Here is a 57,671-nt window from a genome sequence, read left to right on the forward strand (position 1 = left end):
CAGAACACCACCATTGCAAAAGTGTCTGCTGCCGCATTGCGCACATTAAATTGTTCTTTCACTGCCGCTCCGAACCATTAACCAGAGATAAAAGCCAACATAGGCGATTCAAAAAGACCATATGACCAGAATCACCACATACAACCAGTCATTCGTCATATTAAACCAACTTTCAGGTAAAATATCTCACTGTATTAATATTAATGTTGTCTATTTACAACCAATAATCGTGATCAAAGCCGCATCTTTAGCTACATGCGCACTACTGACGTGCTACTCAGGTATTTCTCGCCTTCTGTTGTCCGGCTTTTCTGCATGTTTTCTGGCACAAAAGTGGCCGGTAAGCTCAGTTTGTCAGTTGATAAACACAGCTTATCGCTAAGATTCGGTTTATTTATATAAAAACCCACCCCAATCATCACATCACTTTTCATACGCTATTTTTATAATATTTTCATTCACTTATAGGTTAACAAACTTGCCAGTTACATCTAACAGGCAATTAACACTGTCAAGTTTGCCAAAAATCGTACGCATAAGGTGCACTTTACTGGGTCATGACTGAAGATTATGCCAAAGGAAGATAAAGCTGCAGGTTTTTATCGCGAAGACACAGGGACACAAAAGAGATATATCTACAAAAATGAAATTTAATTACATTTCATGACCAAGTTCGCAGCAAAGAAAAAGGGAGCACAAGGCTCCCTTCCGGTTGGTCGCGTTGAACGCGGCTTAATAGTTCAGGCTCAGTGTCACGCCTGAGAAGTTGCTGTAGCCACGCAGCATCACGTAGTAAGTCTGGCCAGAAGAAACGGCGACATTACAGGTTTCATTATTCCCGCCGACATATGGACGACAATCCCATGAAGTCGTGGTGGGTTTGCTGCCGGCTTTCACATACAAGTCGGCATCGCCTGAACCACCAGTAATGCTTACAGAAGCACTTGATACTGATGCTGGCACAGTGAATGTGTAGTGAAGTTCACTGCTTCTGTTACCGGAAAGACCACTGATAGGCTTACCTTTCTCTAAGATATCACCCGTTGGTGGTGTTACCCCGCAAGCAGCATTAACACCGACAGTATTGAAAGCATCGACAACATCGGCAGTGTTATAGCCCAGATCCTGCGTTGCTTTAACAACACCACAACCCCCCTGGTCAAAGTCAGAGTTGGCAGTCCAGTACAGCTGGTTAGCTACTGCAAAAACTTCGAAACCTTTACGGGCATCCCAACCGGATTTATTCGCCAGCAAGTAGTACGCACGGTTGAATACACCGCTTGAATAATGCACATTCAGGCCCGATGTGTATTGCGATGCATGATCGATTGAGCGACCGTCTTTGGATGGCTGATCAAAATAACGTAAACCACCGGACTGTTTGAAAATATCGCTTCCTACTACCCAGTCCACGCTGCCGCGCATATAGAATTCAGCCGCTTCACCGGCAATATCAGAGAAGGCTTCATTAATACCACCAGACATGTTGCGGTATTCCAGACCTGAGTTCTGCTCAGTAAAGCCATGGCTGACTTCATGGGCGCTGACATTGATATCGACCAAAGGATAGAAGGTTGAATAACCGTCACCAAAGGTCATGGCGCTGCCGTCCCAGAAGGCGTTTTCATATTGGGAGCCGTAATGCACACGCATTGTCAGCTGGAAGGTTAACGGTGCCGTATCCAGCCAGTCTTTATACATATCAAAGACAACCTGACCGAAGTAGTGAGCATCATTGAGCGGTGAATAGGCGCCATTGATCTGTTTGTGGCTATTGGCATTGCTGTCTGTCGGACAGTTATAGCTGAAGGCGTTATAACCTGACGTCGCCCCATTCAGATCGACGGTTTTTACTGCACTGGTATTCATGGTACAGGTGGTACCGTTTTTCTCCACCATGAAATTCGGGAAATCCACACCAAACTGGTATTGCCCGGTCTTAGTGTTACCACCAGGGCCAGAGCCTGGTGCCTGAATATGGGCGATGCTGTCCCAGGTATCCAGCACATCACCTGTGTTGGCATCAATGAAGAAGTAAGGCCGGGATGGCTCATCCGAAGCAACAAAGAAACTCACCTGGTAAACCAGCTCGGCCAGATTGTTTTCATCCAGACGAACCATCAGCGTCACTTGTTCATTTTCAAGTGGCAGTTCACCGGTTAATTGCGGAGAATGTAAAGAAGCATGGTGTGATTTAGCAATATTCAGTGCTTGTTTTTCATCAATGCCTGCCTGAATTAATGGCAGGTCTTGCTCTACATTTTGCGCCATCCGGCCATGAACCTGAGTCAGGCCTTTATTACTTGTTGTTGCCACTACAGCAGTATTATAAACGGGCAATCCTTTATATAGCTGCTGATAGCGGACCTTTTGTTTGCCATTTGGTAAAGTGACCGATTTAACCGCTTTAAAACTGTTATTTAATGGTGTCAGTGAACGTGCCATTAACCCTTGTTCCAGAACAGCCGAATCGGTGACGTCAACCATTTCTGCAGCCATAGCCGGCAAGGTGAAAAGTGAACCTAGTGTCAATACAGCCAATGCTTGTTGTTTGTTTGTTTTCATTACTCATTCCTAGAGATTTTAGTGAGCTGTCCTGCGCATCTCAACCAACAAACCATTCATACTACAAATGTTTTATCGCCTAACTTCTGAGAACCTCTTGTTTCAGCTCTGTTACACACATGTATGCTTTTCAAGAAAGCGATTCAACTTTGGCTCAGCATTTCAATACTTTGCAAACAAAACCAATAAAAAACCAATAATAGAATGTACAAAAAAGTTAACATTCAAATAACAAAAATGACAGTAAGTAAGAGTTATTACTCTAATATCAAATAAAATCAATATGTTGAAATGTTATAGGTTGTATATGAAAATTTACAAATTAGATCTTGCTAATTTACAAATATAATGCAGATGTAATATTGAATGTAACGGATAAATATAAAATGAATAGTGACTCGCAAATATTTATCACTCATAAAATTGCTTAACTGCCAAATTAGAAATGAGTATTTCGTGAATAAATCAGTTCGCTGCCATTTAGAATTAACGGCGCTATTTTAAATTTTCAATACAAAAGGAATAACGATTCATGAATAAAGACTGAGTCAGGAATGAAATAATGAAGGCAATTCTTAATATTTCTGGTTTATAAGTAATGCAGATATTCAGATCAGTAAAATACAAAAAGACCCGCTGATTGCTCAACGGGTCTTTTCTGAATGTGGCGGTGAGGGAGGGATTCGAACCCTCGATACGTTGCCGTATACACACTTTCCAGGCGTGCTCCTTCAGCCACTCGGACACCTCACCTAATTTTGGTTACTGCGCTTGCTCAGCAACGGGGCGTAACTATAGTGTTGCCCCTGGCCGAGGTCAACCCAAATCATCACATTATCAATCAAGTGGATACTTTTGCAGCATTGTCAGGCTCACACCTCCCTTTTTTCATGTTTCCCCGTCACAAGGCTATGTCTTCTGGCTCTGCCTGCTACAATACCGTTATTCTGCTCACAGGCGCCGGAACAGCGTGCCTGCCCATTTGAAAGAGAAACTGATAATGTCTGCGCAACTTTCGGCAATTTTGCAAGACCCTGAACTCAGTCAGCATTTACTGTCTGAGTATCAAACCCGCGGCTTTGTAACGGCAATGGCGGCGGCTCCTCATTTACTGGATCCGGCTGAATGGCTGGCGTACCTGTGGGGTGGTGATGAAACCTCGCCATTTACCAGTCATCAAGAGTTGGAAAATTATGCCAACGCCATCGTTCAGATATGGAACGAAGCGCGTCAGGCCTTGTTGTCCAATAGCTGGGAATGGCCGGAAGGCTGCGAGTTGGATGACAAAGAATTGATCACACCAGCCACCCGTGAATTTGCCGAAGGCGTATTACAGGGCTGGCAATTGGCGCGGGATGACTGGGAAACCATTATGCCGGAAAACAGCCAGGACAATGCCCTGCTGGGCGGCGTGCTGCTTTCTGTCAGCCTGCTGTATGATCCGGAAAGTGCAATGGCCGCCTTATCTGAGCAAGGCGCCGAAGGGCTGGCACAATTTGAAGAAATATTCAAAGCCATCCCTCCCATGCTGTGCGGCCTCACTCAGCGCGCACAACAGCTTACCGAAAACCAATGATACCAACCGCCGGGCAGCCACTTCTGCCCGGCTGATTACACTGACTGGCAACCAGCGTCAGTGGGTCACTTCCGCCTTCTGCCGGCTTACCTTAGTGTTGACCACGACTATCCCGATGACAGCCACTAACGCGGCTAACCTGGCCGAGTCATCCATGAACAGAATAATCAGTGCCAATGCCAGCAATACCACTCTGAACGGCTTATTGAGCGGATTAATCAACCGCCCCTCAATCCCCCCCGCAAAAGCGATAATCAGCCCTGCCGTCGTTGCAATGCCAATCACAAAATGCAGTGTGTCTCCATTGCCCAGGATCAGCCCGGAAAATGCCATCATCGCAGGGATCAGGAAAAAGCCCTGAGCCAGTTTAAACGCCTGCACCGCGGATCGCATCGGCGATGCATTCGCAATACCGGCACCGGCAAAGGCCGCCAGAGCGATAGGTGGCGTGACATTAGAAGTCTGTGACAGCCAGAAAACAATCATGTGGGCCGTCAGAATTGGCAAACCGAAATCATTGAGTGCCGGCACCGCCATTACGGACAACACTATGTACGCGGCTGTAACCGGCAAGCCCATACCCAGAACCACCGCCGCCAGTGCAATCAGCAGAAGTGCCGACCATAAGTGACCGCCGGACAGCGCCAGCAGAAACTGGGTGAACTGCAGGCCAATACCGGTTTGCCCGACAACACCAACGACAATACCGGCCGTTGCGCAGGCCACTGAAATCGGCAGTGCCATCAATGCCCCCTCTTTCATGCCTTCCAGCACCTGGCGCAGGCTGACACGGCTGGATTTGCGGCACAAGGCGGAAACCAGGACAGCGACGCACCCGGCAATGCCGACCAGTTCCGGCGAGTAACTCATCATCAGCAGTGCAGTGACCAGAATCAATGGCGCAAGGAAGTGCCAGCCGTTGGTCAGTACTTCACGCACACCTGCTTTGACATCCATCCCTTCCAGCCCCAGCTTGCAGGCCATCAGGTGAACATACAGCAGCGTGCAGGCAAAATACAAAACCGCAGGTGCAATCGACACCAGCAATATTTCGCTATAAGGGATCCCGGTAAACTGCGCCATGACAAAGGCGCCCGCCCCCATCACAGGCGGCATGATCTGCCCCCCAGTGGATGCAGCGGCTTCAATACCGGCAGCTTGCTCAGGTTTGTAGCCCAGCTTTTTCATCATCGGAATCGTTAACGAGCCGGTGGTCACCGTGTTGGCAATCGCAGAGCCGGAAATAGAGCCTAACGCCGCCGACGCGATCACACTGGCTTTTGCCGGGCCCCCGCGGTATTTACCGGCAACAGCAAAAGCAATATCGATGAAAAATTGCCCGGCGCCGGTCACCTGCAGAAAAGCACCGAACAGCACGAAAATAAACACTACCCCGGCCGCAATCGCTAAAGGCGCGCCGTATACCCCGTTGGTGGAAAAAATATGGAATCGGATCAGCTCTTCCAGTGCAAACCCTTTGCTGGCGATACCTGAAGGTAAGGCATCACCAAACAGCGCATAAGTGATAAAGACCGCCGCTATCACCACCATCACCATGCCGACAGATCGCCGGGTCGCTTCCAGTAAGGCAACGATAGTGATCAGCCCGGCCAGTTGGTCTGACCCTTTCAGCCCATCCAGTAAAAAACTGATATCGTCATAATCAAACTGAACAATGTGCCAGGTTGCCCAGATGGTGGCAGCCGACAACACAAAATCGACACTACGTGCCGCCAGATATAAAGCCAAAGAATGGCTCTGTTTGATTAATGGCTGAGTGAGAAACACTAACACCAGAATCCAGCTTAAGTGTACCGGACGAAAAACAGGCGCCGCTAATTCTGCAGTCACCCCTTGCCAAATCTGAAAGGCAGACAAAACGATAGCCGCTATAGCGGCTATTTTCATCAGCATATCGGCAAGCTTTTGCCCCTGCCGGGCCGTGGCTGTCGTTGACATAAATACTCCCATTCAGCACAAGGGCCGAGAGACAGACCCGGGTCTGCACTTCCCTGCCCCTGAAAACAACCCATGTTTACTGAGACTGCTCATCCAGATATTGCTGGGCGCCAGGATGCAATGGCACACCATCAAGTTTTTTCATATTTTCAAGCGTCGTATATTGAGTCACGCTGATCGTTTTACGAATCTTGTCCATATTCTCGAAAGCGGTTTTGGTCATTTCATACGCCAGTTTGTTATCCAGATCTTTATTGACCACTAACACATTCCAGATTGCCGGCGCTTTAAAGCTTGCGACATTCTTATAGGTATCAGCGGGTGCTTCGATCAATTGATAAGAGGGATTGGCCGCTGTGATTTTCGCCATATCCGCTTCGGTAAACGACAAAATACGGATATTCCGGGTCAATGCCAGCTCAGTGATCGCGCCGACACCTAAGCTGCCCACAATGGCTCCGGCATCAATCTGACCATTGGCAATCGCACTGGTGGTCGCGGTGTAATTGAGTGATTGGGCCTGAATATCTTTTTCTTCAACCCCCAGGGCATTTAAAATATTAACCGCGCTGACTCGCGTACCCGAACCCGGCGCGCCAAGCGAAACCTTTTTACCTTTAAGATCAGCAATACTGTGGATATCTGAATCCGCAGGCACCATAAACTGGACAACATTGGGATAGAGAGCAAACAAAACTACCGCATCCATTTTTCTCGGGAAGGGTTTAGTGCCTTCATAGGCCTGCTCAACCACATTGCCCATCGCGATCCCCGCCAGCTGCTTATGGGTGGACACTTTGATCACGTTTTCAACCGAAGCGGCAGTCACCTCAGCCCGCATGTCAAAGTTATCAATATTCTCACTCCAGATCTTGGCCAGCATCCCGCCTAACGGGTAATAAGTACCACTCTGACTGCCTGTTCCTATGGTGTAATTTTCCGCACTCGCCTGAACCGAAAAGGTAAGCAGTGCTGTTGTTGTGAAGGCCAGCCAGCTTTTTCTGAATTGTGTCAGCATAGTTATGATCCTAGTTTTCAGATATTTAACAGGGTTATTGCATTTTATTCATCCTACAAATGTTATTGCCTTGTTGGCATATATGATCAACAAAAAAATACTGACAATGAGATCTCAGGTACCACTAAATGTTACAAGCTTGATTTATTTTGTTATAAACCGGTCAGTAAAAGCCGCTGCTCCGGTACCGGTACCAGAATCGGTAAAGACTGACACCCGCACAATTTCTGTGCTATCACAATCTGATTTCATGGTCCTTGTTAAATCTCACCACACCTCAGGATGTAAAGTCTTCCGATACAAAAAAAAGCGACCATAAGGTCGCTTTTCGTCTCGGTGAATCTTGTTTTGTCAGGATCAGGCGTTGCCTTTCACTTGCAATTGCAGTGATGCGGCAAAATCCAGCATACGGTTCAACGGGATAAGAGACTTCACACGAATGGCTTCATCAACAAAGATCTCGTGCTTCTCGCCGCCTTCGCGCAAAGCCGCTTCAATGGCTTTCAAGCCGTTCATTGCCATCCAGGGACAATGCGCACAGCTTCGGCAAGTCGCACCAGCGCCTGCCGTCGGCGCCTCAATCAGTTCTTTTTCGGGCACCATCTGCTGCATTTTGAAGAAAATGCCTTTATCGGTCGCAACAATCAGTTTTTGTTGCGGCAGGCTCTTCGCCGCTTTAATCAACTGGCTGGTAGAACCTACAGCATCCGCTAAGGCAACCACACTCGCCGGTGATTCAGGGTGAACCAGGATAGCCGCATCCGGATGCAGGTGCTTCATGTCTTTCAGCGCTTTGGCGGAAAACTCATCATGAACAACACACTCGCCTTGCCACAACAGCATCTCAGCGCCTGTTTTCTTTTGGATATAGCTGCCTAAATGGCGGTCTGGCCCCCAGATGATCGGCTTACCTTCGGCATCCAGATGTTCGACAATCTCCAGCGCTATACTGGATGTCACCACCCAGTCAGCGCGTGCTTTGACCGCCGCAGACGTATTCGCGTACACCACCACAGTGTGATCAGGGTGCGTATCGCAGAATTCGCTGAATTCTTTTTCCGGGCAACCCAAATCCAGAGAGCATTCAGCTTCCAGCGTCGGCATCAGCACCTGTTTTTCTGGGGTAAGAATCTTGGCCGATTCCCCCATGAAACGCACACCGCAAATAATCAGGGTTTTCGCAGGATGTTGATTACCAAATCGTGCCATTTCCAGCGAATCGCCCACAAAACCACCGGTTTCTTCGGCCAGCGCCTGAATTTCAGGATCGGTGTAGTAATGCGCGATCAATACCGCTTCTTTTTCTTCAAGCAGTACTTTGATTTTCGCTTTGTAATCCACTTGCTCGCTTTGAGTCAGTGGAATCGGTTTGGGCGGAAATGGATACACCATTTCTGAAGGGTCAAATGTCAGGCTCATTACGTCTTGCTCTATCAGCTCGTCCTTACAATCCGCGCATTATACACTGCAATTACGCTGTAATACTAATCGGGATAAGGCACAGAAGGGACAAACAGACACCGCTAACCCAATTTTGAGAGGTTAGCGGTGAAGAGGTAACAAAGCCGGATATCCGGTTATTTAAGATTTTTGAGGCTTTTTTCGGCTTGCTGGGATGTTGCCGTATTGGGATACTCTGCAATCACCTGCTCATAGAGTTTTTTTGCATCATCAGGTTTGTTGCCGCGCTCGGCTAACACACCCATCTTCAACAGCGCATCGGCGCGCTTGTTGGAGTCTTTGAAACTGGCAACGGCTTCAAAGTGCGTTTGAGCATCCGCCATCTTGTTCTGGGTAAAATAAAGCTGCCCAAGCCAGTAATGGGCATTGGCCGCATACACAGAATCAGGATAAGCGGACAAAAATCCGTTGAACGCTGTTACTGCGCCATCATAATCCTTTTCTTTCAGGATTAAATTCACGGCACTTTCATAAGCGGTATTTTCATCAGCGCTGGCGGCATAGGTTTCACCGCCGGATACATCCTTTTTCTCAGCTTGGGCAGCAGCAGGTTGCTCACGACTTAATTTGTCAATTTCACGATAGAGCTCACGCTGGCGTTCCAGCATCTGCTTCATATCATAACTATTGCGTTCAACCATACCGCGTAGTTCGCCAACTTCACGGGACAATTCATCAAGTTGACGCTGCATATCCAGTTGCATCTGGCTACGCGCCTCAAACATACGTTCTAAACGTTGCAGACTGCTTTCGCTGCTTGATGAGCTGCCTTTGAGCTCAGAAACAGGAGCAGGTGCGGCGACCACAGGGGTCGCCGCACCAATCAGCAACGTTAATGCGACATAACGCATCATGTTACTGTTCATTTTCATAACCTTAATCAGTAAACCAGAACCGAACGACGGTTCTTAGCGTAATCGGCGTCAGTGTGGCCCAGTACCAGCGGCTTCTCTTCACCGTAGCTTACGATAGAGATCTGGCTTGAAGACACACCCAGTGCCTGCAGGTATTTAGCAACAGCATTGGCACGACGCTCGCCCAGTGCAATGTTGTACTCTGGCGTACCGCGCTCATCAGCGTGGCCTTCGACAACAATTTTCACATCACTGTTGTTACGCAGGTATTCAGCATGTGCTTCAAGCATCGCCTGGTAGCTGGCCTGAATTTCAGCATTGTCAAACTGGAAGTAAACCGTTTGTTCCTGACGCAGTTGCTGGTTACGGATTTCTTGCTCTGACATCGCCGCTGAACCAGAATCTACAGGTGTTACAACTGTGGTTTCTGAGCCAGTTGTACCAGCGCCAGTGTTAGTTTGAGCAGCAGAACTGTCTGTGCTGTCGGTAGAACTACAAGCAGCCAGAGTAAACATTGGCAGCGCAATTGCCAAACCCTTTAAAACTTTATTCAGTTGCATTTTTTTTCCTTATTTATCGCTATATTGCAGTGAACCCTATAAGAACGGTCCCCAAGATGGCGCTCTTACTCGCCCACTGGTAGCTGGTAAACGAGCCTTAAAACGACCATCGATAGATACCAGAGACAACTCGTTGGATTTGTTATTTACCGAGCTGTAGATAACCATGCCACCGTTCGGGGCAATGCTTGGAGATTCATCCAAAAATGTTTTCGTCAAAATCTGTACAGCACCTGTTTTCAAATCCTGTTTGGCAATGTTGTAACCCGAGTCCGATCGGTTCACCATTACCAAGTAACGGCCATCTGGAGTCAGCTGACCACCGAGATTTTGCGATCCTTGCCATGTCAGGCGCTCAGTCGAACCGTCAGCTAAATTTACTCGATATATCTGAGGTTTACCACCTCTGTCTGACGTGAAAATCATAGATTGACCGCTTGGATCCCAAAACGCTTCAGTGTTGTTTGCACGCCCGTCCGTCACCTGTTTCATTGCTTTGGTCTGTAAATCCATTACGTAGACTTGCAAACTCCCACTTTTCGACAAAACCATGGCCAGTTTCTTCCCGTCAGGGGAAAAACGCGGTGAACCATTGTGTCTAGGGAATGAGGCGACCATTTCGCGGGTGCCATTCGTAATGTCCATAATAAAAATCTGGGACTGCTGGTTTTCAAAGCTGACATAAGCCAGTTTGTTGCCGTCAGGAGACCAGGAGGGTGACATCAGCGGCTGTTTGGATTTCAGCACCAGTTGCTCGTTATAGCCGTCATAATCCGCAATGCGGAGCTGGTACGGATAATCCGAATTATCGTCGATGACCACATAAGAGATCCGCGTCAGGAATGCCCCTTTTTCACCGGTCAGCTTTTCATAAACCACATCCGAAATGCGATGGGCATACTGGCGCAGACGGTTGGTTCTGACTGTCGCCCGATTGTTCAGCAAAACGTGATCACTGGTCTGAACCAGCTTACCGTCTTCCAGACCACGGCTCTCGCCATTGGTGAGCTGACCGCGCACCACGTCAATCAGCTGGTAATTGATGACATAATTACCATCAGCATTCTTGCTGACAGTGCCTGTTACCAGCGCATCCACACCCAATGCTGTCCAGGCGGCATAATTAATGTCTGCTTCGCTGGTCGGCGTTTGCGGCATTGCATTAGGGGCGACAGGGCTAAATTTGCCACTGCGACGTAAATCCGAGGCAATCACCGACGCCATATCAACAGGCGCCGCACCTCCCCCCTCCCACTGAAAGGGAATAATACCGATTGGGCGTGCCGAATCGACTCCTTCAGTAATGACCAGTTCCAGTTCAGCGTGCGCCAGTTGGCTCATGGTGAGCAGGGCGGCACACAAGCCCAAAATCCAACGTTTCATTTAGCTTTCCCTCTTAACTTACTGGCTTCACGGTTAAGCGAATTGAACGCAGTTTTTCCACCACTGCCGGATCGTCTGGCATGGGAAACTGGCTGACTTTTACAACGGCCGCTTTTGCCGCACGGCACAAACTTGTATCGCCCCCCACATCCGACACATCCAGCAGCAGGCCGCTCACTGACAGTCGCATCTGCAGGTTGCATTCTTTACCCGAGAAATTTTGATCAAACAGCAAATTTTGCTGGATCATCTGCTTATAAATTTCGCCATAACGGGCAGTTTCATCCGCGATGAACTGCCCTTTCGCACTACCACGTTGCTCAGTTTCCGCTTCCAGGCCGGCAAACATATCATTCAGGGCCGCTTCCTGCTGCCGCTGCAGTGCTTTTGCTTCTTCCGCTTTACGTTCGGCTTCTTTACGGGCGGCTTCGGCTTTACGTGCTTCTTCTTCCGCTTTCTTCTTCGCCGCTACCTTAGCTTTACGATCCGCTTCTGCCTGGCGAGCCGCTTCTTCCGCACGCTTTTGCTCTTCAATTTTCTGCTGACGCGCAATTTCAGCTTTACGCGTTGCTTCTTCAGCTTCCTGCTTGGCTTTTAACTTAGCCTGGCGATCCGCTTCGGCTTTCTTGGCTTCTTCGCGAGCCAGCTTCGCACGTTCGTCCGCCTGACGTTTTTCTTCGGCTGCTTTTTCTTTTTCCCGGGAAATCCGAGCCCTTTCCGCATCCGCTTCGCGCGCCGCTTTCTCAGCCTGAAGCTTGTCCGCTCTCAGCTTACGAATGCGCTCCTCTTCAGCCTGACGCTGCTGTTCCAGTGCCACCGCCTGACGTTCAAGACGCTCAAGGCGTTCTTGCTCGGCTTTTTTCGCCGCATTTCGCTGCTCACGAATTTGCCGCGCCTGCTGATTGACCAAAGCGGGATCGACAACAACAGCCTGGATGGTCGACCCCTGTGGCTTGGGCTTCGACATGGTAAAATCCGTTCCCCAAATCAGAGCAGCAAACAGTACAGCATGGAAAAATAACGAAATGATGATGGCAACTGTATAGTTGTTGTTTTTCATTTACTTCCCTACTGCTCCAGCGGTTCAGTCATCAGACCCACAGAGCCGACACCTGCCTGATTCAAGGCATCCAGCGTTTCGATAATTGCTGAATAAGGGACTCTGGCGTCTCCGCCCACCATAACGGGCGTTTTCGGATTAAGCTGTAATTCGGCTTTAACGCGCGTCAGCAACTCAGTCATTTGCAGGCCACGTATCATGTCATCGTTATTGACGCTCAGACCCAGCTGGCCATCTTTGTCCACCTCGACAATGATAGGCGCCCCGCTATCGTTTTCGCCGGCCAGCTCTGCTGCCGTTTTTGCCGTATGCGTTGCCGGTAACTCGACATCCACGCCCTGAGTGACAAAGGGCGCGGTCACCATAAAGATAATCAGAAGCACCAGCATCACATCAATGTACGGAACCACATTGATTTCCGCCGTCATCTTGCGCTTTTTCGGTTGATAAACCGCCATGATGTTACTCCTGGTTAGCAGCAAACGCCTGACGGTGCAGGATGCTGGAGAACTCTTCCATAAAGGTGGCGTAGTTATGCTCCAGTTTGGCAACCTTGTTGGTCAGGCGGTTATAAAACATCACGGCCGGGATTGCAGCAAACAGGCCCATCGCCGTGGCAACCAATGCTTCGGCAATACCCGGAGCGACCATCGCCAGCGTGGCCTGCTTCACAGCGCCCAGCGCAATAAAGGCATGCATAATGCCCCATACTGTACCGAACAGGCCGATGTAAGGACTGATTGAACCCACAGTGGCCAGAAACGGCAGATTGGTTTCCATTTCTTCCACTTCCCGTGACAGCGATACACGCATCGCACGGCCAGCCCCTTCCATGACAGATTCAGGTGCTTTGCCATTATTACGGTGCAAACGGGCAAACTCTTTGAAGCCCGCATAGAAAATCTGTTCCGTTCCGCTCAGATCGTCTTTGCGGCTCTGCACTTCCTGAAACAAATGAGATAAATCAATGCCAGACCAGAAACGGTCTTCAAAACGCTCGGCTTTTGAGGCTGCCTGAGACAATATCTGTGAACGTTTCACAATCATCGCCCAGGAGATGACCGACATTCCCAGCAGGATCAGCATGACAATTTTGACCAGCAGGCTCGCCTGCAAAAACAAATCCAGAATAGAAAGTTCAGCACTCACTTAGGCTATCTCCGACAATATATGTTCTGGTATCACAATGGGTTTCATTGAATGAGGGTCGACACAGGCTACCTGAACAGTAGCTTTACACAAGCATTGCCCCTCATTGTTTACTAAAATCTGACAAAATGCGATGGAGGCTTTACGCACCTTTAACGGCCAGGTACGAACTTTGAGCTGATCGTCTAATCGGGCACCTTTCAGGTAATCAATTTCAAGATGACGCACTACGAAACTGAAGCCTTGCTCTAACATGTCCTGTAAGCTGACTCCAAAGCTCCTGAATAGTTCCGTTCTGCCACGCTCAAAAAACTTGAGATAATTGGCATGATAAACAATGCCGCCAGTGTCTGTGTCTTCAATATAAATAGTGATTGGCCATTCAAAGGCGTTTTCTTCCGTCATCCCAATACCACTAATGATGATGCATAACCAACGTCAAAAAAATGACATCAGAAGGTAATCCAGCAATAACTATACCGGAGTTAATTTAGAGAATGAAACCCCTGACTTTCAGCATGTATTATTTCCTTTCAATTTTTGACCTTGTCGGTATTTCCGGGAAAGACTGCCACATAAAACACAGCCCGCTGAGAATAGCGGGCTGTGTCGTAATATGCATACTGTCAGCTCAGACGGAGCCACAAAATACCCGCCAATATGGGTAAGGCGACAAAAGGCGTGAAAAACAGCTGCCAGTACCACCGCCGAGGCACGAAACCGACCCCGAAGATAATCGCGGTACAGCAAGACCAGATAAGTGCCGGAGACACAACAGGTCCAAAGCCTCCTATCTCCTCGGCGAACAAGACTGGATCCCAGATCACCAGAGCGCCGGTTGCCAGTCCCATAATCAGGGCCAGCACACGTAACACACTGTGCGCCAGCCAGGCATGGCTTGTTCTGACCCAGAGATCGATGCGATTACTCACTGTCTGATTGACTGCTGTCATCCATATCCTCTGTTGTTTCTAACCACAGTGCGTTAATGATACCGAAAGAGCAGGCTAACAGGACCCCCAGAATCCAGGCGAAATACCACATAGTCAGTCTCCTTAGTACAGTGAATTTTTATTGTCTTCGATATATTGCTTATCGAGACGACCAAACATTTTGTAATAACACCAGCAGGTGTAAGCCAGGATGATGGGCACCATAACAAAAGCAACCACTGTCATAATGTTCAACGTCAGCTCACTGGACGTTGCATCCCAGAGTGTCAGGCTGTGGTTCGGAATCTCGCTGGACGGCATGATGAACGGGAACATTGCAAAGCCGAAAGTAAGAATAATGCCCGCCATGGCCAGACTGGAGAACAGAAAAGCAAACCCGGCCCGTTCAATGCGGCATGCCAGAATCGTCAGCAGCGGCATCACAATGCCCAGTGCCGGAGCAATCCACAGCAGCGGCTGAGCATTGAAATTGATCATCAGCGCGCCAGTCTGGCGGATCACTTCTTTATTGAGCGGGTTTGACGCCGCATCTTTTGCAAGCTCTGACGCGATCACATACCCTTCCAGGTTTTTCGCCCAGAATCCGGCCAGCACAAAAGCGACCAGGGTAATTAACGCTGTGATCGGCGCAATGTTGCGTGCGCGTTCATGCAGCTCGTCGGTGGTTTTCATCTGCAGGTATACCGCCCCCTGTGTCACTATCATCGCCAGGCTGACAACGCCACAGAGCAATGCAAAGGGATTCAGCAGACCAAAAAACGAGCCCTTGTAAGTCGGAATCAGCAGCTCACTCAGGACAAAAGGCACGCCTTGCAGCAGGTTACCGAAAGCCACACCAAAGATCACAGGCGGAACGAAGCTGCCAATGAAAATCGCACGGTCCCACAGGTTACGCCATTTTGGATCTTCAATTTTCGAGCGGTAATCAAAGCCCAGAGGGCGGAGCCAGAGGGCCGCTACTGTCAGCACCATGGCCAGATAAAATCCGGAAAACGCCGTCGCATAAACCAGCGGCCAGGCCGCAAATAAGGCGCCACCGGCTGTGATCAACCAAACCTGGTTACCGTCCCAGTGCGGTGCGATAGCGTTAATCATGATGCGGCGTTCGGTGTCTGTTTTACCAATAATGTTGGTGAGCACACCGACACCCATATCGAATCCATCTGTCACTGCAAAACCGATGCACAAGACACCAATCAGCAGCCACCAGATAAGACGTAACACTTCGTAATCAAACATTTTTAATTCTCCTGTCCGTCTCGGATCACTTCATGACCGGGTTGTCAGTTAAGTCATGCGGTGCCACATTCTGTTCGAAATGATAGCGCCCGGTTTTCAGACTGCTTGGACCCAGACGCGCAAACTTCAGCATCAGGTAAACTTCCGCAATCAGGAAACAGGTATACAGAGCAATAATGACCGCCATCGACGTCAGCACATCCGACACGGCCACATTGGACGCCGCCATCGCTGTAGGCAAAATCTCACCCACCGCCCAGGGCTGACGACCGTACTCAGCGACAAACCAGCCGGCTTCAATGGCGATCCAAGGTAGCGGGATAGCGTACAGCGCCGCGCGGAGCACCCATTTCTTCTCAGTGATTTTATGACGACAGGTTTGGATAAATGCCGCAGCAAACACGCCCAGCATGATAAATCCGCAGCCCACCATGATGCGGAAGGCCCAGAATAATGGCCAGACAGTAGGCAATGAATCGGCCGCCGCTTGTGCGATATCCTCTTCGGTGGCATCCACAACCCTGTCAGTATAAGGCTTCAGCAACAGACCATAACCCAGGTCATTTTTCACGGCATCGAACGCGGCGATATTGTCAGGCGTTTTATCACCTGCACGCAGTTTCTCAAGCAAGCCGTAGGCTTCCATACCGTTACGGATACGCACTTCGTGCTCATCTTTAAGATCACGTAATCCTTTGACTTCAGTATCAAATGAGCGCGTAGCTATAATACCCATCACATAGGGGATCTTAATGGCGTAATCGGTGTGCATGGTTTCCTGGTTCGGAATGCCGAATAAGGTGAAAGCCGCCGGGGCTTCTTCAGTGTGCCACTCGGCTTCAATCGCCGCCAGTTTTGCTTTTTGGACATCACCCAGCTCGTAACCGGATTCATCACCCAGCACGATCACAGACAGGATAGAGGCCATGCCGAAAGAAGCCGCAATGGCGAATGAACGACGGGCAAACGGCAGATCACGACCTTTGAGAATGTAGTAAGAACTGACACCCAGGATGAACATAGCGCCTGTCACATAGCCTGATGCCACAGTGTGGACAAATTTCACCTGTGCAACCGGATTGAGTATCACTTCAGCAAAGCTCACCATCTCCATGCGCATGGTTTCGAAATTGAACTCAGCACCAACCGGATTTTGCATCCAGGCATTGGCAATCAGAATCCATAATGCAGAAAAGTTTGAGCCCAGAGCCACCAGCCAGGTCACCGTTAAGTGCTGACGCTTACTGAGTCGATCCCAACCAAAAAAGAATAAGCCAACAAAAGTGGATTCAAGGAAAAAGGCTATCAGCGCTTCAATGGCGAGCGGGGCGCCAAAGATGTCGCCGACGTAGTGGGAATAGTAAGCCCAGTTCGTGCCGAACTGGAATTCCATGGTCAGTCCAGTGGCAACACCCAGTGCAAAGTTAATGGCGAAAAGCTTACCCCAGAACTTGGTCATGTCCTTGTAGATTTGCTTTCCGGTCATCACATACACAGACTCCATGATGGCGAGCAGAAACGCCATGCCCAAAGTCAGCGGGACGAACAAAAAGTGGTACATCGCAGTCATAGCGAACTGTAACCGCGATAGTTCGACGATATCAAACATGATAACTCCTTTAGTTGCCAGTCTCCCGGCAACGTACGACATAGTTGATCGAGCACGCCCAGCAAGTATTTTTCAAGACTACCGCTAATCGGTTAAATTTTCAGCAATCATTGATTGATAACCCTACAACGCGTTATTCATCGTTAGGCTACGCAAAACGTCAGCGAACACGCCTGTCGGTTTTACAACATCGATTTCCTGGCCGGCGATTTACCCGTCAACCAGGATGTTGCAGACTTGTTTCGAATTATAGATTTTAATGTAAAACCACAACCGGTTAAGCTGAAACTAATACTACTGACTTCGCCACACAGGTTCAAAGGTATTTATAAAAAAACGCGCTGACTCACTAAGCAGATTGCGATTTAAATCGTATAGATAAGTTATTTCCATGCGCGAGATCAAACTTCTCTTAATTGCATAGTTTTGTAGCTAACACTTTAAATAAATGTGATTTTTCACTTATAAAGTTACGAAAAATGCAAATTTAATCACGTTGAAAAACGATAAATCCACAACAAAAAACGGGTAAATTTTCTCAGTAAAGCTGCGGGGTAAAAATGGATTGAACACAGCAGGCAACACCAATAAACCAGCGTAAAAACAGTGCAATTAAAATAAAACCTATCAGACATTTGGATTACTTATTCTAACCCAAAAGACAAAAAGGACGACGACTTCACAATGCAGGTATCACCACACAGGCAGACACAACAACTGTGACGCTTAAGCGAAGAGGAAGATATTCCTATTAACATTTCCCGGTGTGGTTGCTGAATCAATGTCCAAGTTTTAAACAATCGCTTCCCAGCCCAGGCCTGAGAGAAAAATCCGCCACGTCTGACCAGCTTCAATTATTTCGGCTTTTTGCCAGCATTCAGGCTTTGACGTCGTTGGGATTTAACCCGTATGGCCCACAAACTCAGCAGGGAAATGTTAAGGATATTAGAATACTCAGCCGGGTTTAGCCGAAATCACCATGCGTAAAAAACAAACAAAAACGGAGCCTTGGGCTCCGTTTTTAACATTTGGTTATCTGTCATCTCAGCTGTTCGGGATATCCAAACCAAAGTGCAGATAGGCGCGATGCGTCGCGATCCGCCCTCTGGGTGTGCGCTGCAAAAAGCCCTGTTGGATCAAATAGGGTTCAAGCACATCCTCTATCGTATCCTTTTCTTCTCCGATAGCGGCCGCCAGATTGTCCAGTCCGACCGGACCACCCATGAATTTATCAATAATCGCCATCAGCAGTTTTCGATCCATATAATCAAAGCCACTGCTGTCCACATCCAGCATATCCAGCGCCTGACTCGCCACTTCTTCACTGATGTGGCCATCACTTTTCACTTCCGCAAAATCCCGTACGCGCCGTAACAGCCGGTTCGCAATACGCGGCGTGCCACGGGCACGGCGTGCAATCTCCAGCGCCCCTTCCGGCACCATAGACAGCCCGAGGCACCGGGCGCTGCGCTGAACAATATCCTGCAGATCAGCAACTTTGTAATATTCGAGCCGCTGGGTAATCCCGAAACGGTCACGCAGCGGTGAAGTCAGCGAGCCGGCACGCGTTGTCGCACCCACCAGAGTAAAAGGGGGCAGATCTATCTTGATAGACCGTGCCGCCGGCCCTTCACCAATCATGATATCGAGCTGATAATCTTCCATCGCCGGATAGAGCACCTCTTCCACCTGAGGGCTGAGACGATGGATCTCATCGATAAAGAGCACGTCATTTTCTTCAAGGTTGGTCAATAATGCCGCCAGATCACCGGCCTTTTCCAGCACTGGGCCTGACGTGGTACGGATACTGACGCCCATTTCGTTTGCCACAATGTTAGCCAGTGTCGTTTTACCCAATCCGGGCGGGCCAAAAATCAGCAGATGATCGAGCGCTTCAGCACGCAGTTTCGCGGCCTGAATAAAAATTTCCATCTGGCCCCGGACATGGTCCTGGCCCTGATAATCCTGCAGTAATTTCGGGCGGATGGCACGGTCAATGACCTCTTCTTCGCGGTTAACCGGATAACTTCCCGACACCAGGCGATCAGCTTCTATCATACAATCTCACTTACACCATGGAGCGCAGGGCTTCACGGATAATGGCTTCACTTGGCATACCATCCTGAGCAACCTGAGCCACCACTTTAGAAGCCTGCTGAGGTTTATAGCCCAGCGCTATCAGGGCGCTCACCGCTTCATCTTCCGCCCGGTTCTTATCGGAAGCGGCAGACTGTGCCTGGCTGGCTGCGGTATCCAGTGCAGGTGTAAAGAGATCGCCCTCGCCCCAGCCTTTCAGGCGGTCTTTCATTTCAACCAGCAGGCGTTCTGCCGTTTTCTTACCTACGCCGGGGATCTTCACTAAGGTAGAAATATCTTCATTTTCCACACAAAGCACAAACTGGCTGGCCGTCAACGCAGACAGGATAGCCAAACCCAGTTTAGGCCCGACACCGTTGGCTTTGATGACTTCGCGAAACAAATCCCGCTCACTTTTCTTATTGAAACCATACAGCAGCTGGGCGTCTTCTCTCACCACAAAATGGGTGGCTATGGTGACTTCCTGCCCCGTTTGCGGCAATTCGTAAAAACAGCTCATCGGCATCTGAACTTCATATCCGATTCCGGCGGCTTCAATTACCACTTCCGGTGGCTGTTTTTCTACTATGATTCCTCGTAATCGGCCAATCACTGCCTTGCCTCTATCTCGCAAATTAAATTGGCTCTAGCATAATAAAGCGCTGGATGGATATCCAGCGCTTTATCAGGATGTCACAACAAATGACAGACAAGATCAAACCTGATGCCGTGACACCAGCGCATTGAGGCTGTCGGCGAGTCCTTTTAATGTTTCGACCCGGTTGGCCAGCTCGGCACCCTGCTGGGCCACCTGATCCGAGACCTGGTTGGTCTGCACCACGCTGTGCGCCACTTCGGTACTGGCCTGATTGAGCTCTTTCAGTGACTGGACCTGAATGCCCAGGGTATCGGCCAGTCGGTTAACATCCTCAGACAAACCTGTGATCTCGGCAATAATGCCGCCCAGCTCGGACGCCGTGGCATGAATGACTTTTTGTCCCTGCTGCACTTCATTTTTACTTTTTTCCAGCAAGCTGCGGATCTCTGTGGCGGAGGCATTACTTTTTGCAGACAGTTTACGGACTTCATCGGCGACCACGGCAAACCCTCGTCCCGACTCCCCGGCTCGCGCGGCTTCAATCGCCGCATTCAGTGCCAGCAGATTGGTCTGTTCGGCAACGGCGGTGATCAGCTCTGCGGCCGACATGACTTCATTATTACTGTGCAGGATGCGGGCGATAGCTTCGGTCGAGGCATTCAGTGATGCCGAGCTGTGCTGGGCCTGCGTTTCTATCGTCCGGCTGCGCTGGCGCAATTCGGTTACGGAACGGTCGGATTCATCCAGCCCTTCTGTCATCTGCCCGAGTTGCTGACTCATCTGCTCTGCCGCACTGGCCTGCGACAGGCAGTTTTGATTGAGATCTTTTACCTGATGATGCAGTGCATCAGACTGCTGTTCCAAATCATCGGCTAACTGTGCCAGCTGGCTGGCGTTAGCACTGGCACGCTCCATAATGCCGCTCAGCACCTGCTCCCCCTTTTTGGCTTGCTCTGCCAATGTATAACTGGCCCGTTCCGCCTCTGACGACTTCACCAGCGCGGCTTCTCGCTGACGCACGGTAAAGGCCTGAGCGAGACCTATCACTATCAAAGGCAGTAATAAGCCAGACCAGGTTTCCAGCCGTTCTGCTGCCGGTGTCAGTACCAGGTGAGGAAAATCGTGACCGGCCAGCGATTCCTTTATCATCCAGCCAGAGATCACCACCACCAGTGCACTCCAGATCATGGCTGTGACCGGTTTGGCCGCCAGAAAAAAAGCCACAATCAGCAGCGGCATCCAGAATGCCTGAGTGGAGACGACAATACCGCCACTCTGATACACGATATTCACAGCATGGACGACCATGCCCAGAAACCCCAGATTGACCGCGAGCTCAATCTGTTTCAGCCAGCGTACAGTCAAACCGGCCAGTATTTCGCATCCGATGAGCGTAATAGAAGTAATAATCAAACTGGTATGGGCGTGACTCGACCACTTTATCCAGCTGTACAGGCCGACGAAAAACGATATAAGGGTGAAAAATAGCAGGGTATCAACCAGGCGGACTTGCTCTTCCTGCCACTGATGTGAAGAGGGTAAAAACAGGCCGCGCCAAAAAGCGACTGGGGACATTTTGTTATCCTTGTCATTGTTATATATGAACTATCCAACAGCTCCGACCACTATATTCAGTTAACAATGAATTAACAAAGAAAAAAGCAGCACAAGGCTGCTTTTTTTGATCCGTCCAACAGAACGCATGCCTGACAGGGATATTGGCAGTGCGACTTAACAGCGCGTGACTATCTGTATCGTCCCCGTTTAGAGCCAGAAGCCTGACCCGCCATCGCCACCAGGGTTTTGTGGGTATGGGCATGACAGATAGCCACCGCCAAAGCATCGGCCGCATCTGCCTGAGGCTTACCCGGTAATTTCAGCATATGGCAGACCATATGTTGAACCTGTACCTTATCGGCACTGCCTTTGCCAACCACCGCCTGTTTAATCAATCTGGCCGCATATTCGCTGACAGGGATATGGGCGTTGACGGCTGCGACAATCGCACTGCCGCGAGCCTGCCCGAGTTTCAGTGCAGAATTGGCATTTTTACCCATGAAGACTTCTTCGATGGCAAAGTCATCGGGACGAAACTGAGTGATCACCTCGGTGACCCCGGCATAAATCTGATGCAGCCGGCCCGGAATATCATCACAGCTGGTGCGGATACACCCACTGCCCAGATATTCAAGTTGCCTGCCCACCTGACGGATAACACCGTATCCCGTGATTCTGGAGCCTGGGTCTATCCCTAAAATAATGGCCATTAATATTACAACTGTTCCGCCACTTCGTCAGAGATATCCCCGTTATGGTATACCTCCTGCACATCATCAAGATCATCCAGCGCATCAATCAGACGCAGCAGTTTTGGTGCAGTGTCCGCGTCCAGCTCGGCCTTGGTTGATGGCACCAGAGTCACTTCCGCGTTCTGGGCTTCGAACCCGGCACTGTCCAGCGCGTCTCTCACCGGGCCAAAATCCGCCGGTGTGGTGTAGACATCGATAGAACCGTCATCATTGGTTTCAACATCATCGGCCCCCCCTTCCAGTGCCGCCTCCATGACGGCGTCTTCATCCAGCCCAGGCGCGTAGGAAATCACCCCTTTTTTCTCGAACAGGTAATTAACGCTACCGTCTGTGCCCAGATTACCGCCTGCTTTGCTGAACGCATGGCGCACACCGGATACCGTGCGATTGCGGTTGTCTGTCATGCATTCAACCATCACAGCGGTACCGCCAGGGCCGTATCCTTCGTAAATCACGGTTTCCATGTTGTCGTCACCTTCACCGCCGGCACCACGGCTGATGGCACGGTTGATGGTGTCACGCGTCATGTTGTTGGACAGCGCTTTATCAACAGCAGCCCGCAGACGCGGGTTGCTTTCCGTTTCAGGGCCGCCTTCTTTGGTCGACACCACGATTTCTCGGATTAGCTTGGTGAAAATTTTGCCACGCTTGGCGTCTTGCGCCGCTTTACGGTGTTTGATGTTGGCCCACTTACTATGACCTGCCATAACAATGCTCCGGATTTATAGAGGGTGTTGTCCCAGCTCTGCGTCACTGGGAGGCGCTGATCACTGTTCAGAACACGGCGAGAGATCGTACATCAGATGGTATGAAGCATACTGCAATGTCTTGAAGAGTGATCGGGCTGGCAGAGCTGCCAGCCCGGATAAACCTGATTAATCAGGCTTCGGTATTTTGTTCGTCTTTTGCAGCCAGTTTCACCGCAATTGCCAGCTCCTCAAGAGCGGCAGGATTAGCCAGGCTTGGCGCATCTGTCATCAGACATGCTGCCGCCGTGGTTTTCGGGAAGGCAATCACGTCACGGATATTCTCAGTGCCGCACAGCAGCATTACCAGACGATCCAGACCAAACGCCAGACCCGCATGCGGCGGCGTACCGAATTTCAGTGCGTCCAGCAGGAAGCCGAATTTCAGTTGCTGCTCTTGCGCGTCAATACCCAGAATGTTGAACACAGCCGCCTGCATGTCTGCGTTGTGAATACGCACAGAACCCCCGCCCACTTCGTAGCCATTCAGTACCATATCGTAGGCATTGGAGACTGCTGTTGCAGGATTGGCCGCCAGCTCTTCCGCGGTCATATTCAGCGGCGAGGTGAACGGGTGGTGCATCGCATGCAGATTACCTTCTTCGTCTTCTTCGAACATCGGGAAGTCAACCACCCACAGAGGTGCCCATGCCGAATCGTCAGTCAGTTTCAGGTCTTTACCCAGCTTCAGACGCAGAGCGCCCATCGCTTCGTCGACCACATTCTTGCGATCAGCACCAAAGAGCAGAATATCGCCGGATTCAGCCTGAGTGCGCTCCAGCAGCTGGGCCACTATGTCTTGGTTCAGGAATTTCGCCACAGGTGACTGCACGCCGTCAAAACCGGCTGCGCGGTCATTGACCTTCATCCATGCCAGGCCTTTTGCACCGTAAATACCGACAAAGCTGGTGTATTCGTCAATTTGCTTACGAGACAGCTCAGCACCGCCCGGTACACGCAGAACAGCCACACGGCCTTTAGGATCATTGGCAGGGCCGGCAAAGACTTTGAAGTCGACATCTTTCAGGATATCACCAGCGTCTACCAGCTCCAGCGGGTTACGCAGATCAGGCTTGTCCGATCCGTAACGGCGCATCGCTTCTTCGTACTTCATGACAGGGAAAGTACCCAGATCCACGTTCAGCAGCTCTTTCCACATCTCGGTGACCATGCGCTCAGTCACGGCACGCACCTGATCGGCGGTCATGAACGAGGTTTCAATATCGATCTGGGTAAATTCAGGCTGACGGTCAGCACGCAGATCTTCGTCGCGGAAACATTTGACGATTTGATAGTAACGGTCAAAACCAGACATCATCAGCAGCTGCTTAAAGAGCTGTGGTGACTGAGGCAATGCGTAGAAACTGCCTTTGTGCACTCGGCTCGGCACCAGATAGTCACGGGCACCTTCCGGTGTTGCTTTGGTCAGGACAGGTGTTTCAATATCCAGGAAGCCGTTTTCATCCAGGAAACGGCGCACGAAGCTGGATGCTTTCGCACGCAGTTTGATACGGTCGCTCATTTCCGGACGACGCAGGTCCAGATAGCGGAATTTCAGGCGCTGCTCTTCGGTGTTCTTCTGGTTGAAGTCCAGCGGCAGCACATCGGAGCGGTTGATGATTTCCAGGCCTTTGGCAATCACTTCCACTTCACCGGTCGCCATGTCTTTGTTGACCTGGCTGTCCGGACGCTGACGCACTTCACCGGTCAGACGGATACAGAATTCATTGCGCAGTTGGTTCGCTACCTCGAAAATATCTTTCATATCCGGGTCAACCACTACCTGAACGATACCTTCACGATCTCGCATATCAATGAAAATAAGACCGCCTAAATCACGACGGCGGTTTACCCAGCCGCAAAGCTCAACGGTTTGTCCCGCATGGGACTTGTTCAGGTGACCACAATATTGGGTGCGCATAAGAATTTCCCGATCTGTTTACTTACAATCCTGTGTGTCCGCCCAAAATGGTATGACAGACACCAACTGTGCCAGTTTCGGCCATCTTCAGTGTCCGGCTGCAGCCCGACTGACGTCCGAAATAAAAATAACGCGGTATTATAAATGAAAAACACCACTGTAGGAAAAACCTCTGGCGTAAATCAAGCAAAATAGCCTGATTCCAGTCGCGAATGTTGACCAGATGGCGGGATATTCTCCACAATGTCAGCTAAGCCCCTTATCCAGACGGATAAAAAGTATTCACTAAGGTTTTTCAATGCCCTTTTCTTCCCCCCTTAAGATTGGCATGGCAATGTGGTCACATGCGCCCTGGCAACGTAGCCTCTACGGCCGCGGCTGTCCTACCACAGAAAGGTTGAGCCGGTACGCAGAAACCTTCTCCACTGTCGAAGGTAATACCACCTTCTATGCCACACCCAGGCCGGCCACAGTACAGAACTGGGCTGATGCCACACCGGACGATTTTTTATTCACCTTCAAGCTGCCAAAAACCATTACCCATCAATATAAGCTGATGCACTGCCAGGGCCAGTTGGGTGAATTTTTCCATGTCATGGCCCCTGTGGCGGAAAAAACCGGCATCTGGAAAATTCAACTGCCCGCCAGCTTCGGACCGGCAGAGCTGCCTGCGCTCTCCGCTTTTCTTAAACAGCTGCCGTCAGATCTGACGGTTGGGGTTGAGGTCCGTCATCCGGCCTTTTTCAGCAAAGGCGCAGAAGAAAAAGCGCTAAACCGGTTGCTTATCGAGCACCAGGCCAACCGTATTATCATGGACACTCGCCCGGTTTTTTCGGCCCCCGCCACCAGCGAGGCGGTTATTGATGCCCACCAGAAAAAACCCAGAGTGCCGGTTCACGCCATTGCAACCGCCATGCACCCTGTGGTGCGTTTCATTGGTCATCCGGATCTTGATGCCAACGATCCCTTTTTTGCCAACTGGTTACAACGTCTACCCTTATGGCTGAGTGAAGGCCGCCAGCCTTATCTGTTCATTCATACGCCCGACAACGACTTTGCCCCGGAACTGGCCGTCCGGCTTCATCACCAGCTGGCACAACAACTGGCTGACACTGCGTGGCACCTGCCCGAGCTGAAATTGCCGCAAGGTGGCGACCAGGTGTCACTGCTCTGAACCCTGCCTGACCTGCCCTGTAAATCCACAAGACAACTGGCGTTATTTTATCTACAATACGCGCCTTTTCAGCGGGAGAAGGACTCCCCATAGCCATAAATCGCCGTGCGGCGAGGTATGCCGGAAGGAACCGTGCGAGATTCAGATATCAGGTGTGAGGAAGAGATAATGGCTGGCCACGACAATTTGTTCGCCGCCCCGATCGATAAGTTGGGTGATTTTACCTTTGACGAACGCGTCGCCGAAGTATTTCCGGATATGATCCAACGCTCTGTACCGGGATACAGCAATATCATCTCCGCCATCGGCATGCTGGCCGAGCGCTTTGCGATGCCGGATTCCACGATTTATGATCTGGGCTGTTCGCTTGGTGCTGCCACGCTGTCCATGCGTCGTCATATCAAACAGCCCGGTTGCAAGATCATCGGTGTCGACAACTCACGCGCCATGGTGGAACGCTGCCGTCTGCATATTGACGCTTACCGTTCCGATACCCCTGCCGAGATTATTGAAGCGGATATCCGCGATGTGGATATTCACAATGCCTCGGTGGTGGTGCTGAATTTCACCCTGCAGTTTCTGGCACCGGAAGATCGCCGCCAGTTACTGGAAAAGATCTATGCCGGCCTGCGTCCGGGCGGCATTCTGATCCTGTCTGAAAAATATGTCTTTGAGAATGGCCAGGCACACGAATTGCTGATCGATCTGCATCACGATTTCAAACGCGCCAACGGCTACAGCGAGCTGGAAATCAGCCAGAAACGCAGCGCCATTGAGCATGTCATGCGCCCGGACAGCATTCCGGCCCACCGTGAGCGTTTGTCCGATATTGGCTTTCGCAGCGTAGAAGTCTGGTTCCAGTGCTTCAACTTCGGCTCTATGTTTGCCATCAAGTAATTAACGAATTTAAGGTAACTTTGACGCTCCATGTTTAGCTTTTCAGAATTCTATCGCTTATTAGCCAATGACGAGCAACTGCGTCCCTGGCTTAACATTTTGCCGCAGCAATTATCCGACTGGGAAACGGCCCAGCACGGCGACATGGCCCGCTGGGTTCGGGCGCTGAAAAAGTTTCCTGCCGATAAGCCGGACTTTATCGACCTGAAAACCCAAGTCAGTGTCATGAATGAAGTACCGGTTGCCGATGGCGAGCAAAAACGCCTGGAAAGCTTACTGCGTCTGCTGCATCCCTGGCGCAAAGGCCCGTACCATATCCACGGTATTCACATCGACACCGAATGGCGTTCCGACTGGAAATGGGATCGCGTTCTGCCGCACATCTCTCCGCTCAGGCACCGGAAAGTGCTGGATGTCGGATGCGGCAACGGCTATCACATGTGGCGTATGCTGGGTGAAGGGGCCGCACTGACGGTCGGGATCGATCCTTCGAACCTGTTCCTGATCCAGTTCGAGGCAATCCGTCGCCTGATGGGCCAGGATGAGCGTGCCTACCTGCTACCGCTGGGCATCGAACAACTGCCGGAACTGAAAGCGTTTGATACCGTCTTCAGTATGGGTGTGCTCTATCACCGCCGCTCGCCGCTTGATCACTTATTGCAACTGAAAAACCAGCTGCGCAAAGGCGGTGAACTGGTGTTAGAAACCTTAGTGATTGAAGGCGATGAAAATGCGGTGCTGGTGCCGGGTCACCGTTATGCTCAGATGCATAACGTCTACTTTTTCCCCTCCGCCAAAGCCCTGAAAGTCTGGCTGGAGAAAAGCGGCTTTGTCGATGTACGGATTGTTGATGAAAGTGTCACCACCACCGATGAGCAACGTTCTACCGACTGGATGACAAATAATTCACTGCCGGAATATCTCGATCCGCAAGACCCGTCAAAGACGATAGAAGGCTACCCGGCCCCCCGGCGCGCTGTGCTGGTCGCCGTAAATCCTGACTAAGTGTTAACAAAAGGGTGCTACCCGCATCCTTTTTTGTACGCTAAACTACGGCCCCCTAAAGAAAAACTAAGAATTACACTATATCCACTTTTGGGAGTGAGCATGCTTGGCCGCAGCGTAACCTTTATTGCATTGACATTTATTTCCGGCTGCTCAATGCTGAAAACCGAACCCAGCCCGCAGCGGGAAACGAATACACTGACTGCGATTGAAATGATGGAAACCAATGTTCATTTTCGTCTTAATCGTATGTCGCAACAAATAAACGAACAAAATGAAAACATTGCTAAGTTAGAAAAAGAGCTATCATCAATGTCAGAAGAACTGAATAAAGTTGCTTCTGTTTCATCGCCTAAACCTGAAGTCATTGTTGAGAAAAAAATAGTGCCGGTACCACAAAAAACTATTGATATCGATCCTAAAACTGCCCATGGCAAAGTTATCCTGGGTGAAGAAGAATGGATATGGCTGGACTCAGTGCAATCCTTTTTTAAAGCACGGGTTGACACGGGTGCGACAACGTCTTCGATCAACGCACTGGATGTCCAGATCTTTGAACGGGATGGCAAACAGTGGGCCAAATTCAATCTCAGCCACAGCGGAGAAGAGAATCAGCCAGCCGACCAGATCGTGGAAGCCCCGATTGTCCGCTGGGTGAAAATCCGCCAGTCTTCCGCCGATGATACCGAACGACGCCCGGTGGTTGAGATGTGGCTTAAACTTGGCAAACTGCATGAGAAAGCACAGTTTACCCTGGCAGACCGAACGCAAATGACATACCCGGTGTTGCTTGGGCGGGAGTTCTTTAAAGACGTCGCACTGGTTGATGTCGGTAAACAATTTATCCAAGGGCGATAACCGTTTTCAGCTTGGGGCATGACTGCTTGTCATTGCCCCATTTTCGTTTTCATCGTTTCGTTTGCTTCAACCAATAAAGGAAAAATTAGAGGTTGTCATGACGTCAAGAATTCCGTTTTATTTTCTCATCACCTTGCTCGTCATTGCCGGGACAGCGCTCAGTCTCTATCGCCATGATATTTACGGTGTGCCTTGGACACCAGGCGAAGAGCGCGCCTTGTGGGAACTGGAAGCCAGAGTGGAGTTTGATGCCATCGGCAAACCGGTTAAAGTATCAATGGCCGCACCGGAATCACAGCAGGGCTTCACCCAAATCGACGAAAGTACCTCATCACCTGGCTATGGAGTCGCCCTGATTGATACCGATCAGGGACGCCGGGCGGAATGGTCAATTCGTCAGGCATCCGGCAAACAGGTGCTGTATTACAAAACCCAGATGCTTGTCGATCCACTGGCCAGCTTTTCGACGGATAAACCCAGAGGTAAGCCTGAAGCCCCCAGCCTGGATAGCCCTCAGGAAACGGCAGCCAAAGCCATGCTGGCTCAGGCCAGAACCCTGTCGGCGGACAATCTGACGCTGACCCGGGAAATTCTGAAACAGCTCAATGACAGAAATAACCAAAATGCCTCCTTGCTGCTCAATGCGTTTCCGCGGGAAAATGTGGTGGTTTTTCTACTCTCGATGGAAGGAATAAATTCCCGCATCGTTGGTGGCTTGCAGCTCGAAGATGGCCGCCGCCGCCAAAGCATCAGCCCTATGGTGGAAGTCTGGGGCGGCGAGAAATGGCACTTATTTGACCCGCAGACGGGACAGGAAGGTAAACCTAACGATGTGCTGGTCTGGAATCAGCAAGGTCACTCCCTGCTGGATGTCATAGGTGGCCGTAACTCCAATATCAGCTTCTCAATTATTTCGCAGGATATTACTCCGCAGCAGGCAACCCGTGAAAAAGTCCAGGCTGAAGATCTGCTGAACTTCTCAATACACAGTCTGCCTATTGAAGAGCAGGCGATGTTCAAAACGATCATGCTGGTACCGATAGGCGCGTTGATCGTGGTCTTCCTCAGGGTCATTGTAGGCCTGAAAACTTCAGGGACTTTCATGCCGGTACTGATTGCAGTGGCTTTTGTGCAGACTCAGCTGATCACCGGTGTGCTGGGTTTTCTGCTGATCGTTGGTACAGGTTTAATCATACGCAGTTACTTATCACGGCTGAACTTGCTGCTTGTGGCCCGAATATCCGCCGTTATAGTGACGGTGATACTCATTATTTCGATCTTCACTGTGGTGGCCTTCAAGATTGGCCTGGTGGAAGGCCTGACTATCACCTTCTTCCCGATGATCATCCTGTCCTGGACGATTGAGCGTATGTCGATCCTGTGGGAAGAAGAAGGGGCAAAAGAAGTCTTTATTCAGGGTGGCGGCTCGCTGTTAACGGCCATTATAGTGTATCTGGTCATGACCAATGATCTGGTTCGTCACTTAACCTTTAACTTCATCGGACTGCAACTGATTATCATGGCAATGATCCTGATGCTGGGTAACTACACAGGCTACCGCCTGAGTGAGCTAAAACGCTTTAAGCCGTTAGCGGAGGATTAAGCCATGTTTTTATCGCGTTATACCACGCCATGGCGTCTGCGCGAACGCGGCATTATGGGCATGAATAAGCGCAATCACAGCTATATCGGCCGCTACAACGACCGCAGTCTGTATCCGCTTGTCGATGATAAGCTGAAAACCAAGATCATCGCCCAGCGTGCGGGAGCCACCGTACCTGAGCTGATCGGCGTGATAAGAAGCCAGGTGCATGTCAAAGAGATTCACGACATGGTGCGAGACTGGCCGGGCTTTGTTATCAAACCGGCCCAGGGCTCTGGCGGGAAAGGCATTCTTGTCATTATCAAGCATGAAAACGGTTTATACACTAAACCGTCAGGGGCTGTGATTAATAAACAAGATGTTGAAAGACACATCACCAATACCCTGGCCGGACTGTTTTCGCTCGGCGGCAAAAATGATGTTGCCATGGTTGAAAACCTGATCCAGTTTGATAATGTCTTCGACGGGTTCAGCTTTGAAGGTGTACCGGATATACGCGTCATCGTGTTTAAAGGTTACCCTGTCATGGCCATGATGCGTTGTTCTACCGCTGCCTCTGACGGCAAAGCGAACCTTCACCAGGGAGCCGTCGGAGTCGGTATTGATATCGCTTCAGGCAAAGCCGTTCGTGCAGTGCAGTTTAACCTGCCGGTCGAACGCCACCCGGACACGGAACGCTTACTCAGCGAGCTGTCCGTTCCCAACTGGCCTAAACTGCTGGAACTGGCAGCCAGTGCCTGGGAAATGACCGGACTGGGCTATCTGGGTACTGACATGGTGCTGGATAAAATCAAAGGCCCTATGGTACTGGAGCTGAATGCCCGTCCGGGTCTTGCCATTCAGACCGCCAATGGCTGCGGATTGCTGCCGCGCCTTCATCACATCGAAAGTCTGGGCACACCATCCAAGATGCCAACTCCGGCTGAACGCGTCGCGTATGCCGCCGAGCAGTTTGGTGCTAAACCACAGTTCTGATCATCACAGGCACCCCGGCTTCAGGCCGGGGCTTTCTTCTTCAGGCCAATTAGGCGCATAATAGCTCAGTCATCATATTCATTGATTTCAACTGGTTATTGGAGAGCCTATGTCAGAGATCCTGCGTTTATTTGACCAGCCGGTGGATCGCACCAAGAGCAACAGTACAAAATGGCTGAAGTATCAGGGACAGGATGTCCTGCCAATGTGGGTGGCAGACAGTGACTTCAGAGTACCGGATGCGATTACACACGCCCTCCACCAGCATGTCGATCACGGCGTCTTTGGTTATGGTTCTGTGCCTGCATCGCTCAGCGAATTGCTCGTTGAGCGCATGGCGACCCTCTATAACTGGCAGATCAAACCGGAATGGATTGTTTATCTACCCGGTCTGGTCTGTGGTCTCAATCTGGCGGTTCGCGCCTGTACCGAGCAACATCAGGCGGTCGTCAGTCCAAAGCCGGTATACCCGAAATTTTTCAGCGCGGCAAAATACGCTTCACGACCTCTGGCCTACTCCCCCGTGACATTGCAGCAAGGGCGCTGGCTGCTGGATTTAGCGGCGACAGAGATCCCGGCCGACAGCAAGCTGTTACTGTTCTGTAACCCTTTAAATCCCGGCGGTACCGTCTACACACGTCAGGAGCTGGAGGCGCTGCACAGCTTTGCCAAAAAGCATGACCTGTATGTCTGTTCCGATGAAATCCACTGCGATTTGATCCTCAATGAGAACGCCCGCCATATTCCCTATGCCAGTCTGGATGACGATGCCGCACAGCGCTCCATCACCCTGATAGCACCGAGCAAGACCTTTAACATTGCCGGCCTTGGCGCATCAATGGCCATCATTCCGAGTTTCGAGTTACGACGCCGTTTCAACCGTACACGGGCCGGTATAGTACCTGAGGTCAATGTGCTGGCCTATACGGCCGCCGAGGCCGCGTACCGTGATTGCCAGCCGTGGCTCGACAGTCAGCTCCACTATCTGCGTCAGCACAGAGACAGACTGATGACAGCCGTTAACAGCATGCCGGGGCTCACACTGCATCCGATTGAAGCAACCTATCTGGCCTGGATTGATGCCTCCGGCCTGCCTGTAGCAAACCCGCATGCCTTCTTCGAAGCTGCCGGTGTTGGCTTCTCGCCTGGTGCTGATTTTGGCGATGCCGGATTTGTCAGGATGAATTTTGGCTGTACCCGCCAGACTTTAGAGCTGGCGCTATCGCGCATGAAGAACGCCATTGAATCAATCGGTTAATAATTAGCCATCTGATAGCCAATCCCGCTAAAGATTTTCACTGACTGTCCGATAGAGATAACACTGGTTTTAATTTCTGTCGGACTCCATGCAAATCCATACCATAGACAAAGCACAGCTTATCAATGAAGTGCAGCTTGGTAACCAGCTCAACCGCGCGGTTGAGCAGGGACGCCGATCTGACTTCGCACTGATGCTGGCTATGTTATCGCCGGATTATCTGGAAACCACACCGACCGAAAAACCCCTGCCGCCTGCGACCACGGAAGAGCAACTGCGCTCCTATTTCGAGTTGCAAGACCCGCCGCCGCTGTCGACATCCGAGTTCTGCTATCCTCGCGGGGCGGAGCAGTCACGAGCATTCCATTATGGCGGGCTTTCCGCGACCCGCTTACTCAGCTCGCTGCAACCCATCGCGATGACGTTTCCTCCTCAGGACACTAAAGGTTTGCCTGAAGAGCTGTACCATAACTTGTCTGGGCATGAGCGCCGCCGCCTGCCGCCCACCCAGCCGGAGCCCATTAAAGGGTCCCCGCAGGATCTCTACCTGAATCTTATCCGGGCCAAACGTTCCGCTGAAATGTATGGCGCCGTTGCTAAGGTCTGCTGATCACCATCACCTTTTCTTTTCGTTATTTTTCAGTCAATTAAGAAATTTTTTCGCGACATCTCACAAAGTACTAAATTTCGTGACAAGTGTCATATGCCAAACAATTCAATGCCGCTTTACCTGCGGACTTAACTAAGATTTAACACTAATGGAGTGTTATTCGTTTATTGAATAGTTAGGGTGAAGTTGGTTAAAACCGTCATTGCTGTTACGACTTCTAGGTATCCACATATAGGAAGATTGCGCTATGAATATTGCAGACTCAGTTATTCTTATTACTGCTGCAGGCTGCCCATTAGGAAAAGCTGCATCGTTCCATTTCTCCTCATTAGGCGCACGGATTGCCCTGGTAGATACAGACAGTGAACGATTACACATTAACCATCAGGAATGCTTAGCCAAAGGCAGTGAGTGCTATGCCCTTTGTCTTTCCGATAATAAAGAAGCCACTATCGCCAGTGCCATTAATGCGGTTCACGAGCAATACGGAAAAATCGATGTACTGATTAACTGCTGGCTGGGTATTGATATCCCCATGCTCTTAACCCAGACTTCGGTTGAAGAATTCTGCCAGCTCATGACAGAAGGCACATCGGCATTTCTTTCCTTTGGCAAACAAACCGCAAGCTACATGCGCGAACATCATCAGTCCGGTGTGATTATCAATTTAGCCGCTTGCCGGCCGGATAACCCCGTACCTTTGAGCAGTAGCTCCAAAGCCATGCTGGCGGGCTTTACTCAAAGCTGGTCCAAAGAGCTGGCGCAATACAAGATTCGTGTCGGTGGCGTGTTCCCGCTGATTTTTGATGAGCGGCATGATCTGCCACCCAGTACCCTGCTCAGCCTGCCAATGCAGTATGAAATTGCCCGTAGCGCTGAGTACATAGTCTCGAATGACTATTTCAACGGCAGAATGATTGAAGCGGAAGTGGTCTGATCCCCCTGTCGCATCAGCGAGTCCGGTCAGTGCCCTCGCAATCACTCACGCCGCAGGCAGTGATGTATCAGACGGCATAAAAAAACCCGCCAGATGGCGGGTTTTTGTTTCACTCAATTGATTGGTTATCAAGCCTTAGCAGCAACCTTTTTGCTTTTTGCCGCCGGTACTACCCGAATGACCTCTGCAGGTTTTTGATCTGCATTTTTCTTAATGACAGTCGTGCCTTCAAAGGTGTCACCTTCGACATACGCCTTTCCGTAATAAGAAGCCAGCAGTACCTCTTTCAGCTCTGCAATCAGCGGATAACGCGGGTTCGCGCCGGTACACTGATCATCAAAGGCTTCAACAGCCAGTTCATCCAGTTTCGCCAGGAAGTCAGATTCTGACACCCCTGCTGCCTGAATGGACTTAGGAATATCCAAATCGTCTTTCAGTTCATCCAGCCAGCTCAGCAGGCGCTCAATTTTCTGTGCGGTACGGTCGCCGGGCTGAGAAAGGCCCAGGTGATCGGCCACTTCGGCATAGCGACGACGAGCTTGCGGGCGGTCGTACTGAGAGAAAGCCGTCTGCTTGGTTGGATTGTCGTTCGCGTTATAACGCACCACATTCGCGATCAACAAGGCATTTGCCAGACCATGCGGAATATGGAACTCGGCACCAATCTTGTGCGCCATGGAGTGACACACCCCCAGAAACGCATTGGCAAATGCAATACCGGCGATGGTTGCCGCGTTATGGACTTTCTCGCGGGCAACCGGGTCTTTCGCCCCGTTGGCATAGCTGGAAGGCAGGTATTGCTTGAGCAGTTGCAGTGCCTGCAATGCCTGACCATCAGAATACTCGTTTGCCAGCACAGAGACATAGGCTTCCAACGCATGGGTCACTGCGTCATAACCACCAAACGCAGTCAGTGATTTTGGCATGTTCATCACCAGATTGGCATCGACAATTGCCATCTGAGGTGTCAGCTCATAATCAGCCAGCGGGTATTTTGCGCCTGTCTCATCATCGGTGACAACCGCAAACGGCGTCACTTCAGAACCCGTCCCTGAAGTGGTTGTAATACAGACCAACTCTGCTTTTTTGCCCATTTTCGGGAATTTGTAGATACGTTTACGGATATCCATAAAGCGCATCGCCAGCTCTTCGAAGTGGGTTTCCGGATGCTCATACATCACCCACATGATTTTCGCGGCGTCCATCGGTGAACCGCCGCCCAGTGCGATAATCACATCAGGCTGGAAGCTCTTCATGGCTTCTGCACCTTTCTTGACGACGCTCAGCGTTGGGTCGGCTTCCACATCGTAGAAAGCATGGACATCGATGCCCTGTGCTTTGAGTAACGTCATCACTTCATCGGCATAGCCGTTGTTGAACAGGAAACGGTCGGTCACCAGAAAGGCACGTTTCTTATCTTCCAGATCCGTCAGCGCCACAGGCAGGCTGCCACGGCGGAAATAGATCGACTTAGGCAGTTTGTGCCACAGCATATTTTCAGCTCGCTTCGCCACTGTTTTTTTGTTAATCAAATGCTTAGGCCCGACGTTTTCAGAGATAGAGTTCCCCCCCCATGAACCGCAGCCCAAGGTCAATGATGGCGCTATGTTGAAGTTGTACAGATCACCGATACCGCCATGAGTAGTCGGGATATTGACCAGAATTCGCGCGGTTTTCAGCTTATCGCCAAAATATTTAATGCGATCTTCATTGATATCCTGGTTGGTGTACAAGCCCGAGGTATGACCAATACCGCCAAGATCAACCATCTTGCAGGCCATATCTACCGCATCTTCGAAGGTTTTGGCACGGAACATCCCCAGGGTTGGCGACAGTTTCTCGTGGGCAAACTCTTCATCGATCGTGATGGCCTCACCTTCACCAATCAGCACCTTAGTATCCGAGGGCACTGACACCCCTGCCATTTCAGCAATTTTTGTCGCTGGCTGGCCGACGATGTCGGCATTCAGGCTGCCTTCAATCAAAATCACTTTGCGGACTTTATCGGCCTCTTCTTTGCTCAGTACATACCCTTTATGGCTGGCAAAACGCGCTTTCACCTCGTCATAAATTTCATCCATTACGATCACGGCCTGCTCTGAGGCACACACCACGCCGTTATCAAATGTCTTAGACATCAGCACAGATGCCACCGCGCGTTTTACATCGGCCGTTTCATCAATCACCACAGGCACATTACCTGCGCCGACGCCAATGGCCGGTTTGCCTGATGAGTATGCGGCTTTCACCATGCCCGGACCACCAGTGGCCAGGATCAGATTAAGATCCGGGTGCTTCATCAGGGCATTGGACAATTCCACCGAAGGCTGATCGATCCAGCCAATGATATCTTTCGGTGCACCAGCCGCGACGGCGGCATCCAACACCAGTTTTGCCGCAGCGTTGGTCGATTCTTTCGCCCGTGGGTGCGGAGAGAAAATAATACCGTTACGGGTTTTGAGTGAAATCAGGGATTTGAAGATAGCGGTTGAGGTTGGGTTTGTCGTCGGCACAATGCCGCAGATAATACCGACAGGCTCTGCAATAGTGATGGTGCCGAACTCGTCATTCTCTTCCAGAATGCCGCAAGTCTTTTCGTCTTTGTATTTGTTGTAAATAAATTCAGAGGCAAAGTGGTTTTTGATCACCTTGTCTTCAACGATCCCCATACCGGACTCTTGTACGGCTTGCTGGGCCAGAGGAATACGGGCATTGTTTGCCGCCAGAGAGGCGGCACGGAAAATCTTGTCTACTTGCTCCTGCGAGTAGGTGGCAAAAATCTTCTGTGCGGCTTTTACACGGGCAACCATTGCATCGAGTTCTGCCAAATTCGTTACAGGCATAGTCAAACTCCTAACTTTAAGATTGAAAACTTTTTAGTAAGGATACGTCTCTGATTCCTTGCCATGAGAGCGCTTATCACCGATTGAGCACACTTAGTAAATTGCTTTCAAAACTGATTTTATGACTTCATTGTCAGGTGAGGCTTGATCTGGATCATGCTAAGCGCACACGACACCAGGATACAACCATCAACAAAAAAGAAATTAAATCAATTATTTAAAAGGCAATTCAATTAAAACCATTCACAAAACAAATAGTTAAACATCAGACAACATGAATATAAATTTCATATTAGTAATTTTATTTCATGATGAGGCAACAGATTGACTTCCCAAACGGCTACTGGCAAATACCCCGTTATGGGTAGAATTCACGCAACATAAAGCCTAATCCAGTAAGGTTCAGAACGACAATGTCATTGTATGACTTTTTTACCACCAATAAGCAACAAAGCGCATTTATTTGGTGGGAAAAATCATAATAACAAAGAGAAACAGTGAGATAGGAGCAATCAACCTGACCCTGCCCTGCTGCTGCAAGCCAGATCAACTCTTACCGGCAGCAAGTGCACACAGCGCGGAAATGGCTCTGGCAAAGGTTGCGACTCTTAAGTATGCTTTATTTTTCAATCACTCAGATGTTATTTATGTCCCACTCAACACTAAAAGAAAGACTTTATATCATTATTTTTGGCACCCACACCCCGGCGGGCAAAGCATTTGATATTGCATTAATTCTGACCATACTGGCATCGATCATTGTGCTGATGCTCGGGTCTGTCAGCCCGATAAGCCAGGAGTGGGGACAGGTGTTCTACCTGATGGAATGGGGATTTACACTGATCTTTACGCTTGAATATCTGCTCAGGCTGTACTGCTCTCCCAAGCCAACTGCGTATGCCCGAAGTTTTTACGGCCTGGTCGATTTTCTGGCTATTTTACCCACCTATCTGGTGTTTTTTTTCCCGGCCGCGCACTACCTGATGGTCATCCGGCTACTGAGGGTAATGCGCATATTTCGGGTATTAAAGCTGGTGCGCTATCTGCAGGATTCTAATTTGCTGCTGAGGTCATTATTACAATCCAGCCGCAAGATTTTTATCTTTTTCACCACAGTCGCGATACTGGTCACTGTGTTTGGCTCGCTTATGTTTGTGATTGAAGGACCAGAACATGGTTTTACCAGCATTCCTTACAGTATTTACTGGGCCATAGTGACCTTAACAACTGTAGGTTATGGTGACCTGGTGCCTCAGACGGATCTCGGCAAAACACTCGCCTCTTTCACTATGCTGCTGGGTTACTCCATCATTGCCATCCCCACCGGCATTATCACCGCTGAAATTGGCCATCAGAGTCAGTTGCACCGAACCCTGGTGAAATGCATGAACTGCTCCCGTTCGGGTCATGAGCCCGATGCCATCTTCTGTAAACACTGCGGCAGCGAACTCGCACACCCCGATGACAGGGTAGTCACAGCGCCTGCCACCCAATGATCTCAGAATAACGAATACGATCAGCACGCACAAAAAAGCCCTCGCAAGAGGGCTTTTTCACTCAGCTGTCCAATGATCCGATAAACGGTTATTTACGACGCCAGGTCGTGCCTTGCGGGCCATCCTCAAGAATAATCCCCATGGCGGTCAGCGTATCGCGGGCGGCATCTGCTGCTGCCCAGTCCTTCGCCGCACGGGCATCCAGACGTTGCTGGATCAGTGATTCAATCTCAGCCACATCGTCTGCCTTTGCACTGCTTTGCAGGAAGGTTTCAGGATCCTGCGCCAGCAGTCCCAGCACTTCAGCCAGTGCGCGCAGTTGAGCACCGAGCGCTGACGCCGCCTTCAGATCTTCACCTTTCAGGCGGTTAATCTCACGCGCCATATCAAACATCACAGAGTAAGCTTCAGGCGTATTGAAGTCATCATCCATCGCCGTGGTAAAGCGCTCAATGAAGGCTTCACCACCCTGTACGGCAACATCCGTATCCAGACCACGCAGTGCCGTATACAGACGCTCCAGCGCGGAACGTGCTTGCTTCAGGTTCTCTTCGCTGTAATTGAGCTGGCTGCGATAATGGCCAGACATCAGGAAATAACGAACCGTTTCAGCATCGTAATGCCCCAGCACGTCACGGATGGTGAAGAAGTTACCCAGTGATTTGGACATCTTCTCACGATCAACCATCACCATACCGCTGTGCATCCAGGTATTCACATACTGGGTATCATGGGCGCAGCAGGATTGCGCAATTTCATTTTCGTGATGCGGGAACTGAAGATCAGAGCCGCCGCCGTGAATGTCAAAATGATCACCCAGAATGGCAGAGTTCATCGCAGAACATTCAATGTGCCAACCCGGACGGCCAGGTCCCCATGGCGATTCCCAGGTCGGTTCGCCCGGCTTGGACATTTTCCACAGCACGAAATCCAGCGGGCTGCGTTTTGCCGTTTCAATGTCAACACGCGCACCGGCCTGCAACTGTTCCAGATCCTGGCCAGACAGCTTGCCGTATTCGTCAAACTTACTGACTTCAAACATCACGTCGCCATTGTCTGCCACGTACGCGAAACCGCGTTCAATCAGGCGTTCACACAGCGCAATAATTTCCGGAATGAATTTGGTTGCACGAGGCTCAATATCCGGACGCGCCATACCCAGGGCATCAAAATCGGCGTACATTTCGCCAATCAGACGCTCGGTCAGAGAATCACAGCTTTCACCGTTTTCTGCTGCGCGTTTAATAATTTTATCGTCAATATCTGTGATATTACGGACAAATGTCAGATCATAGCCGCTGTAACGTAAGTAGCGTGATACCACATCGAATGCAACAAAAGTGCGGCCGTGGCCGATGTGACATAAATCGTAAATAGTAACCCCGCAGACGTACATGCCTATTTTGCCAGGCACTATGGGTTTAAATTCCTCTTTTTGTCTAGTCAGTGAGTTATAGATCTTTAACATGTCTGATAATTACTCATTTCGGGGGTTACGATTCAAAGGGCTGATTATACCCAAGTCGCCTCAAGATGCTAGGTTCAGCGCGATTGGTATGGTTGACTGGCACAGTATCGGTTTTCCCAATCCCAACCCTCTTCTATAGTTATAGAATTAACCTGGTTCACCTGTATAAACTGTATTGACGCTTTGCCTTAGTTCGTTAGAATTCAGGGTTTAAAGCAATACACTCCAGTTAAGGATAAGCTCATGGTAACGCTTCACACCACTTTTGGTGATATTAAAATCCAGCTCAACACAGAAAAAGCCCCGGAAACCAGTGCGAACTTCCTGCAGTACTGCCGTGACGGTTTCTACAATGGTACGCTGTTTCACCGTGTGATTGACGGCTTCATGGTTCAGGGCGGCGGTATGGCGTCCGGCATGGTTGAAAAAGAAACCCGTGCGCCAATCAAGAATGAAGCTAACAATGGTCTGAGCAACAAAACTGGCAGCATTGCGATGGCCCGTACCATGGAGCCGCATTCCGCAAGCTCTCAATTCTTCATCAACGTGAATGATAACAACTTCCTGGATTTCAAATCTGAAACACCGGATGGTTGGGGATACTGCGTATTTGGTGAAGTGGTTGAAGGTATGGATATCGTCAACAAGATCAAAGCGGTTGCGACAGGTAACTGGGGCTATGTCCATCAGGACGTGCCGGTTGACGAAGTTGTCATCAATTCTGTTACCATCGAAGAATAATTTCCTGCCAAGGTGGCCGTTCATACCGGCCACCTGTCTCAATACTTATGACCATATGTTTTATAGCTGATTTGCACCTGAGTGCGAATCGCCCTGATATTACCGATTGTTTTCTGCACTTTATGTCATCAGAGGCAACCCAATGCGACGCACTCTATGTGTTGGGCGATCTGTTTGAAATGTGGATTGGTGATGATGACGACAATACTTTTCACCGCCAGATCAAAAGTGCATTCAAAGCATTAACGGATTCCGGTGTGCCCTGCTTTTTCATCCACGGCAACCGTGATTTCCTGATCGGCAAGCAATTCAGCCGTGAAACGGGCGTCATGTTATTACCAGAGCACACTGTGATTGACCTGTTCGGTACACCTACACTGATTTTGCATGGCGACACTTTGTGTACTCTGGATGAAAGCTATCAGCGTTACCGGAAAAAAGTCCATAACCCATTTATTCAATGGCTATTTTTGCGCTTACCACTGGCATGGCGCCAGGCTGTTGGCCGCAAAATGCGCTCTGGCAGCAGCAGCAGTAATCAGATGAAGTCCTATGACATCATGGATGTGACGCCACAAGCTGTGATTGACTTGATGTCCGAACACCGGGTGAACCATATGATTCACGGCCATACCCATCGTCCGGACGTTCACGATTTAACCATTGATGGTCAGCATGCCACCCGGACCGTGCTGGGTGACTGGTATGATCAAGGTTCCGTTCTGCTCTGCACACCAGCAGGCTGCCAACTTCAAACACGCAGCTTCAGGGCTGCTGAGCAAAATCAGCCACTACAAACTCAACCTCACACATATCCCGGTGATTCATAACCAGAAGCATAATTCGGGTCAGCACCGGGCATTACTTTTACTTATCAACCTTATCTTTTGGGCTGAACATCACAAGCCGCGCAATTTCTCAGCGAAAGGTCACAACCAGTGGAAAATTCTACTGCTAATGTTACGCAACGGTGATAATTATTAGTAATATACTGGTTCACTCCTGTCATGCGGACTATTCACCAAAGAGAATCACTGGCAATGCAAGCCCTCGCCAACACAACGATAACCATAAACAGTGCTGATATCATGTATTCTTATCTTGCCCGGCAGCCCGTTTTAGATCGCGAAAAAACGACTATTGGCTACGAATTGCTCTTTCGCGACGGGCCCAAAAATTGTTTCCCGGATGTGCCGCCCGAAGAGGCAACAAATCGTTTGTTACTGAACAATTTCTTCTCCAACGGTTCAAACGATGTATGCAGTGGCAAGCTCGCCTTTGTCAATTTTCCTGAAAAAAGCCTGCTGAAAGGTACACCTCTTCTTTTTCCGTCTCATACTTTTGTTATTGAAGTGCTGGAAGACTGCACCCCCTCAGACACACTGCTGGAAACCGTCAGAGACCTTTATCAGCGTGGCTACCAGATAGCACTGGACGATTTTAACCCGAGCGTAGAATGGAACCGGTTTCTGCCTTTCGTCCACATCATTAAATTTGATTTACAGCTGACGCCTATTGATAAAGCGCGGTTCTTTATTCGCCGCCACAAAGACAAGCCCATTCAGTTTCTGGCTGAAAAAGTGGAAACCTACGCCGAGTTCCAAGAAGCCAAAGCGGCAGGTTTCCATCTGTTTCAGGGGTATTTCTTCAGCAAACCCGAAATGATGCAGCAAAAAACCCTCAGCCCTTCGGCGCTGACGACGCTGCGGCTCTACCAGCAGATCTGCCAGGATGTAGTGAACTTTGATGAAGCGGAAGAAATCATTGCGACCGATTTGTCCTTGTCGTACAAGTTATTACGCCATGTGAATGCCATCACCTCAAACCGCGCTGTGCCCATTTCTTCCTTCAAGCAGGCGCTTATCTATCTGGGGGAAGAAAGGCTTCGTCGTTTTATCAGTTTTGTGGCGACTTCACACGTTACCCGTGACAAACCGGCATCACTTTACTGCCTGTCTTTGCAGCGGGCTCATCTGTGCGAGCTGCTGGCTGCCGATATTTCCCCGAAATTAAATGGTAATCGTGCTTTTCTGACGGGACTTTTCTCGATGCTGGATTCACTGCTTGATCAGCCGCTCGATGTGTTGATCCCTATGTTGCCGCTCGATATCACCATTCAGGACGCCTTGATTCACCGTAAAGGTAAACTGGGATATCTGCTGTCACTGGTGTGCGCCTATGATCATGCCGACTGGGATCAGGTAGATACCATGTGCTCTAAACTGGGCCTGGAGAGTGAACATGTTGCGAACCGCTACCTGGAATCTTTAGAATGGGTGACCAGCATAGAAGAACTGCAATAGATGATGACGGACACACAATTATGTCCTTGCGGCAGCCAGCAACCTTTATCCGGCTGCTGCCAGCTTGTCCACCAGAATCCATCAATGGCCCGGCACCCTGAGCAGCTTATGCGCGCCCGATACAGCGCGCATGTTCTGGGACTGGTCGATTTTGTCGTAGCCACCTACCACCCCAGTTGCCAGGCAGAGCAATACCGGGATGCCATCGCAGATTCGATTGAGAGCGAATGGCTTGGGCTTGAGATCATCAGTAGTCAGATCGCCAGTGATACCGAAGGCTATGTCGAATTCAAAGCCTTTTACCGTGACGATAACCAGGAGTGTTGCCTGCACGAAAAATCACGATTTTTACGTGAAATAGTCGGAAACAGCCCGCAATGGTTCTATATCGACGGCGCGTATCCGGAAGCAACCGAACCGTTGAAAGCGGGCCGGAATGACCCCTGTCCGTGCGGTAGCGGCAAAAAGTTTAAAAAGTGCTGTCTGTGAACCAATCTCGGTGCGGCATGCAGCACGAAGAAATTTCCAAAATGTACTAATTAACTATTGCAAATCCGCTGTAGCTTGGTTAGTGTGAATAGCAAGTCCACAGTCAATAATGATTTAGACAGAGTACATAATTATGCGTATCCAAATGGTAAACCTACACCACCATCATCATCCTGATTAGTCTTTCAGGAGGATACGCCTCGCTCTGGAAGACGACAAATCGCCTCTTCCAGCGGTCGCTACATATAAGCAGCATTCAGACCCCCGGAAGAGAAATCTTCCGGGGGTTTTTCGTTTTAGCACTGAATTTAAAAGATAAATCAAGCATATAGGGAATGTCATCATGCAAACACAACGACTACGCATTGCTATCCAGAAGAAAGGACGACTGAGCACTGAATGTAAAGATCTCCTGAAGCGCTGCGGTGTAAAATTCAATCTGATCGGTGAGCGCCTGGTGGTTCACTGCGAAAATATGCCCATCGACCTGCTGCTGGTTCGTGATGATGACATTCCCGGTCTGATCATGGATGGTGTCGTTGATTTGGGTTTCATTGGTGAAAATGAACTGGAAGAAGTCGGGCTTGAGCGTGCCGCGCGGGGTGAACCGAGCCACTATGAGATGCTGCGCCGCCTGGATTTCGGTGGCTGCCGTCTGTCTATTGCGATTGATAAAGACGAGGAATACCAAGGCCCGCAAGATCTGCAAGGTAAACGCATTGCCACTACCTATCCACAACTGGTAAAGCGCTACATGACAGAGCAGGGTGTGACATTCAGCACCTGCATGCTCAATGGCTCTGTCGAAGTTGCACCGCGTGCCGGTCTGGCCGATGCCATCTGTGACCTGGTTTCCACCGGTGCGACTCTCGAAGCCAACGGCCTGAAAGAAGTTGAAGTGATCCTGCAGTCTAAAGCGGTACTGATCCAGCGCTCTGGTGATTTCAGCGCCGACAAACAAGCGCTGATCGAGCGCCTGTTAACCCGTATGCAAGGTGTGATTCAGGCCAAAGAGTCAAAATACATCATGCTGCACGCACCGACTGAATGCCTGGAACAAGTGACAGCCTTACTGCCTGGCGCGGAAGACCCTACCGTGCTGCCGCTGTCTCACGACAAAAGCCGGGTGGCCGTTCACCTTGTCAGCTCAGAAAATCTGTTCTGGGAAACCATGGAACAACTCAAAGCGCTGGGCGCCAGCTCAATCCTGGTTCTGCCAATTGAGAAAATGATGGAGTAAGCACCATGAAGACGGTTGTATGGCAATCTCTGAGTGAACAGCAGCGTGAATCGTTACTGCAACGTCCGGCCATCACGGCAGGCGAGAATGTGACGGCAATTGTCAAAGACATCATTACCGGTGTTCGCGAACGCGGTGATGAGGCCTTGCTGGATCTGGCAGAAAAATTCGATAAAGTCCGCCCGGAATCGCTCAAAGTCAGCCAGGAAGAGATTCAGGCTGCCGCTGACAGACTGTCAGAGGACATGAAGCAGGCACTGCAACAGGCCTATGCCAACATCGCCAAGTTCCATAAAGCGCAAAAAGCCAAGCCGCTGCAGGTTGAAACACAACCCGGTGTTATCTGTGAGCAGGTTACCCGGCCCATTAATGCCGTGGGGCTGTACATTCCGGGCGGCAGCGCTCCCTTGCCGTCGACTGTGTTGATGCTGGGCGTACCGGCACAAATTGCCGGATGCCGGCGCGTGGTGCTTTGCTCGCCTCCGCCTATCGCCGATGAGATTCTGTATGTCGCCCAACTGTGCGGTATTACCGATGTCTACAATGCCGGCGGTGCGCAGGCTGTCGCCGCCATGGCATACGGCACCGAATCCGTGTCCAGAGTCGACAAAATTTTCGGCCCCGGTAATGCGTTTGTTACCGAAGCCAAACGTCAGGTAAGCAATGATTTTAATGGCGCCGCCATTGACATGCCTGCCGGCCCGTCTGAAGTCATGGTCATTGCCGACAGTGGCGCTGATCCGGATTTTATCGCGGCTGATTTACTCAGTCAGGCAGAGCACGGACCAGACTCGCAGGTTGTGCTGGTCACGCCTGAGCCAAGTATTGCCGACCGCGTTGCTGACGCCATCGCAAAACAGCTCAGCAGTCTGTCCCGCGCCGATATTGCCCGCCAGGCACTCGGTTCGAGCCTGATGATCATTGCCGACAGCATCACGCAGTGCGTATCTATCTCTAATCACTACGGACCTGAACACCTGATTGTCCAGACCCGCAACCCACGCGATTTAGTGCCCCTGCTTGATAACGCCGGCTCGATTTTCCTCGGGCACTGGTCGCCGGAATCCGTGGGCGATTACGCTTCCGGCACCAACCACGTATTGCCGACTTATGGTTATACCAAAACTTACTCCAGCCTGGGTCTGGCCGATTTTACCAAGCGAATGACAGTACAGGAACTCAGTGCCGATGGCCTGCTGGAACTGGCACCGACGGTGGAAACCATGGCAACCGCAGAAGGTCTGGACGCACACCGCCGTGCCGTCAGCATCCGGGTAGAAAAAATCAAACAATCACGCTCATCGACGTTGAAAGAGGCTTAAGATGAACCCTGAATTACTGGCTCGTAAAACCGTTCGCGAACTCACGCCATACCAGTCTGCCCGCCGCCTTGGTGGCAGTGGTGACATCTGGCTGAATGCCAACGAGTCGCCGTTCGTCAATGAATACAAGATTCAGTGTGATCGCCTGAACCGCTACAGCTCCTGCCAGCCAGAAGCGCTGATTCAGGCCTATGCCGATTATGCGCGTGTCGATAAATCCCAGGTACTGACTTCCCGCGGAGCTGATGAAGGCATTGAGTTGCTGGTCCGCACTTTCTGTGAGCCCAAGCAAGACAGCATTCTTTACTGCCCGCCGACTTACGGCATGTACAGCATCAGCGCCGAAACCTTTGATGTGGGCGTCAAGCAGGTACCGCTGACCACTGACTGGCAGCTGGATTTACCTGCGATTGCCGATAACCTGGACGGCGTCAAACTGGTGTTTGTCTGCAGCCCTAACAACCCGACCGGCAACCTCATTCGCCGTGATGACATTATTGCGCTGCTGAACATGACGCAAGACAAAGCCCTGGTGGTGATGGACGAAGCCTATATCGATTTCTGTCCGGAAGCTTCCACGGTTGATTTGCTGGCGCAGTTCCCGAATCTGGTGATCCTGCGTACCCTGTCCAAAGCCTTCGCCCTGGCTGGCCTGCGCTGCGGTTTCACACTGGCTAACTCAGTGGTGATTGATTTGCTGCTGAAAGTCATTGCACCTTACCCGGTACCTGTCCCTGTGGCGGATATTGCGGTTCAGGCACTGTCGCCTGCCGGTCTGGCCAGAACCAAATTTCAGGTGCTCGACCTGAGCGCCAACCGGGCTTACCTGCAGGCTGGGCTGGGTATGTTACCCGGTGTGACGGTATACGACGGCTATGGTAACTATCTGCTGGTACGTTTTCCGGACGGTGATGCCTTGTTCAAAGCCTTGTGGGATAACGGCATTATTCTGCGCCGCTCTCCGATCGAGAACTGCATCCGTATCAGTATTGGCAGCCGGGATGAGTGCGAGAAGACTCTGGCCTTCATCCGCACTCAGCTGGAAAAGATTTCGTAATTTGGAAGGATTCTATTGTGAGCAAGGAAAAAATTCTCTTTATTGATCGCGACGGCACTCTGATTGCCGAGCCGCCGGTAGACTTCCAGGTCGATCGGCTGGACAAACTTGAGCTGGAGCCCTTCGTCATCCCTGCCCTGCTGAAACTGCAGGATGCTGGCTATAAACTGGTCATGGTGACCAATCAGGACGGACTGGGCACAGACAGCTACCCGCAGGCTGACTTTGATGCCCCGCACAATATGATGATGGCCATTTTCGAGTCTCAGGGGGTTCGCTTTGATGAGGTGCTGATCTGCCCGCACTTTGAACACGACAACTGCAGTTGCCGCAAGCCCAAGCTCGGCCTGGTCAAAGATTACCTGCAGCAGGGCCGTGTCGATTTTGCCACCTCGGCGGTTATCGGCGATCGTCAGACCGATCTGCAGCTGGCCAGCAACATGGCTATCCGGGGTATCCAGTACCAGCGCGAAAACCTGGACTGGCAGCAGATTGTGGCCGATCTCACCACCCGTCCCCGCATTGCCGAAGTGGTCCGCAAGACCAAAGAAACCGACATCAGAGTGAAGGTCAATCTGGATCAGTCCGGCGGCAACGTGATTCAGACCGGTCTGGGCTTTTTCGATCACATGCTGGATCAGATTGCGACGCACGGCGGCTTCCAGCTCACCCTGACCGTCGATGGCGACCTGCACATTGATGATCACCACAGTGTGGAAGACACCGCACTGGCTCTGGGCCAGGCGCTGAAAGAAGCGCTGGGCGACAAACGCGGCATCGGCCGCTTTGGTTTCAGCCTGCCAATGGACGAATGCCTGGCTCAGTGTGCGCTGGACTTGTCCGGCCGCCCCTATCTGAAATTCGATGCCAAGTTCAGCCGTGAAAATGTCGGTGATCTGTCAACGGAAATGGTCCCGCACTTCTTCCGCTCCCTGACCGATACGCTGGCTTGCACCCTGCACCTTTCTTCCGATGGCAACAACGATCACCACATCGTTGAAAGCCTGTTTAAAGCCTTTGGCCGTACCTTGCGCCAGGCCATTAAAGTGGAAGGCAACGAGCTGCCGAGCAGTAAAGGGGTGCTGTAATGACCGATTCAACACAGAAAGTCGTCATCATTGATACAGGGTGCGCCAACGTTTCATCCGTGCGATTTGCCATTGAACGTTTGGGTTATCAGGTGACTGTCAGCCGGGATCCTGAGATTGTGCTGGCGGCAGATAAACTCTTCCTGCCCGGCGTAGGAACAGCCAGCGAAGCCATGAAAAACCTGGCCGAGCGCGACCTAATCACTCTGGTCAGCCAGGTCGACAAACCCTTACTGGGTATCTGTCTGGGCATGCAGCTGCTGGGCGACTACTCAGAAGAGCAAGGCCAGAATGGCACAGAACGCGTGCCTTGCCTGAAGCTCTGTCCGGCACCGGTGCAGAAAATGCGCACCGGTGAGCTGCCCTTACCGCACATGGGATGGAATACCATTACTCCGGAACAGGGCCACCCCTTGTTTAACGGCATCCCTGCTGGCAGCTATTTCTATTTCGTCCACAGCTACGCCATGCCAGCGTTTAACACCGGGCAAGGCAGAACGATAGCCAGCTGTGAATACGGCCAGCCCTTTACTGCCGCAGTACAAAGCGGCAATTACTACGGTGTGCAGTTCCACCCTGAGCGCTCCGGCAAAGCCGGCGCGCAACTGATTCAAAACTTTCTCGATATGTAGGACGACAAGGACTGGTTATGATTATTCCCGCACTCGATTTAATAGACGGTCAGGTCGTCCGCCTGTTTCAGGGCGATTACGGTCAGGTGACCGAGTATAAAGTAAACCCTGCAGAGCAGTTTGCGCTGTATCATCAGGCAGGGGCTGACTGGCTGCACCTGGTTGATCTGACCGGCGCGAAAGACACCTCTGCACGCCAGCTCGATTTAATCCGTACCCTGCTGGCCAGCACGCCTGCCAATATCCAGATTGGCGGCGGCGTTCGCAGCGAGCAGGATGTGGCTGATTTACTGGATGCCGGCGCGCAGCGTGTTGTGATTGGTTCAACCGCGGTTAAACAACCGGAAATCGTTAAGGCCTGGATGGAAAAGTACGGCCCGGAGCGCATCGTACTGGCGCTGGACGTCAACATTGATGACAACGGCCAGCGCAAAGTGGCCGTCTCCGGCTGGCAGGAAGATTCAGGCGTCACCATTGAAGCCCTGATTGAAGACTTCCTCACCGTGGGCCTTAAGCATGTCCTGTGCACGGATATCTCCCGCGACGGCACGCTGGCTGGCTCTAATGTCGATCTGTACCGCGACTTATGTGCGCAATACCCGGACGTTCAGTTCCAGTCATCCGGTGGTATCGGATCACTGGACGACATTGCTGCGCTGAAAGGCACAGGGGTTGCCGGCGTGATTGTCGGCCGTGCCCTGCTGGACGGTAAATTTACCGCTGAGCAGGCATTTGCCTGCTGGAACGAGTGACAAGGAGCCTGACATGTTAGCAAAACGCATTATTCCCTGCCTGGATGTCCGTGACGGCCAGGTCGTTAAGGGCGTCCAGTTCCGAAATCACGAAATCATCGGTGACATCGTTCCGCTGGCAAAACGCTATGCGGAAGAAGGGGCCGATGAGTTAGTTTTCTACGATATCACAGCGTCCAGCGACGGCCGTGTCGTTGACAAAAGCTGGGTCGAACGTGTCGCTGAAGTCATCGATATTCCGTTCTGTGTTGCGGGCGGGATTAAATCAGCCGACGATGCCCAGCAAATACTACAATTTGGCGCGGATAAAATTTCTATCAATTCGCCGGCATTAGCCAACCCTGCGCTGATCACTGAGCTGGCCGATAAATTCGGTGTGCAGTGTATTGTGGTGGGGATCGATTCTTACTTTGATGCCAAAACCGGTCAGTATCAGGTGTACCAGTTCACCGGTGATGAAAGCCGTACCCAGGTTACCCAGTGGCAAACCGCTGACTGGATTGAGGAAGTGCAGCGCCGCGGGGCGGGTGAAATCGTGCTGAACATGATGAACCAGGATGGTGTTCGCCAGGGTTATGATCTGACTCAGCTGAATCTGGTGCGCGACCTTTGCAAAGTGCCGCTTATTGCCTCCGGCGGTGCCGGTGAAATGGCGCATTTTGCCGATGCCTTTACTATCGCCAAAGTTGACGGCGCCCTCGCCGCTTCGGTTTTCCACAAGCAAATCATTAACATTGGCGAACTCAAGCAATACCTCAAACAACAACAGGTGGAGATCCGACTATGAGCCTGAGCAGTGAAATTAATTGGGACAAGGTCGACGGTCTGGTTCCCGCCGTGGTACAGGACAGCCGCAGTGGCCAGGTACTGATGCTGGGCTACATGAATGATGAAGCCCTCAGCAAAACGCTGGATACCCGGCAGGTGACCTTCTGGTCACGCAGCAAACAACGTCTTTGGACCAAAGGCGAGACATCCGGCAATGTGCTGCAACTCAAACAGATTCAGCTCGACTGTGATCAAGACACCCTGCTGGTCAGCGCCGAACCTGTTGGTCCCACCTGCCATCTCGGCACGACCACCTGCTTCGACAAGGGCAGCACAGACAGCGGAGACACAGCCACCGCCCCCGACCTGGTGTTTCTTCACCGACTGGAGCAAGTGCTGGCAGCCCGCAAAGGCGCCGATCCTGAGTCCTCTTACACCGCCAGCCTTTACGCTCGTGGCACCAAGCGGATTTCGCAGAAGGTGGGCGAAGAAGGCGTTGAAGTCGCGCTTGCGGCAACGGCGGGTGACAAAGAGGAGGTGATTTCCGAATCGGCCGATCTGATGTATCACCTGATAGTGTTGCTTCAGGATCAGGGTCTGAGCCTGTCTGATGTGATTGCCAAACTGCAGGAAAGGCACAAAGGCTAAAGACCTCGACAAGCCTCATTAAAAAAGGAAGCTTCAGCAGCTTCCTTTTTTATTTTGTTTTCATTAATTATTACGTTGGCTTTATCAGGCGCTTTTCGCCGCCTGACGAGCTTGATCCATCGCTTCTTTATAATGCTTCCGGCAAACCGATACGTATCTGTCGTTACCACCGATTTCGACCTGATCGCCATCCGCAATGGCTTTACCTGAGGCATCATGGCGAATCACCATGTTCGCTTTTCGGCCACAATGACAAACAGTTTTCAGCTCGACTAGTTTATCGGCCCAGGCCAGCAGATACTGACTACCTTCAAACAGATCACCACGAAAATCGGTACGCAGACCATAGCAAAGCACAGGAATATCCAGTTTATCGACCACTTCAGTCAACTGGTGAACCTGAGCTTTCGTCAGGAACTGGCATTCATCCATTAACACGCAATCCACCCGTGACAGGCTGTTCATCTGAGACAGCTTTTCCCACAGATTATCTTCCGGGCTATAGAGTTCGGCCTCTTCAGACAGGCCAATTCTGGAACTGACCTTGCCCTGACCAAACCGGTTATCAATGGCTGCGGTAAAAATTACCGGCGACATACCGCGTTCACGATAGTTGAAAGACGACTGCAGCAGCGTCGTCGACTTCCCGGCATTCATCGCCGAGTAATAAAAATACATTTGCGCCATCAGGCTTTCCGCATCACTCTGAATGTCGCAAGATGCTACCGAAGAAGCATGCGAATTGGAAGTCTGGCTCTCCGCTTCATGCGCTGAGTCAGCTTTAACGTCACATCGTATACGCAGGGATAAAAAACCGGCTCAGTGCATACTAAGCCGGTCATTTTTACTGCAAGGGTATTGTTAAAGCTGCGATTACGCGCCTTTGAACGGGCGTTTAGCAATCCAGCCAAGGCAGACACAAACCAGTAAGAAAGCGACCGTCGCTGCCACGAAAGACACCGCCAGAGAACTTGTCATCCCTAGTACGCTAAAGCCGACCGCAGAAACGAGTGCAACGGACAGTGCATAAGGCAACTGAGTCGACACATGGTCGATGTGATTACAACGCGCTCCCGTTGAAGACAATATGGTGGTGTCTGAAATAGGCGAACAATGATCGCCAAAGACAGAACCAGCCAGTACCGCACTGAGCATAGGCAGGATCAGGCTGATGTCAGTTGCTGCCGCCAGATCACCGGCAATCGGCAGCATAATACCAAACGTCCCCCAGGACGTACCGGTCGAAAACGCCATAATACCGGCCAGCAAAAACAGAATCACAGGCAACCAGACAGGGTTAATATTACCCTGAACCAAAGTCGACAGGAATTTACCTGTTGCCATATCGCTGATGATACTGCCGATTGTCCAGGCGAAAAACAGAATAAGAATGGCACCGAACATGGATTTCGCACCAATCCATAAAGCATGCACAATGTGCTTTACCGGAATGGCCTGGCGTCCGACAGCAACCAGTGCCGATAATAATCCCAGCAGGCCGCCGTAACACAAAGAGGCCCCGACATCGGTAGACTCAAAGGCGCCGAGAATTGAAAACGGTTTTCCGTCAGCCTGCAAACTCTGATTACCGGTGAAAATCATGAAGAATAATGTGGCTGCCACCAGCACCAGAATAGGAATAATGAGATCGCCCACTTTTCCATTTTCACTTTCTTCTATTTCAAGTTCGTCATTCAAATCTTTGGCTTCGGCGTGAATTTCATCCTTGTCAAACCCGCGAGCGTGGCTGGCCTGAACTTCATGCTTCTTCATCAGACCAACATCTAATTGGAACCAGGCAACAACAAATACCATCAGCAGCGCGAACACAGCGTAAAAATTCATGGGTGCCAATTGCATAAAGGCACTTAACGCAGAATATTCAGTCACACCATGTGAAACCAGAATACCACCCACCACTGTAATGATATATGCCCCCCAACTGGATGCCGGCATCAGTACACACATAGGTGCGGCAGTGGAGTCCAGAATATAAGCCAGTTTTGAGCGGGAGACATAAAAGCGGTCGGTAACAGGCCGGGAAATCGAACCAACCGCCAGGCTGTTGAAATAATCATCGACAAAAATAAACACACCAAGAAAAGCCGCTAACAGTTTTGCACCGCGTTTACTTTTAATCTTAGTTTGCGCCCATTGTGCAAAGGCGCGCGTACCGCCAGAGAGCGTCAGTAATGCTGTGGTCATGCCTAATAAAAGCAAGAAAGCAACAATACTCATATTCCAGGTATTGATGCTATCGCCATCTATAAACAGCCCTTCAATTTTGTTTCTTAAATAAGAAACAGTATTGAACATGCTGAAATCAGTCAGCAAAAACGCACCGATCAAAATGCCAATACCCAGCGAGAGAAGCACTCGTCGAGTGAGAATAGCAAGGCTTAACGCCACAAGTGGCGGTAAAACGGAAATGGAAGATTGGGAAAAATCTACTAGGTTCATGATCTCTACTACAACCGATCGTGGTTGGAGATCTACTGTTAAACACGGTACCGATATCAACCGTGATGGGAAGCGATATAGGAAAGAGACTGTTGCCCCTCCCGACCCCACAGTAGCGCTCCATAGTTAATTGTAAGTTACTATGGCAGTGTTGTCCCTTTCGGTGACAACCCCAGCAAGGTGATTTGACGGACCAGCCTTACTTCGGCATTAGCTCCTTTCACTGACGTTCCTCGGGGTCACCTCCCGCCAGTTACTGATAGATAATGCACCTCTACCCTTAGTCAAGGAATCGCGTATTCTACTTTTTGTTATCTGATTTGCAACTACAGAAAGCCAATATCTGCTACTTTGAGTTAATACTACTGCACAAATCTTCTGTATTTACTTACATTTACGTTCAAAATACACTGCAAATTAATATGAAATTATTAGCATTACCACAAGTTAAAATATTCGTACTTTCCCATTTTATTAACAAGCAGAAAAACGAAGGGAGCCTCCATTCATTGATTCAAGATAAAGTTCAAGTATAAAAAACCACCTGATTAATAATGTAAATTAACAATTTTATTTGGCAGTTGGGTTTAAAAAGTATTACTATTGCAGATATAAAGTGATTCACTAATAATTAGTATAACGCCAACAGGAAATTTGAAATGTCTGATGCAATGAAAGCGCTATTAAACCTTCGTAGTCTTCGTGCACTTGCTCGCGAATATTCACTGGAGCAACTGAAAGAAGCCCTGGAAAAACTTCAGACCGTGGTTGATGAACGTGAAGAATCAGAAGCGGAAGAAATCGCGAAAGAAAAAGAGCGCGAAGAGAAACTGAAGCAATACCGAGATATGCTACTGGCTGATGGTATTGATCCTGAAGAACTGATGGCAAACATTGGTAAAGCAAAAACCAAGCGTGCAGCTCGCCCGCCTAAATACAAGTTCATCGATGAAAACGGTGAAGAGAAAACCTGGACCGGCCAGGGCCGTACGCCAAGCGCTCTTAAAAAAGCACTGGATGAAGGTAAATCTCTGGACGACTTCAAACTGTGATCAAACAAGATTGAGCACAGCATGATCAAAAAGCCCGGCAGCAATGCCGGGCTTTTTATTATTCGCAATCAATAGTGCATGTCGTTTTTTTGTTCAGCTAAAACCGTAGCTACCGAATACTGTCGGCCAGCGTACTGACGGCTAACGCAAAATAATGCGATCGGTTCCATTTTAATAATGTCTGATAATTACCGTACACTAAGTAAGCTCTGCCATGATTATCGTCTGGTTGCACCAGCCATGCATTGACATTCACTTTGGGTAGCGCGGTGCCATTCAAACGACGCACACCCAGTTGCTCCCACTCAGACAGCGTTTTCATCTTTTGGGATTCCACACCTTTCAGGCTGTCACTCAACCCCTCAGGAATACGCACCTGGCGTCCCCATGTGTATTTGTCATCCCAACCTGATTTACTCAGGTAATTGGCCGCAGAAGCAAACACATCAGCTTCCGTTTTCCAGATATCGGCTTTACCGTCGTCATTTCCGTCAACAGCAAAGGTCAGGTATGAGGTCGGCATAAACTGAGGCTGCCCCATGGCACCGGCCCAGGAACCTTTCATATCTGCTGCGGTGATATGGCCTTGCTGTAAAATAGTTAACGCCGCCATAACCTGCTCACGGAAGAAGGCTTCACGGCGACCTTCATAGGCGAGCGTCGTCAACGCCTCAATGACATTATACGAGCCGGTTAAGCGACCAAAATTACTTTCCACTCCCCACAGCGCCACGATGAACCTGGGCTGAACACCATACTGACGCCCGATTCGCTCCAGTGCCGGTTTATGCTGTTGATAATACTTGTTCGCCTGGTCAATTTTCCACTGGGGAACGGCTTTGGGTAAATATTCATCCAGTGTTAATTTCTTTTCCGGCTGATTTTTATCAGCCTTAACTGCACGTTCAATGAATGTCACATCAGCGAAGGCGGATTCAAGAATCGAATCATCTATCCCCTTCTCACGTGCTTCTTGTTTTAGCCCGGAGACATAATTATCAAAACTTTCATCAGCCGATACTATCGGTGATGCAAGGCCTAGTCCTAAGGACACAAAGACAGCTACCCATTGCTTACGCATATCCACCCTTTCATCGTCATGTATTATTTTCTGACTTTTTTGCTTTGTATTCGTCTAGAAGGTTAGTCACAGGTGGCGGGATTTGCAGGTAATACCCCTGGGTAGAGAGCAACTCCCGTACCTTATTGATATCCGCCAATGCTAACTTCCTCTCATTACTCAGTTTTAGCACCATTACAAACTGAGGTGTACCAAAAGTGCTCAATAAGGCTTCAGGTACATCTGAAAAATCATCTTTGGTCTTGATATATAAATAGGTGTTTTCTTTTCTAGAGCTTTTATAAATTGCACAAAACATGAGCTGACCTGCAGGTTACCAATCACCATTATCTGACCACAAAAAGCAGAAAACATTCCAACCCGAATCAGGATCAGGGCTCCTCTGCGTTCTGCGTTCACTATTGTGGCTATCATTTAAACTTTATACCGAACTCTGACAAGGAGAACTTGCTGAGACCTGCCTGGGAATATAACATGCTATAACCTATGTGATAACGTACCTGAGCGCGAAATTGTCCGCGTAAGATGAATAAGCCATGACAAAAACGGCAGAATTAAAAGGGGGCAGTTACACGCTCTCATCTTTACACTTGGCTGACGGCGGCTTAGAACAGGCAATCAGTTTCCTGAAGGACAAAGTGGAGCAAGCTCCGGCATTCTTTGCCCATGCACCTCTGGTGATTGATGTCAGCCAGGCTGGCAGAGCTCTTGATTTCCAACAACTTCGACAAGGCATTCAGGATGCGGGTATGATCCCCGTCGGGATCAGTGGCTGCAAGCCCTCTCACCTGCAAGCGCAGGCGAAATCGGCCGGTTTTGCCATCATGAATGCGGCCAAGCAGGCCCGGGCCACCAGCCCGGTAATGGAGCCGGCAAAAGTGATTCGCACCCCGGTGAGATCGGGGCAACAGATTTATGCAAAAAATTGCGATCTCGTCGTATTGAATCATGTCAGCGCAGGTGCTGAAATTATTGCTGATGGATGTATCCATATTTACGGGTGTTTGCGTGGCCGGGCAATTGCCGGCGCCAGCGGCCAAACTCATGCTCAGATTTTCTGCCATAATTTACAGTCAGAGTTGATATCTATTGCTGGTAATTATTGGCTAAGTGACAAAATTCAAGACGCTTTTTGGGGAAAAAGTGTCGCTATCTCTCTGACTGACAACAATTTAAATATAGAGCATCTGGCTGTATAACTTTGAAAAGGAATAATACAGATGGCACGAATTATCGTGGTGACCTCAGGTAAAGGTGGGGTAGGTAAAACGACCTCCAGTGCGGCCATTGCGTCCGGCCTGGCCTTAAAAGGTAAAAAAACGGCCGTCATTGATTTTGATATCGGCCTGCGGAATCTGGACCTGATTATGGGCTGTGAACGCCGCGTTGTTTATGATTTCGTCAATGTTATCAATGGCGAGGCAAAACTTAATCAGGCGCTGATTAAAGACAAGCGTGTAGAGAACCTGTTCGTGTTACCGGCTTCACAAACCCGCGATAAAGATGCCCTGAGTAAAGAAGGGGTCGAAAAAGTCTTGTCTGAATTAGATGCACTGGGTTTCGACTTTATCATCTGCGACTCACCGGCAGGCATAGAAACAGGCGCGCTGATGGCGCTATACTTTGCCGATGAAGCGATAGTCACCACCAACCCTGAAGTAGCCTCTGTGCGTGATTCAGACCGTATCCTTGGTATTCTCGACTCTAAATCCCGTCGAGCCGAGAACAGCGAAACACCGGTTAAGCAACACTTATTGCTCACCCGCTATAACCCTTCCCGTGTGGTTCATGGCGATATGCTCAGCGTTGCGGATGTTGAAGAAATTCTGCACATTCCACTGTTAGGTGTAATACCTGAGAGCCAGTCTGTTCTCAATG

54 protein-coding genes, 1 tRNA gene, 1 riboswitch and 1 other annotated feature (2 of these 57 only partly in view) are annotated in these 57,671 nt (G+C 50.2%); of the genes, 26 read left to right on the plus strand and 29 right to left on the minus strand.

Features of this window, described 5'->3' with window-relative positions; genetic code table 11:
- The 3 genes from H511_RS0117190 to H511_RS0117210 all read right to left on the minus strand — a co-directional run.
- Positions 1-62 carry the 5' end (the start) of an L-alanine exporter AlaE gene (locus H511_RS0117190; protein WP_027253423.1) on the minus strand. The gene continues 382 nt to the left of window position 1, outside the view, so 62 of the gene's 444 nt are visible here — the first part of the coding sequence; it begins with the start codon at positions 60-62; its stop codon lies beyond the left edge, outside the window.
- 670 nt (positions 63-732) lie between these two features.
- Positions 733-2,565, minus strand: coding sequence for a M4 family metallopeptidase (locus H511_RS0117200; protein ID WP_027253425.1), 1,833 nt, complete (start codon positions 2,563-2,565; stop codon positions 733-735).
- Between the two features lie 665 nt (positions 2,566-3,230).
- Positions 3,231-3,318: transfer RNA gene (locus tag H511_RS0117210), tRNA-Ser, on the minus strand.
- Between the two features lie 247 nt (positions 3,319-3,565).
- On the opposite strand from H511_RS0117210, the gene H511_RS0117215 reads away from it, so the two are divergent.
- Entirely contained in the window at positions 3,566-4,141 is a 576-nt protein-coding gene (locus tag H511_RS0117215; protein WP_027253426.1) for a UPF0149 family protein, read from the plus strand.
- A 57-nt stretch (positions 4,142-4,198) separates the two neighbouring features.
- Here H511_RS0117215 and H511_RS0117220 read toward each other — a convergent pair whose 3' ends face one another.
- From H511_RS0117220 to aspS, 20 genes are all read right to left on the minus strand, one after another.
- The gene (locus tag H511_RS0117220) at positions 4,199-6,100 is read right to left on the minus strand and encodes a TRAP transporter permease (protein ID WP_027253427.1); all 1,902 of its coding nucleotides are present in this window, start codon (positions 6,098-6,100) and stop codon (positions 4,199-4,201) included.
- A gap of 76 nt (positions 6,101-6,176) precedes the next feature.
- Positions 6,177-7,118 (minus strand): TAXI family TRAP transporter solute-binding subunit, encoded by a 942-nt coding sequence (locus H511_RS0117225; RefSeq protein ID WP_036759883.1) that lies wholly within the window; start codon positions 7,116-7,118, stop codon positions 6,177-6,179.
- 357 nt (positions 7,119-7,475) lie between these two features.
- The gene (gene nadA, locus H511_RS0117230) at positions 7,476-8,537 is read right to left on the minus strand and encodes a quinolinate synthase NadA (protein WP_027253429.1); all 1,062 of its coding nucleotides are present in this window, start codon (positions 8,535-8,537) and stop codon (positions 7,476-7,478) included.
- A gap of 158 nt (positions 8,538-8,695) precedes the next feature.
- Positions 8,696-9,445: a tol-pal system protein YbgF gene (gene ybgF / locus H511_RS0117235; RefSeq protein ID WP_027253430.1), complete on the minus strand. Its 750-nt coding sequence runs from the start codon at positions 9,443-9,445 to the stop codon at positions 8,696-8,698.
- 14 nt (positions 9,446-9,459) lie between these two features.
- Positions 9,460-9,993 carry a peptidoglycan-associated lipoprotein Pal gene (pal, locus tag H511_RS0117240; RefSeq protein ID WP_027253431.1) on the minus strand — a complete coding sequence of 178 codons (534 nt, stop codon included), beginning with the start codon at positions 9,991-9,993 and terminating at the stop codon, positions 9,460-9,462.
- A gap of 36 nt (positions 9,994-10,029) precedes the next feature.
- Positions 10,030-11,376, minus strand: a complete 1,347-nt coding sequence (gene tolB / locus H511_RS0117245; protein WP_027253432.1) for a Tol-Pal system beta propeller repeat protein TolB — start codon at positions 11,374-11,376, stop codon at positions 10,030-10,032.
- A 13-nt stretch (positions 11,377-11,389) separates the two neighbouring features.
- Positions 11,390-12,436 carry a cell envelope integrity protein TolA gene (gene tolA / locus H511_RS0117250; RefSeq protein WP_027253433.1) on the minus strand — a complete coding sequence of 349 codons (1,047 nt, stop codon included), beginning with the start codon at positions 12,434-12,436 and terminating at the stop codon, positions 11,390-11,392.
- 8 nt (positions 12,437-12,444) lie between these two features.
- Positions 12,445-12,894 carry a protein TolR gene (gene tolR / locus H511_RS0117255; protein WP_237582934.1) on the minus strand — a complete coding sequence of 150 codons (450 nt, stop codon included), beginning with the start codon at positions 12,892-12,894 and terminating at the stop codon, positions 12,445-12,447.
- Positions 12,895-12,898: 4 nt separating this feature from the next.
- Positions 12,899-13,585 carry a protein TolQ gene (gene tolQ, locus H511_RS0117260; protein ID WP_027253435.1) on the minus strand — a complete coding sequence of 229 codons (687 nt, stop codon included), beginning with the start codon at positions 13,583-13,585 and terminating at the stop codon, positions 12,899-12,901.
- A complete protein-coding gene (ybgC, locus tag H511_RS0117265; RefSeq protein ID WP_027253436.1) occupies positions 13,586-13,990 on the minus strand; it encodes a tol-pal system-associated acyl-CoA thioesterase in 405 nt (134 codons plus the stop codon).
- Positions 13,991-14,211: 221 nt separating this feature from the next.
- Complete coding sequence (locus H511_RS0117270) at positions 14,212-14,538, minus strand: cyd operon YbgE family protein (RefSeq protein WP_036759885.1); 327 nt, start codon at positions 14,536-14,538, stop codon at positions 14,212-14,214.
- Positions 14,510-14,629, minus strand: coding sequence for a cytochrome bd-I oxidase subunit CydX (gene cydX / locus H511_RS24500; protein ID WP_027253438.1), 120 nt, complete (start codon positions 14,627-14,629; stop codon positions 14,510-14,512). Before cydX ends, H511_RS0117270 begins: the two co-directional genes overlap by 29 nt.
- A gap of 11 nt (positions 14,630-14,640) precedes the next feature.
- The gene (gene cydB / locus H511_RS0117280; RefSeq protein WP_027253439.1) at positions 14,641-15,777 is read right to left on the minus strand and encodes a cytochrome d ubiquinol oxidase subunit II; all 1,137 of its coding nucleotides are present in this window, start codon (positions 15,775-15,777) and stop codon (positions 14,641-14,643) included.
- 25 nt (positions 15,778-15,802) lie between these two features.
- Entirely contained in the window at positions 15,803-17,386 is a 1,584-nt protein-coding gene (gene cydA / locus H511_RS0117285) for a cytochrome ubiquinol oxidase subunit I (RefSeq protein ID WP_027253440.1), read from the minus strand.
- Between the two features lie 1,044 nt (positions 17,387-18,430).
- Positions 18,431-19,444, minus strand: a complete 1,014-nt coding sequence (gene ruvB / locus H511_RS0117290) for a Holliday junction branch migration DNA helicase RuvB (RefSeq protein ID WP_027253441.1) — start codon at positions 19,442-19,444, stop codon at positions 18,431-18,433.
- 10 nt (positions 19,445-19,454) lie between these two features.
- Positions 19,455-20,075 carry a Holliday junction branch migration protein RuvA gene (ruvA, locus tag H511_RS0117295; RefSeq protein ID WP_027253442.1) on the minus strand — a complete coding sequence of 207 codons (621 nt, stop codon included), beginning with the start codon at positions 20,073-20,075 and terminating at the stop codon, positions 19,455-19,457.
- 102 nt (positions 20,076-20,177) lie between these two features.
- A complete protein-coding gene (locus tag H511_RS0117300; protein ID WP_027253443.1) occupies positions 20,178-21,635 on the minus strand; it encodes a methyl-accepting chemotaxis protein in 1,458 nt (485 codons plus the stop codon).
- Positions 21,636-21,805: 170 nt separating this feature from the next.
- A complete protein-coding gene (gene ruvC / locus H511_RS0117305; RefSeq protein WP_027253444.1) occupies positions 21,806-22,327 on the minus strand; it encodes a crossover junction endodeoxyribonuclease RuvC in 522 nt (173 codons plus the stop codon).
- A 5-nt stretch (positions 22,328-22,332) separates the two neighbouring features.
- A complete protein-coding gene (locus H511_RS0117310; RefSeq protein WP_027253445.1) occupies positions 22,333-23,076 on the minus strand; it encodes a YebC/PmpR family DNA-binding transcriptional regulator in 744 nt (247 codons plus the stop codon).
- Positions 23,077-23,248: 172 nt separating this feature from the next.
- On the minus strand, positions 23,249-25,036 hold the full coding sequence (gene aspS, locus H511_RS0117315) for an aspartate--tRNA ligase (protein ID WP_027253446.1): 1,788 nt from the start codon (positions 25,034-25,036) through the stop codon (positions 23,249-23,251).
- Positions 25,037-25,334: 298 nt separating this feature from the next.
- On the opposite strand from aspS, the gene H511_RS0117320 reads away from it, so the two are divergent.
- The 9 genes from H511_RS0117320 to H511_RS0117360 all read left to right on the plus strand — a co-directional run bounded on the left by H511_RS0117320 (position 25,335) and on the right by H511_RS0117360 (position 34,353).
- Positions 25,335-26,210, plus strand: coding sequence for a DUF72 domain-containing protein (locus tag H511_RS0117320; RefSeq protein ID WP_027253447.1), 876 nt, complete (start codon positions 25,335-25,337; stop codon positions 26,208-26,210).
- Between the two features lie 168 nt (positions 26,211-26,378).
- Complete coding sequence (gene cmoA, locus H511_RS0117325) at positions 26,379-27,107, plus strand: carboxy-S-adenosyl-L-methionine synthase CmoA (protein WP_027253448.1); 729 nt, start codon at positions 26,379-26,381, stop codon at positions 27,105-27,107.
- A 30-nt stretch (positions 27,108-27,137) separates the two neighbouring features.
- Complete coding sequence (gene cmoB, locus H511_RS0117330) at positions 27,138-28,112, plus strand: tRNA 5-methoxyuridine(34)/uridine 5-oxyacetic acid(34) synthase CmoB (RefSeq protein WP_027253449.1); 975 nt, start codon at positions 27,138-27,140, stop codon at positions 28,110-28,112.
- Between the two features lie 102 nt (positions 28,113-28,214).
- Complete coding sequence (locus tag H511_RS0117335; protein WP_027253450.1) at positions 28,215-28,970, plus strand: ATP-dependent zinc protease family protein; 756 nt, start codon at positions 28,215-28,217, stop codon at positions 28,968-28,970.
- A gap of 97 nt (positions 28,971-29,067) precedes the next feature.
- Positions 29,068-30,573: an inactive transglutaminase family protein gene (locus tag H511_RS0117340; protein WP_027253451.1), complete on the plus strand. Its 1,506-nt coding sequence runs from the start codon at positions 29,068-29,070 to the stop codon at positions 30,571-30,573.
- A gap of 3 nt (positions 30,574-30,576) precedes the next feature.
- Positions 30,577-31,548: an alpha-L-glutamate ligase-like protein gene (locus H511_RS0117345; RefSeq protein ID WP_027253452.1), complete on the plus strand. Its 972-nt coding sequence runs from the start codon at positions 30,577-30,579 to the stop codon at positions 31,546-31,548.
- A 109-nt stretch (positions 31,549-31,657) separates the two neighbouring features.
- A complete protein-coding gene (locus H511_RS0117350; RefSeq protein ID WP_027253453.1) occupies positions 31,658-32,806 on the plus strand; it encodes a MalY/PatB family protein in 1,149 nt (382 codons plus the stop codon).
- An 88-nt stretch (positions 32,807-32,894) separates the two neighbouring features.
- A complete protein-coding gene (locus tag H511_RS0117355; protein ID WP_027253454.1) occupies positions 32,895-33,416 on the plus strand; it encodes a VC2046/SO_2500 family protein in 522 nt (173 codons plus the stop codon).
- 247 nt (positions 33,417-33,663) lie between these two features.
- On the plus strand, positions 33,664-34,353 hold the full coding sequence (locus tag H511_RS0117360) for an SDR family oxidoreductase (RefSeq protein WP_027253455.1): 690 nt from the start codon (positions 33,664-33,666) through the stop codon (positions 34,351-34,353).
- Positions 34,354-34,481: 128 nt separating this feature from the next.
- Here H511_RS0117360 and adhE read toward each other — a convergent pair whose 3' ends face one another.
- Entirely contained in the window at positions 34,482-37,196 is a 2,715-nt protein-coding gene (gene adhE, locus H511_RS0117365) for a bifunctional acetaldehyde-CoA/alcohol dehydrogenase (RefSeq protein WP_027253456.1), read from the minus strand.
- Between the two features lie 647 nt (positions 37,197-37,843).
- On the opposite strand from adhE, the gene H511_RS0117370 reads away from it, so the two are divergent.
- The gene (locus H511_RS0117370; protein ID WP_027253457.1) at positions 37,844-38,692 is read left to right on the plus strand and encodes an ion transporter; all 849 of its coding nucleotides are present in this window, start codon (positions 37,844-37,846) and stop codon (positions 38,690-38,692) included.
- A gap of 88 nt (positions 38,693-38,780) precedes the next feature.
- Here H511_RS0117370 and cysS read toward each other — a convergent pair whose 3' ends face one another.
- Complete coding sequence (cysS, locus tag H511_RS0117375; RefSeq protein WP_027253458.1) at positions 38,781-40,160, minus strand: cysteine--tRNA ligase; 1,380 nt, start codon at positions 40,158-40,160, stop codon at positions 38,781-38,783.
- A 243-nt stretch (positions 40,161-40,403) separates the two neighbouring features.
- Between cysS and H511_RS0117380 the strand changes: the two genes are divergently transcribed.
- From H511_RS0117380 to hisIE, 12 genes are all read left to right on the plus strand, one after another.
- Entirely contained in the window at positions 40,404-40,901 is a 498-nt protein-coding gene (locus H511_RS0117380) for a peptidylprolyl isomerase (protein ID WP_027253459.1), read from the plus strand.
- A gap of 47 nt (positions 40,902-40,948) precedes the next feature.
- On the plus strand, positions 40,949-41,731 hold the full coding sequence (gene lpxH, locus H511_RS23740; RefSeq protein ID WP_051288301.1) for a UDP-2,3-diacylglucosamine diphosphatase: 783 nt from the start codon (positions 40,949-40,951) through the stop codon (positions 41,729-41,731).
- A gap of 258 nt (positions 41,732-41,989) precedes the next feature.
- Entirely contained in the window at positions 41,990-43,204 is a 1,215-nt protein-coding gene (locus tag H511_RS0117390) for an EAL and HDOD domain-containing protein (RefSeq protein ID WP_027253460.1), read from the plus strand.
- On the plus strand, positions 43,205-43,693 hold the full coding sequence (locus H511_RS0117395) for a YchJ family protein (protein WP_338091557.1): 489 nt from the start codon (positions 43,205-43,207) through the stop codon (positions 43,691-43,693).
- A 156-nt stretch (positions 43,694-43,849) separates the two neighbouring features.
- Positions 43,850-43,989, plus strand: a sequence feature (His leader region).
- A gap of 47 nt (positions 43,990-44,036) precedes the next feature.
- Positions 44,037-44,933 (plus strand): ATP phosphoribosyltransferase, encoded by an 897-nt coding sequence (hisG, locus tag H511_RS0117400; RefSeq protein ID WP_027253462.1) that lies wholly within the window; start codon positions 44,037-44,039, stop codon positions 44,931-44,933.
- 5 nt (positions 44,934-44,938) lie between these two features.
- Positions 44,939-46,255: a histidinol dehydrogenase gene (gene hisD / locus H511_RS0117405; protein ID WP_027253463.1), complete on the plus strand. Its 1,317-nt coding sequence runs from the start codon at positions 44,939-44,941 to the stop codon at positions 46,253-46,255.
- A 1-nt stretch (position 46,256) separates the two neighbouring features.
- On the plus strand, positions 46,257-47,312 hold the full coding sequence (gene hisC / locus H511_RS0117410) for a histidinol-phosphate transaminase (RefSeq protein WP_027253464.1): 1,056 nt from the start codon (positions 46,257-46,259) through the stop codon (positions 47,310-47,312).
- 17 nt (positions 47,313-47,329) lie between these two features.
- On the plus strand, positions 47,330-48,400 hold the full coding sequence (hisB, locus tag H511_RS0117415) for a bifunctional histidinol-phosphatase/imidazoleglycerol-phosphate dehydratase HisB (protein WP_027253465.1): 1,071 nt from the start codon (positions 47,330-47,332) through the stop codon (positions 48,398-48,400).
- Positions 48,400-49,032, plus strand: coding sequence for an imidazole glycerol phosphate synthase subunit HisH (gene hisH, locus H511_RS0117420; protein ID WP_027253466.1), 633 nt, complete (start codon positions 48,400-48,402; stop codon positions 49,030-49,032). The genes hisB and hisH overlap by 1 nt, the downstream gene beginning before the upstream one ends.
- A gap of 17 nt (positions 49,033-49,049) precedes the next feature.
- The gene (hisA, locus tag H511_RS0117425) at positions 49,050-49,784 is read left to right on the plus strand and encodes a 1-(5-phosphoribosyl)-5-[(5-phosphoribosylamino)methylideneamino]imidazole-4-carboxamide isomerase (protein WP_027253467.1); all 735 of its coding nucleotides are present in this window, start codon (positions 49,050-49,052) and stop codon (positions 49,782-49,784) included.
- 13 nt (positions 49,785-49,797) lie between these two features.
- Complete coding sequence (gene hisF / locus H511_RS0117430; RefSeq protein ID WP_027253468.1) at positions 49,798-50,571, plus strand: imidazole glycerol phosphate synthase subunit HisF; 774 nt, start codon at positions 49,798-49,800, stop codon at positions 50,569-50,571.
- Complete coding sequence (gene hisIE, locus H511_RS0117435; protein WP_027253469.1) at positions 50,568-51,200, plus strand: bifunctional phosphoribosyl-AMP cyclohydrolase/phosphoribosyl-ATP diphosphatase HisIE; 633 nt, start codon at positions 50,568-50,570, stop codon at positions 51,198-51,200. Before hisF ends, hisIE begins: the two co-directional genes overlap by 4 nt.
- A gap of 84 nt (positions 51,201-51,284) precedes the next feature.
- Here the strand turns inward: hisIE and H511_RS0117440 are convergent, their stop codons facing one another.
- Together H511_RS0117440 and H511_RS0117445 are read right to left on the minus strand one after the other, a co-directional pair.
- On the minus strand, positions 51,285-51,887 hold the full coding sequence (locus H511_RS0117440; RefSeq protein WP_027253470.1) for a thymidine kinase: 603 nt from the start codon (positions 51,885-51,887) through the stop codon (positions 51,285-51,287).
- Between the two features lie 186 nt (positions 51,888-52,073).
- The gene (locus H511_RS0117445; protein WP_027253471.1) at positions 52,074-53,660 is read right to left on the minus strand and encodes a Na+/H+ antiporter NhaC family protein; all 1,587 of its coding nucleotides are present in this window, start codon (positions 53,658-53,660) and stop codon (positions 52,074-52,076) included.
- A 105-nt stretch (positions 53,661-53,765) separates the two neighbouring features.
- Positions 53,766-53,945, minus strand: a riboswitch (Lysine riboswitch).
- 374 nt (positions 53,946-54,319) lie between these two features.
- Here H511_RS0117445 and H511_RS0117455 point away from each other — a divergent pair.
- Positions 54,320-54,712: an H-NS family histone-like protein gene (locus H511_RS0117455; RefSeq protein WP_027253473.1), complete on the plus strand. Its 393-nt coding sequence runs from the start codon at positions 54,320-54,322 to the stop codon at positions 54,710-54,712.
- Between the two features lie 109 nt (positions 54,713-54,821).
- Here the strand turns inward: H511_RS0117455 and H511_RS0117460 are convergent, their stop codons facing one another.
- A complete protein-coding gene (locus H511_RS0117460; protein WP_027253474.1) occupies positions 54,822-55,793 on the minus strand; it encodes a lytic murein transglycosylase in 972 nt (323 codons plus the stop codon).
- Positions 55,794-55,809: 16 nt separating this feature from the next.
- Positions 55,810-56,091: a YcgL domain-containing protein gene (locus H511_RS0117465; RefSeq protein WP_027253475.1), complete on the minus strand. Its 282-nt coding sequence runs from the start codon at positions 56,089-56,091 to the stop codon at positions 55,810-55,812.
- A gap of 238 nt (positions 56,092-56,329) precedes the next feature.
- Between H511_RS0117465 and minC the strand changes: the two genes are divergently transcribed.
- Positions 56,330-56,992: a septum site-determining protein MinC gene (minC, locus tag H511_RS0117470; protein ID WP_027253476.1), complete on the plus strand. Its 663-nt coding sequence runs from the start codon at positions 56,330-56,332 to the stop codon at positions 56,990-56,992.
- Positions 56,993-57,013: 21 nt separating this feature from the next.
- A protein-coding gene (minD, locus tag H511_RS0117475) for a septum site-determining protein MinD (protein ID WP_027253477.1) crosses the window boundary here: on the plus strand, positions 57,014-57,671 show its 5' portion. The gene runs 155 nt beyond the window's last position; the window shows 658 of its 813 coding nt (coding positions 1-658); it begins with the start codon at positions 57,014-57,016; the stop codon falls past the right edge of the window.

This window comes from Photobacterium halotolerans DSM 18316, from assembly GCF_000425165.1.
Taxonomy (GTDB): domain Bacteria; phylum Pseudomonadota; class Gammaproteobacteria; order Enterobacterales; family Vibrionaceae; genus Photobacterium; species Photobacterium halotolerans.

What these genes read in the sequence shown, in the direction of transcription:
- H511_RS0117200 (WP_027253425.1), bottom strand. Translation starts at nt 2,565, where the DNA reads ATGAAAACAAACAAACAACAAGCATTGGCTGTATTGACACTAGGTTCA.
- H511_RS0117215 (WP_027253426.1), top strand. Translation starts at nt 3,566, where the DNA reads ATGTCTGCGCAACTTTCGGCAATTTTGCAAGACCCTGAACTCAGTCAG.
- H511_RS0117220 (WP_027253427.1), bottom strand. Translation starts at nt 6,100, where the DNA reads ATGTCAACGACAGCCACGGCCCGGCAGGGGCAAAAGCTTGCCGATATG.
- H511_RS0117225 (WP_036759883.1), bottom strand. Translation starts at nt 7,118, where the DNA reads ATGCTGACACAATTCAGAAAAAGCTGGCTGGCCTTCACAACAACAGCA.
- nadA (WP_027253429.1), bottom strand. Translation starts at nt 8,537, where the DNA reads ATGAGCCTGACATTTGACCCTTCAGAAATGGTGTATCCATTTCCGCCC.
- ybgF (WP_027253430.1), bottom strand. Translation starts at nt 9,445, where the DNA reads ATGAACAGTAACATGATGCGTTATGTCGCATTAACGTTGCTGATTGGT.
- pal (WP_027253431.1), bottom strand. Translation starts at nt 9,993, where the DNA reads ATGCAACTGAATAAAGTTTTAAAGGGTTTGGCAATTGCGCTGCCAATG.
- tolB (WP_027253432.1), bottom strand. Translation starts at nt 11,376, where the DNA reads ATGAAACGTTGGATTTTGGGCTTGTGTGCCGCCCTGCTCACCATGAGC.
- tolA (WP_027253433.1), bottom strand. Translation starts at nt 12,436, where the DNA reads ATGAAAAACAACAACTATACAGTTGCCATCATCATTTCGTTATTTTTC.
- tolR (WP_237582934.1), bottom strand. Translation starts at nt 12,894, where the DNA reads ATGGCGGTTTATCAACCGAAAAAGCGCAAGATGACGGCGGAAATCAAT.
- ybgC (WP_027253436.1), bottom strand. Translation starts at nt 13,990, where the DNA reads ATGACGGAAGAAAACGCCTTTGAATGGCCAATCACTATTTATATTGAA.
- H511_RS0117270 (WP_036759885.1), bottom strand. Translation starts at nt 14,538, where the DNA reads ATGACAGCAGTCAATCAGACAGTGAGTAATCGCATCGATCTCTGGGTC.
- cydX (WP_027253438.1), bottom strand. Translation starts at nt 14,629, where the DNA reads ATGTGGTATTTCGCCTGGATTCTGGGGGTCCTGTTAGCCTGCTCTTTC.
- cydB (WP_027253439.1), bottom strand. Translation starts at nt 15,777, where the DNA reads ATGTTTGATTACGAAGTGTTACGTCTTATCTGGTGGCTGCTGATTGGT.
- cydA (WP_027253440.1), bottom strand. Translation starts at nt 17,386, where the DNA reads ATGTTTGATATCGTCGAACTATCGCGGTTACAGTTCGCTATGACTGCG.
- ruvB (WP_027253441.1), bottom strand. Translation starts at nt 19,444, where the DNA reads ATGATAGAAGCTGATCGCCTGGTGTCGGGAAGTTATCCGGTTAACCGC.
- H511_RS0117300 (WP_027253443.1), bottom strand. Translation starts at nt 21,635, where the DNA reads ATGTCCCCAGTCGCTTTTTGGCGCGGCCTGTTTTTACCCTCTTCACAT.
- ruvC (WP_027253444.1), bottom strand. Translation starts at nt 22,327, where the DNA reads ATGGCCATTATTTTAGGGATAGACCCAGGCTCCAGAATCACGGGATAC.
- H511_RS0117310 (WP_027253445.1), bottom strand. Translation starts at nt 23,076, where the DNA reads ATGGCAGGTCATAGTAAGTGGGCCAACATCAAACACCGTAAAGCGGCG.
- aspS (WP_027253446.1), bottom strand. Translation starts at nt 25,036, where the DNA reads ATGCGCACCCAATATTGTGGTCACCTGAACAAGTCCCATGCGGGACAA.
- H511_RS0117320 (WP_027253447.1), top strand. Translation starts at nt 25,335, where the DNA reads ATGCCCTTTTCTTCCCCCCTTAAGATTGGCATGGCAATGTGGTCACAT.
- cmoA (WP_027253448.1), top strand. Translation starts at nt 26,379, where the DNA reads ATGGCTGGCCACGACAATTTGTTCGCCGCCCCGATCGATAAGTTGGGT.
- cmoB (WP_027253449.1), top strand. Translation starts at nt 27,138, where the DNA reads ATGTTTAGCTTTTCAGAATTCTATCGCTTATTAGCCAATGACGAGCAA.
- H511_RS0117335 (WP_027253450.1), top strand. Translation starts at nt 28,215, where the DNA reads ATGCTTGGCCGCAGCGTAACCTTTATTGCATTGACATTTATTTCCGGC.
- H511_RS0117340 (WP_027253451.1), top strand. Translation starts at nt 29,068, where the DNA reads ATGACGTCAAGAATTCCGTTTTATTTTCTCATCACCTTGCTCGTCATT.
- H511_RS0117345 (WP_027253452.1), top strand. Translation starts at nt 30,577, where the DNA reads ATGTTTTTATCGCGTTATACCACGCCATGGCGTCTGCGCGAACGCGGC.
- H511_RS0117350 (WP_027253453.1), top strand. Translation starts at nt 31,658, where the DNA reads ATGTCAGAGATCCTGCGTTTATTTGACCAGCCGGTGGATCGCACCAAG.
- H511_RS0117355 (WP_027253454.1), top strand. Translation starts at nt 32,895, where the DNA reads ATGCAAATCCATACCATAGACAAAGCACAGCTTATCAATGAAGTGCAG.
- H511_RS0117360 (WP_027253455.1), top strand. Translation starts at nt 33,664, where the DNA reads ATGAATATTGCAGACTCAGTTATTCTTATTACTGCTGCAGGCTGCCCA.
- adhE (WP_027253456.1), bottom strand. Translation starts at nt 37,196, where the DNA reads ATGCCTGTAACGAATTTGGCAGAACTCGATGCAATGGTTGCCCGTGTA.
- H511_RS0117370 (WP_027253457.1), top strand. Translation starts at nt 37,844, where the DNA reads ATGTCCCACTCAACACTAAAAGAAAGACTTTATATCATTATTTTTGGC.
- cysS (WP_027253458.1), bottom strand. Translation starts at nt 40,160, where the DNA reads ATGTTAAAGATCTATAACTCACTGACTAGACAAAAAGAGGAATTTAAA.
- H511_RS0117380 (WP_027253459.1), top strand. Translation starts at nt 40,404, where the DNA reads ATGGTAACGCTTCACACCACTTTTGGTGATATTAAAATCCAGCTCAAC.
- lpxH (WP_051288301.1), top strand. Translation starts at nt 40,949, where the DNA reads ATGACCATATGTTTTATAGCTGATTTGCACCTGAGTGCGAATCGCCCT.
- H511_RS0117390 (WP_027253460.1), top strand. Translation starts at nt 41,990, where the DNA reads ATGTATTCTTATCTTGCCCGGCAGCCCGTTTTAGATCGCGAAAAAACG.
- H511_RS0117395 (WP_338091557.1), top strand. Translation starts at nt 43,205, where the DNA reads ATGATGACGGACACACAATTATGTCCTTGCGGCAGCCAGCAACCTTTA.
- hisG (WP_027253462.1), top strand. Translation starts at nt 44,037, where the DNA reads ATGCAAACACAACGACTACGCATTGCTATCCAGAAGAAAGGACGACTG.
- hisD (WP_027253463.1), top strand. Translation starts at nt 44,939, where the DNA reads ATGAAGACGGTTGTATGGCAATCTCTGAGTGAACAGCAGCGTGAATCG.
- hisC (WP_027253464.1), top strand. Translation starts at nt 46,257, where the DNA reads ATGAACCCTGAATTACTGGCTCGTAAAACCGTTCGCGAACTCACGCCA.
- hisH (WP_027253466.1), top strand. Translation starts at nt 48,400, where the DNA reads ATGACCGATTCAACACAGAAAGTCGTCATCATTGATACAGGGTGCGCC.
- hisA (WP_027253467.1), top strand. Translation starts at nt 49,050, where the DNA reads ATGATTATTCCCGCACTCGATTTAATAGACGGTCAGGTCGTCCGCCTG.
- hisF (WP_027253468.1), top strand. Translation starts at nt 49,798, where the DNA reads ATGTTAGCAAAACGCATTATTCCCTGCCTGGATGTCCGTGACGGCCAG.
- hisIE (WP_027253469.1), top strand. Translation starts at nt 50,568, where the DNA reads ATGAGCCTGAGCAGTGAAATTAATTGGGACAAGGTCGACGGTCTGGTT.
- H511_RS0117440 (WP_027253470.1), bottom strand. Translation starts at nt 51,887, where the DNA reads ATGGCGCAAATGTATTTTTATTACTCGGCGATGAATGCCGGGAAGTCG.
- H511_RS0117445 (WP_027253471.1), bottom strand. Translation starts at nt 53,660, where the DNA reads ATGAACCTAGTAGATTTTTCCCAATCTTCCATTTCCGTTTTACCGCCA.
- H511_RS0117455 (WP_027253473.1), top strand. Translation starts at nt 54,320, where the DNA reads ATGTCTGATGCAATGAAAGCGCTATTAAACCTTCGTAGTCTTCGTGCA.
- H511_RS0117460 (WP_027253474.1), bottom strand. Translation starts at nt 55,793, where the DNA reads ATGCGTAAGCAATGGGTAGCTGTCTTTGTGTCCTTAGGACTAGGCCTT.
- H511_RS0117465 (WP_027253475.1), bottom strand. Translation starts at nt 56,091, where the DNA reads ATGTTTTGTGCAATTTATAAAAGCTCTAGAAAAGAAAACACCTATTTA.
- minC (WP_027253476.1), top strand. Translation starts at nt 56,330, where the DNA reads ATGACAAAAACGGCAGAATTAAAAGGGGGCAGTTACACGCTCTCATCT.